Source organism: Micromonospora sp. MP36 (assembly GCF_008119785.1).
GTDB lineage: Bacteria > Actinomycetota > Actinomycetes > Mycobacteriales > Micromonosporaceae > Micromonospora.
The window spans coordinates 1-57,213 of the sequence record NZ_VSFA01000042.1 but is presented as its reverse complement, the minus strand read 5'-3'; the positions used below and the strand labels follow the sequence as shown (position 1 = coordinate 57,213).

At 71.5% G+C, this 57,213-nt stretch carries 53 protein-coding genes (1 of these 53 only partly in view); 34 read left to right on the top strand and 19 right to left on the bottom strand.

Annotation, left to right across the window (positions count from 1 at the left end):
• The 4 genes in view from FXF52_RS24315 to FXF52_RS24300 are tightly spaced (each overlapping or abutting the next) and all read left to right on the top strand, a layout consistent with a single transcriptional unit that may run on beyond the window.
• Window positions 1–759 carry the 3' portion of a spermidine/putrescine ABC transporter substrate-binding protein gene (locus FXF52_RS24315; protein ID WP_222870641.1) on the top strand. It extends 360 nt beyond the left edge of the window, so 759 of the gene's 1,119 nt are visible here — the last part of the coding sequence; the start codon falls outside the window, past its left edge; it ends in the stop codon at window positions 757–759.
• A complete protein-coding gene (locus FXF52_RS24310; RefSeq protein ID WP_222870640.1) occupies window positions 756–1,679 on the top strand; it encodes an ABC transporter permease in 924 nt (307 codons plus the stop codon). The genes FXF52_RS24315 and FXF52_RS24310 overlap by 4 nt, the downstream gene beginning before the upstream one ends.
• On the top strand, window positions 1,672–2,442 hold the full coding sequence (locus FXF52_RS24305) for an ABC transporter permease (protein ID WP_148800445.1): 771 nt from the start codon (window positions 1,672–1,674) through the stop codon (window positions 2,440–2,442). Before FXF52_RS24310 ends, FXF52_RS24305 begins: the two co-directional genes overlap by 8 nt.
• Window positions 2,439–3,497, top strand: a complete 1,059-nt coding sequence (locus FXF52_RS24300; RefSeq protein ID WP_222870639.1) for an ABC transporter ATP-binding protein — start codon at window positions 2,439–2,441, stop codon at window positions 3,495–3,497. Before FXF52_RS24305 ends, FXF52_RS24300 begins: the two co-directional genes overlap by 4 nt.
• 30 nt (window positions 3,498–3,527) lie before the next feature.
• On the opposite strand, the gene FXF52_RS24295 is transcribed toward FXF52_RS24300, so the two are convergent.
• On the bottom strand, window positions 3,528–4,178 hold the full coding sequence (locus FXF52_RS24295; protein WP_148800443.1) for a TetR/AcrR family transcriptional regulator: 651 nt from the start codon (window positions 4,176–4,178) through the stop codon (window positions 3,528–3,530).
• Between the two features lie 117 nt (window positions 4,179–4,295).
• Here FXF52_RS24295 and FXF52_RS24290 point away from each other — a divergent pair, with 117 nt between their 5' ends.
• The 8 genes from FXF52_RS24290 (at window position 4,296) to FXF52_RS24255 (ending at window position 13,540) form a co-directional block, all read left to right on the top strand.
• Window positions 4,296–5,582 (top strand): glycosyltransferase, encoded by a 1,287-nt coding sequence (locus FXF52_RS24290; protein WP_148800441.1) that lies wholly within the window; start codon window positions 4,296–4,298, stop codon window positions 5,580–5,582.
• Window positions 5,579–7,021: an FAD-binding oxidoreductase gene (locus FXF52_RS24285; protein ID WP_148800439.1), complete on the top strand. Its 1,443-nt coding sequence runs from the start codon at window positions 5,579–5,581 to the stop codon at window positions 7,019–7,021. Before FXF52_RS24290 ends, FXF52_RS24285 begins: the two co-directional genes overlap by 4 nt.
• Before the next feature lie 9 nt (window positions 7,022–7,030).
• Window positions 7,031–8,437, top strand: coding sequence for an aminobutyraldehyde dehydrogenase (locus tag FXF52_RS24280; RefSeq protein WP_148800437.1), 1,407 nt, complete (start codon window positions 7,031–7,033; stop codon window positions 8,435–8,437).
• A 287-nt stretch (window positions 8,438–8,724) separates the two neighbouring features.
• Window positions 8,725–9,939, top strand: coding sequence for a Cmx/CmrA family chloramphenicol efflux MFS transporter (locus FXF52_RS24275; protein ID WP_148800435.1), 1,215 nt, complete (start codon window positions 8,725–8,727; stop codon window positions 9,937–9,939).
• Between the two features lie 94 nt (window positions 9,940–10,033).
• On the top strand, window positions 10,034–10,636 hold the full coding sequence (locus FXF52_RS24270; RefSeq protein WP_148800433.1) for an MBL fold metallo-hydrolase: 603 nt from the start codon (window positions 10,034–10,036) through the stop codon (window positions 10,634–10,636).
• 152 nt (window positions 10,637–10,788) lie between these two features.
• Window positions 10,789–12,240, top strand: coding sequence for an alpha/beta hydrolase (locus FXF52_RS24265; RefSeq protein ID WP_148800431.1), 1,452 nt, complete (start codon window positions 10,789–10,791; stop codon window positions 12,238–12,240).
• A 102-nt stretch (window positions 12,241–12,342) separates the two neighbouring features.
• The gene (locus FXF52_RS24260; RefSeq protein WP_148800428.1) at window positions 12,343–12,552 is read left to right on the top strand and encodes a hypothetical protein; all 210 of its coding nucleotides are present in this window, start codon (window positions 12,343–12,345) and stop codon (window positions 12,550–12,552) included.
• A gap of 175 nt (window positions 12,553–12,727) precedes the next feature.
• Window positions 12,728–13,540 (top strand): rod shape-determining protein, encoded by an 813-nt coding sequence (locus FXF52_RS24255; RefSeq protein ID WP_148800426.1) that lies wholly within the window; start codon window positions 12,728–12,730, stop codon window positions 13,538–13,540.
• A 36-nt stretch (window positions 13,541–13,576) separates the two neighbouring features.
• On the opposite strand, the gene FXF52_RS24250 is transcribed toward FXF52_RS24255, so the two are convergent.
• Window positions 13,577–15,133 carry a CdaR family transcriptional regulator gene (locus FXF52_RS24250; protein ID WP_148800424.1) on the bottom strand — a complete coding sequence of 519 codons (1,557 nt, stop codon included), beginning with the start codon at window positions 15,131–15,133 and terminating at the stop codon, window positions 13,577–13,579.
• Window positions 15,134–15,265: 132 nt separating this feature from the next.
• On the opposite strand from FXF52_RS24250, the gene FXF52_RS24245 reads away from it, so the two are divergent.
• The gene (locus tag FXF52_RS24245) at window positions 15,266–16,528 is read left to right on the top strand and encodes an FAD-binding oxidoreductase (RefSeq protein WP_148800422.1); all 1,263 of its coding nucleotides are present in this window, start codon (window positions 15,266–15,268) and stop codon (window positions 16,526–16,528) included.
• Window positions 16,529–16,726: 198 nt separating this feature from the next.
• On the top strand, window positions 16,727–17,062 hold the full coding sequence (locus FXF52_RS24240; RefSeq protein WP_187413667.1) for a TraR/DksA C4-type zinc finger protein: 336 nt from the start codon (window positions 16,727–16,729) through the stop codon (window positions 17,060–17,062).
• Between the two features lie 23 nt (window positions 17,063–17,085).
• Here FXF52_RS24240 and FXF52_RS24235 read toward each other — a convergent pair whose 3' ends face one another.
• The 3 genes from FXF52_RS24235 to FXF52_RS24225 form a co-directional block, all read right to left on the bottom strand.
• Window positions 17,086–17,499, bottom strand: coding sequence for a CBS domain-containing protein (locus FXF52_RS24235; protein WP_148800418.1), 414 nt, complete (start codon window positions 17,497–17,499; stop codon window positions 17,086–17,088).
• A 75-nt stretch (window positions 17,500–17,574) separates the two neighbouring features.
• Window positions 17,575–17,778 carry a rhodanese-like domain-containing protein gene (locus FXF52_RS24230; RefSeq protein WP_148800416.1) on the bottom strand — a complete coding sequence of 68 codons (204 nt, stop codon included), beginning with the start codon at window positions 17,776–17,778 and terminating at the stop codon, window positions 17,575–17,577.
• A complete protein-coding gene (locus FXF52_RS24225) occupies window positions 17,778–18,203 on the bottom strand; it encodes a thioredoxin family protein (RefSeq protein WP_187413666.1) in 426 nt (141 codons plus the stop codon). The genes FXF52_RS24230 and FXF52_RS24225 overlap by 1 nt, the downstream gene beginning before the upstream one ends.
• 123 nt (window positions 18,204–18,326) lie before the next feature.
• Between FXF52_RS24225 and FXF52_RS24220 the strand changes: the two genes are divergently transcribed.
• From FXF52_RS24220 to FXF52_RS24200, 5 genes are all read left to right on the top strand, one after another.
• A complete protein-coding gene (locus tag FXF52_RS24220; protein ID WP_148800412.1) occupies window positions 18,327–18,671 on the top strand; it encodes a TfoX/Sxy family protein in 345 nt (114 codons plus the stop codon).
• Between the two features lie 148 nt (window positions 18,672–18,819).
• Entirely contained in the window at window positions 18,820–19,695 is an 876-nt protein-coding gene (locus tag FXF52_RS24215) for a phosphotransferase family protein (RefSeq protein ID WP_187413665.1), read from the top strand.
• 106 nt (window positions 19,696–19,801) lie between these two features.
• On the top strand, window positions 19,802–20,362 hold the full coding sequence (locus FXF52_RS24210) for a snapalysin family zinc-dependent metalloprotease (RefSeq protein WP_148800408.1): 561 nt from the start codon (window positions 19,802–19,804) through the stop codon (window positions 20,360–20,362).
• 118 nt (window positions 20,363–20,480) lie between these two features.
• Entirely contained in the window at window positions 20,481–21,212 is a 732-nt protein-coding gene (locus tag FXF52_RS24205; protein ID WP_148800406.1) for a class I SAM-dependent methyltransferase, read from the top strand.
• 127 nt (window positions 21,213–21,339) lie between these two features.
• Window positions 21,340–22,572 (top strand): cytochrome P450, encoded by a 1,233-nt coding sequence (locus FXF52_RS24200; protein ID WP_148800404.1) that lies wholly within the window; start codon window positions 21,340–21,342, stop codon window positions 22,570–22,572.
• A 45-nt stretch (window positions 22,573–22,617) separates the two neighbouring features.
• Here the strand turns inward: FXF52_RS24200 and FXF52_RS24195 are convergent, their stop codons facing one another.
• Window positions 22,618–23,637, bottom strand: a complete 1,020-nt coding sequence (locus tag FXF52_RS24195) for an SDR family oxidoreductase (RefSeq protein ID WP_148800402.1) — start codon at window positions 23,635–23,637, stop codon at window positions 22,618–22,620.
• Between the two features lie 130 nt (window positions 23,638–23,767).
• Here FXF52_RS24195 and FXF52_RS24190 point away from each other — a divergent pair, with 130 nt between their 5' ends.
• Window positions 23,768–25,561, top strand: coding sequence for a glycoside hydrolase family 15 protein (locus tag FXF52_RS24190; RefSeq protein ID WP_255472286.1), 1,794 nt, complete (start codon window positions 23,768–23,770; stop codon window positions 25,559–25,561).
• 61 nt (window positions 25,562–25,622) lie between these two features.
• Here the strand turns inward: FXF52_RS24190 and FXF52_RS24185 are convergent, their stop codons facing one another.
• From FXF52_RS24185 to FXF52_RS24175, 4 genes are all read right to left on the bottom strand, one after another.
• Window positions 25,623–28,721: an FAD-binding and (Fe-S)-binding domain-containing protein gene (locus FXF52_RS24185; RefSeq protein WP_148800400.1), complete on the bottom strand. Its 3,099-nt coding sequence runs from the start codon at window positions 28,719–28,721 to the stop codon at window positions 25,623–25,625.
• Window positions 28,718–30,487, bottom strand: coding sequence for a thiamine pyrophosphate-dependent enzyme (locus FXF52_RS24180; protein ID WP_148800398.1), 1,770 nt, complete (start codon window positions 30,485–30,487; stop codon window positions 28,718–28,720). The genes FXF52_RS24185 and FXF52_RS24180 overlap by 4 nt, the downstream gene beginning before the upstream one ends.
• Window positions 30,488–30,634: 147 nt before the next feature.
• Entirely contained in the window at window positions 30,635–30,802 is a 168-nt protein-coding gene (locus FXF52_RS41805) for a hypothetical protein (protein WP_187413664.1), read from the bottom strand.
• 321 nt (window positions 30,803–31,123) lie between these two features.
• Window positions 31,124–31,696, bottom strand: a complete 573-nt coding sequence (locus FXF52_RS24175; RefSeq protein WP_148800396.1) for a hemerythrin domain-containing protein — start codon at window positions 31,694–31,696, stop codon at window positions 31,124–31,126.
• 383 nt (window positions 31,697–32,079) lie between these two features.
• On the opposite strand from FXF52_RS24175, the gene FXF52_RS24170 reads away from it, so the two are divergent.
• From FXF52_RS24170 to FXF52_RS24160, 3 genes are all read left to right on the top strand, one after another.
• Window positions 32,080–33,762 carry a right-handed parallel beta-helix repeat-containing protein gene (locus FXF52_RS24170; protein ID WP_148800394.1) on the top strand — a complete coding sequence of 561 codons (1,683 nt, stop codon included), beginning with the start codon at window positions 32,080–32,082 and terminating at the stop codon, window positions 33,760–33,762.
• Window positions 33,763–33,846: 84 nt separating this feature from the next.
• Window positions 33,847–34,758: a GNAT family N-acetyltransferase gene (locus tag FXF52_RS24165; RefSeq protein WP_148800391.1), complete on the top strand. Its 912-nt coding sequence runs from the start codon at window positions 33,847–33,849 to the stop codon at window positions 34,756–34,758.
• Window positions 34,759–34,941: 183 nt separating this feature from the next.
• Window positions 34,942–35,643: a hypothetical protein gene (locus FXF52_RS24160; protein ID WP_148800389.1), complete on the top strand. Its 702-nt coding sequence runs from the start codon at window positions 34,942–34,944 to the stop codon at window positions 35,641–35,643.
• A 144-nt stretch (window positions 35,644–35,787) separates the two neighbouring features.
• Here the strand turns inward: FXF52_RS24160 and FXF52_RS24155 are convergent, their stop codons facing one another.
• Complete coding sequence (locus FXF52_RS24155) at window positions 35,788–36,879, bottom strand: hypothetical protein (protein WP_255472284.1); 1,092 nt, start codon at window positions 36,877–36,879, stop codon at window positions 35,788–35,790.
• Between the two features lie 301 nt (window positions 36,880–37,180).
• A complete protein-coding gene (locus tag FXF52_RS24150) occupies window positions 37,181–37,528 on the bottom strand; it encodes a nuclear transport factor 2 family protein (RefSeq protein ID WP_255472282.1) in 348 nt (115 codons plus the stop codon).
• A gap of 109 nt (window positions 37,529–37,637) precedes the next feature.
• Between FXF52_RS24150 and FXF52_RS24145 the strand changes: the two genes are divergently transcribed.
• Window positions 37,638–38,198: an SMI1/KNR4 family protein gene (locus FXF52_RS24145; protein ID WP_148800385.1), complete on the top strand. Its 561-nt coding sequence runs from the start codon at window positions 37,638–37,640 to the stop codon at window positions 38,196–38,198.
• Window positions 38,199–38,244: 46 nt separating this feature from the next.
• Here the strand turns inward: FXF52_RS24145 and FXF52_RS24140 are convergent, their stop codons facing one another.
• Window positions 38,245–39,621 carry a transaminase gene (locus tag FXF52_RS24140; protein WP_148800383.1) on the bottom strand — a complete coding sequence of 459 codons (1,377 nt, stop codon included), beginning with the start codon at window positions 39,619–39,621 and terminating at the stop codon, window positions 38,245–38,247.
• Window positions 39,622–39,781: 160 nt separating this feature from the next.
• Between FXF52_RS24140 and FXF52_RS24135 the strand changes: the two genes are divergently transcribed.
• Window positions 39,782–40,660, top strand: coding sequence for an LLM class F420-dependent oxidoreductase (locus tag FXF52_RS24135; RefSeq protein WP_255472280.1), 879 nt, complete (start codon window positions 39,782–39,784; stop codon window positions 40,658–40,660).
• An 84-nt stretch (window positions 40,661–40,744) separates the two neighbouring features.
• Window positions 40,745–41,179 carry a cyclopropane-fatty-acyl-phospholipid synthase family protein gene (locus tag FXF52_RS24130; RefSeq protein ID WP_148800381.1) on the top strand — a complete coding sequence of 145 codons (435 nt, stop codon included), beginning with the start codon at window positions 40,745–40,747 and terminating at the stop codon, window positions 41,177–41,179.
• A 66-nt stretch (window positions 41,180–41,245) separates the two neighbouring features.
• Here FXF52_RS24130 and FXF52_RS24125 read toward each other — a convergent pair whose 3' ends face one another.
• From FXF52_RS24125 to FXF52_RS24110, 4 genes are all read right to left on the bottom strand, one after another.
• Complete coding sequence (locus tag FXF52_RS24125) at window positions 41,246–43,834, bottom strand: M14 metallopeptidase family protein (RefSeq protein WP_148800379.1); 2,589 nt, start codon at window positions 43,832–43,834, stop codon at window positions 41,246–41,248.
• A 405-nt stretch (window positions 43,835–44,239) separates the two neighbouring features.
• Window positions 44,240–45,874: an amidase gene (locus FXF52_RS24120; RefSeq protein ID WP_222870638.1), complete on the bottom strand. Its 1,635-nt coding sequence runs from the start codon at window positions 45,872–45,874 to the stop codon at window positions 44,240–44,242.
• Complete coding sequence (locus tag FXF52_RS24115) at window positions 45,871–46,173, bottom strand: hypothetical protein (protein WP_148800375.1); 303 nt, start codon at window positions 46,171–46,173, stop codon at window positions 45,871–45,873. Before FXF52_RS24115 ends, FXF52_RS24120 begins: the two co-directional genes overlap by 4 nt.
• A gap of 173 nt (window positions 46,174–46,346) precedes the next feature.
• A complete protein-coding gene (locus FXF52_RS24110; protein ID WP_255472279.1) occupies window positions 46,347–48,449 on the bottom strand; it encodes a potassium transporter Kup in 2,103 nt (700 codons plus the stop codon).
• 84 nt (window positions 48,450–48,533) lie between these two features.
• On the opposite strand from FXF52_RS24110, the gene FXF52_RS24105 reads away from it, so the two are divergent.
• Both FXF52_RS24105 and FXF52_RS24100 read left to right on the top strand, forming a co-directional pair.
• The gene (locus tag FXF52_RS24105; RefSeq protein WP_187413663.1) at window positions 48,534–49,388 is read left to right on the top strand and encodes a hypothetical protein; all 855 of its coding nucleotides are present in this window, start codon (window positions 48,534–48,536) and stop codon (window positions 49,386–49,388) included.
• A 183-nt stretch (window positions 49,389–49,571) separates the two neighbouring features.
• Entirely contained in the window at window positions 49,572–50,654 is a 1,083-nt protein-coding gene (locus tag FXF52_RS24100; RefSeq protein ID WP_148800373.1) for a serine protease, read from the top strand.
• 95 nt (window positions 50,655–50,749) lie between these two features.
• Here FXF52_RS24100 and FXF52_RS24095 read toward each other — a convergent pair whose 3' ends face one another.
• A complete protein-coding gene (locus FXF52_RS24095; RefSeq protein WP_187413662.1) occupies window positions 50,750–52,135 on the bottom strand; it encodes an NAD(P)/FAD-dependent oxidoreductase in 1,386 nt (461 codons plus the stop codon).
• A 391-nt stretch (window positions 52,136–52,526) separates the two neighbouring features.
• The gene (locus FXF52_RS24090) at window positions 52,527–53,450 is read right to left on the bottom strand and encodes a hypothetical protein (RefSeq protein WP_187413661.1); all 924 of its coding nucleotides are present in this window, start codon (window positions 53,448–53,450) and stop codon (window positions 52,527–52,529) included.
• A gap of 412 nt (window positions 53,451–53,862) precedes the next feature.
• Here FXF52_RS24090 and FXF52_RS24085 point away from each other — a divergent pair, with 412 nt between their 5' ends.
• The 6 genes from FXF52_RS24085 to FXF52_RS24060 all read left to right on the top strand — a co-directional run.
• Window positions 53,863–54,339, top strand: coding sequence for a hypothetical protein (locus FXF52_RS24085; protein WP_148800371.1), 477 nt, complete (start codon window positions 53,863–53,865; stop codon window positions 54,337–54,339).
• On the top strand, window positions 54,336–55,568 hold the full coding sequence (locus FXF52_RS24080; RefSeq protein WP_148800369.1) for an NRAMP family divalent metal transporter: 1,233 nt from the start codon (window positions 54,336–54,338) through the stop codon (window positions 55,566–55,568). The genes FXF52_RS24085 and FXF52_RS24080 overlap by 4 nt, the downstream gene beginning before the upstream one ends.
• 1 nt (window position 55,569) lies before the next feature.
• Window positions 55,570–55,941, top strand: coding sequence for a hypothetical protein (locus tag FXF52_RS24075; protein ID WP_148800367.1), 372 nt, complete (start codon window positions 55,570–55,572; stop codon window positions 55,939–55,941).
• Window positions 55,931–56,218, top strand: a complete 288-nt coding sequence (locus tag FXF52_RS24070) for a PRC-barrel domain containing protein (protein ID WP_148800365.1) — start codon at window positions 55,931–55,933, stop codon at window positions 56,216–56,218. Before FXF52_RS24075 ends, FXF52_RS24070 begins: the two co-directional genes overlap by 11 nt.
• A gap of 123 nt (window positions 56,219–56,341) precedes the next feature.
• Window positions 56,342–56,482, top strand: coding sequence for a hypothetical protein (locus FXF52_RS24065; protein ID WP_222870637.1), 141 nt, complete (start codon window positions 56,342–56,344; stop codon window positions 56,480–56,482).
• Window positions 56,483–57,010: 528 nt separating this feature from the next.
• The coding region (locus FXF52_RS24060; RefSeq protein ID WP_222870636.1) for a hypothetical protein at window positions 57,011–57,213 on the top strand (203 nt) is incomplete at its 3' end.

The window sequence follows — 57,213 nt, the reverse complement described above, 5'->3', positions numbered from 1 at the left end:
CTCGAGCCGATCCACACCGATCTCGTGCCCAACGTCAAGAACCTCTACCCGGAGGCGGGGCAGCTGGCGTACGACAAGGGCAACAAGTTCTCCGTGCCGTACACCTGGGGCACGACGGGGCTGTGCTACCGCACGGACCTGACCGGTTACACCCCGGACAGCTGGGAGGACCTGCTGTCGCCGAAGCCGCAGTTGGCCAAGAAGGTGACCATGATGGCCACCGAGCGGTGGCTCATGCTCCCGGCGCAGAAGACGCTCGGCTTCTCGGCGAACACCACCGATGCGGACCAGTTGGAGCAGGTGAAGCAGCGGCTGCTCACCGCGAAGAAGTCGCTGCTGGCCTACGACGACACGACCTTCGGTGACCGGCTCAAGTCCGGCGAGGCCGCCCTGGTGGAGGCGTGGGACGGCTGGTGCCCCACCGACGACCCGAAGATCAAGTTTGTGGTGCCGAAGGAGGGCAGCGACCTCTGGGTGGACACCATGGTGATCCTGAAGACGTCGAAGAACAAGGAGGCGGCGCACGCCTTCATCAACTACATCCTCGACCCCGAAAACCACTCCTGGGCCGCCGAGAACATCCTCTACAAGGTGCCGAACGCCGCCGCGATGGCCAAGGTCGACGCCAAGCTGCTGGGCACCCACCCGCAGCTGAAGATGGCCCCGGCCGAACTGCTCAAGGGAGAGGTCCCGGTCGACCTGGGCGACGCCGCGCCGGCGTACACCCGGATCGCGACCGAGGTGTCGGCCAGCAAGTGAGCTCTACTCTCGCCCCCCAACGCGCCGCCCGCGCGGACGTCGGTCCGCGCGGGCGGCGCGCCGCCCGTCGGGGGCGGCTCGCCGGGCGACTGGCCACCCTCGGGCCCGGGCTGGGTTACCTGGTGGTCTTCATGCTCGTGCCGCTGGCGCTCGTGCTCAGCTACACGCTGTTCCACCGGGGCCGCTTCGGCGGCATCGTGTACGAGGCGTCGGCGGACAACTTCACCCGGGTCGCCGACGGGCTCTACCTCGGCGTCGTCTGGACCTCGGTGAAGCTGGCCGGGCTCACCACGCTGCTGGCGTTGCTGCTCGGCTACCCGACCGCGTACCTCATCGCCCGGCTCCCCCGCCGCTGGCGCACGGTGGCGCTCGTCCTCGTGGTCCTGCCGTTCTGGACCAACTTCCTCATCCGCACCTACGCGTGGATCATCCTGCTCAACAGCGAGGGCGTGATCAACCGGACGCTGACCGGGGTCGGCGTGATCGACCGGCCGCTGGAGCTGCTCTACACCCCCGGCGCCGTCGTCGGCGGCCTGCTCTACGCCTACCTGCCGCTGATGGTCCTGCCGCTGTACTCGGCGATCGAACGGCTCGACCCCCAACTGCGCGAGGCGTCGGCGAACCTGGGCGCCCGGCCGGCCCGGACGTTCTGGTCGGTGACCCTGCCGCTGACCCTGCCCGGCGTGCTGACCGGCTGCGTCTTCGTGTTCGTGCCCAGCCTCGGCAACTTCGTCATCCCCGAACTGCTCGGCGGCGGTCGGACGGTGATGGTCGGCAACCTCATCCGCGACCAGTTCCTCAAGGCGCGGGACTGGCCGTTCGGCTCGACCCTCGCGCTCATCGTGATCGCGCTGCTCGTGCTGCTGCTCATGGCGCAGGCATGGGCGGCGCGACGGCTGTCGGGGGGCAACCGTGCGTAGGTTCAGCTGGCTCTACGTCCCGGCGGGCCTGACGTACCTCTTCCTCTACCTGCCGATCGTGGTCCTCGTGGTCATGTCGTTCAACGCCGCCGACACCCCGTACCGGTGGGACGGGTTCGACACCGCCTGGTACGGGCGGCTGTTCGCCGACCGGGCGATCCGCGAAGGGCTGATCAACACGCTGGTCGTCGCGGCCGGCGCCACCGCGCTGTCCACGGTGCTCGGTACCCTGCTCGCCGTCGGCCTCGCCCGGCACACGCGGTCGAAGCTGCTCGACGCGATCGCCGTGGCGCCGGCGGTGCTGCCCGACATCGTGCTGGCCATCGGGCTGCTCGCCTTCTACACCGCCGTTCAGTTCACGCTCGGCCTGCACTCGATCCTGCTGGCGCACACGGTGTTCGGCACCGCCTTCGTCGCGGCCGTGGTCCGCACCCGGCTGGCCCACGTCGACGGGTCGCTGGAGGAGGCCTCCCGCGACCTGGGCGCCACGGCGGCGCACACCTTCGTCCGGATCACGCTGCCGTCGCTCGCCCCGGGCATCATCGCCGGTGCGCTGCTGGCCTTCTCGCTGTCCATCGACGAGTTCGTCATCGCCTTCTTCACCGCCGGTCCGCAGGATCCGACGCTGCCCATCGTGATCTATTCGATGGTGCGCTTCGGCGTCACCCCCGAGATCAACGCCCTGGCCACGCTGCTGCTGGCGGTCAGCTTCACGTTCGTCATCGCGGCCCAGCGCCTGTCCCGACTAACGGAGTCCCTGTGAGCGACCATCACGCCGGCGAACCCCTGGTCAGCATCAAGTCCGTCAGTCGGCGCTTCGGCGACGTCCAGGCCCTGGAACAGGTCAGTCTGGAGATCCGCCAGGGCGAGTTCTTCGCCCTGCTGGGCCCGAGCGGCTGCGGCAAGACCACCCTGCTGCGGATCCTCGCCGGCTTCGAGCATCCCGACAGCGGGTCGGTGACCCTTGACGGCAACGACCTGCTCGCCGTGCCCCCGCATCGGCGGCCGGTCAACCTGATGTTCCAGTCCTACGCGCTGTTCCCGCACATGAGCGTGGAAAAGAACATCGCGTACGGGCTGGAGCGGGACCGGGTGCCGAAGCGGGAGATCCGCGAGCGGGTGGACGCCGTACTCGCCACCGTCGGTCTCACCGGCCTGGCCCGGCGCCGGCCCCACCAGCTCTCCGGCGGCCAGCGGCAGCGCGTCGCGCTGGCCCGGGCGATCGTGAAGCGGCCCCGGCTGCTGCTGCTCGACGAGCCCCTGTCCGCGCTGGACAAGAAGGTACGCGCCGAGATGCAGCTGGAGCTCAAGCGGTTGCAGCACGAGGTCGGCATCACCTTCGTGGTCGTCACCCACGACCAGGAGGAGGCGATGTCGCTGGCCGACCGGATCGCCGTGATGAGCGAGGGCCGGGTGCGTCAGGTCGACGCGCCGGTGCCCCTGTACGAGCGGCCCGCCGACCTGTTCGTGGCGGACTTCATCGGGGCCAACAACCTGGTCACCGGGGTCGTCACCACCGAGGGTCTGCGGGTGCCGGACGTCGGGCTGCTGCCCTGCCCCGCCGCCCCGGACGCCGTCGGGGCCACCGCGACGCTGGCGGTGCGTCCCGAGCGGGTGCGGCTGGGCGCCGACGGTGTCCTGGTCGGGGTGGTACGCGATGTGACCTTCTTCGGCGGCACCACGCGGGTGGCGGTGGACGTGACCGGGCTGGATCGGCCGTTGCTGGCCACGGTCGCTGGCGCGGCCGCGGTGGGAGTCGGTGACAAGACCCGGGTGGACTGGTCGGGCAGCGACGCCGTGCTGCTCGACCGGACCTGACCGGCAGGCGCCATGCCGTCCCCGGCCGCGCTACGCGGTGGCCCTGCGGGCGCGCGGGGGCTTGGCCGGCTCCTCGGGTACGTCCAGGGGGTTGCCGGTGACCAGCCGGGCGTACGACAGGATCAGCTCGACCGCCTCGGCGGCGTGCAGGGTCGGGTGCCGGGCCACGATCCGGTAGCCGTAGGCGTCCTCGAGCGCCACCAGGTTGCGGGCGACGGTCAGTGACGGCGCGGCGAGGGTGAACACGCCCTGGGCCGCGCCGAGTTCGAGGATCGTCTGGTACATGGAGACCTGCCGGTCGTAGAGCGTGGTCAGCAGGGCGGCGTAGACCCGGTTACGGCCGGCCGCCCCGCCGAGTTCGCAGAGCAGCCGCACGTCGGCGTCCTCGGCGTCGGTGGGCAGTCCGGAGCGGATGGTCACCACCAGTTTCCGTACCGGGTCGGCGATGTCGGCGATCCGCTTCACCCGCAGCTCGTAGAAGCGCTCCATGCCGGCGTGGTGCGCCTCCAGCAGCAGGTCCCGCAGGTCCGGGTAGTGGTAGAGGACCGCGCCGGAGGTGAGCCCCGCCTGCTCGGCGACCTGGTTGAGCAGCACCGTGTCGGTCCCGTGCTGGAGCATGGCCCGGCGCGCGGCCTCGATGAGGTCCTGGCGGCGCTGGGCGCGGGACTTGCGGGTCTTCATGGGCACCGATCCGAGGTACGACGTCAACACTCTCCCCAACACCATAGTCCCTGCGTATTGACGGCCGACCGAGGACCTTGTTGAATTTCGATTCAACAGTCACCCCCGGGAGAGTCGATGTCTCAGCTGACGGTCCTGTTCATGCCCGAGAGCGCGTACGGCCCCACCAACAACTGCATCGGCATCGGCGACGTGCTGCGCCGACGCGGGCACCGGGTGGTGTTCGCGGCCGAGGCGTCGTGGCGGGGCAAGCTGACCGCGCTCGGCTTCGAGGAGGACCTCGTCGACCTCGCCCCGCCGCCGGAGAACGCCGAGGAACAGGACGCCGGCCAGTTCTGGAAGGACTTCATCCGCGACACCGCGCCCGAGTTCCGCAAGCCGACGATCCAGCAGCTCGACACCTGGGTCAAGCCGGTCTGGGTCGAGCTCATCAACGGCGCGAAGTACTGCCAGCCCCGGCTGCTGGACATCATCGACCGGGTACGGCCGGACATCATCGTCGAGGACAACGTCGTCGCCTTCCCCGCGCTCAACACCGCCGGGGTGCCCTTCGTCCGGATCGTCTCCTGCAACCCGCTGGAGATGAAGGGCCCGGACATCGCCCCGGTCTTCTCCGGATACCCGGCCGCGGACCGGTCGGGCTGGGCGGCGTTCCGAGCCGAGTACGATCGCGTCCACCGTCCCGTGTGGGAGGAGTTCGACGCCTGGGTACGCGAGCAGGGCGCGCCAGGCCTGCCCGACCTCGAGTTCATCCACGAAGGCGACCTCAACCTCTACGTCTACCCGGGCATCGCCGACTACACCGACGCGCGGCCGCTCGGCCCGACCTGGCAGCGGCTCGAGTCGTCGGTCCGCGAGACCGACGAGGAGTTCACCCTGCCGGCGGAACTCGCCGACCGGGACGGGGCGCTGATCTACTTCAGCCTCGGTTCGCTCGGCTCCGCCGACGTCGAGCTGATGCGACGGGTCATCGATTCGCTGGCCAAGACGCCGCACCGCTACATCGTGTCCAAGGGCCCGCTGCACGCCGAGATCGACCTCGCCGAGAACATGTGGGGTGCGGAGTTCGTGCCGCAGACGAAGATCATTCCCATGGCCGACCTGGTCATCACCCACGGCGGCAACAACACCACCACCGAGTCGCTCCACTTCGGCAAACCGATGATCGTGCTGCCGCTGTTCTGGGACCAGTACGACAACGCCCAGCGGGTCGACGAGCTCGGCTTCGGAGTGCGCCTGGACCCCTACCGGTTCACCGACGACCAGCTGCACGATGCCATCGAGCGCCTGCTGGGCGACGAGGACCTGCGCAGCCGGCTCTCGGCGCACGGAACGGCGATCCGGGCCGCCGACGGCCTGCGCCAGGCCGCCGACGCGATCGAACGGCTGGGCGCACGTCGTTGACGAACTGGTACGCACCACCGGCCCGCGCCGCCACCGCGGCGCGGGCAAGGGCCCGGCAGGCGATCGCCGACGCGGCGCCGGCCAGCTTCTGGACCGACCGTCCGGACCGGCCGGCACCGCGGGCGCGGCTGACCGGCGCCCGCACCGCCGACCTGGTGGTGATCGGCGGCGGCTTCACCGGCCTGTGGGCCGCCATCCTGGCCAAACAGGACAACCCCGCCGCCGACGTGATGCTGGTGGAGGCCGAGCGGATCGCCTTCGGCGCCTCCGGGCGCAACGGCGGGTTCGTCGCCGACTCGCTCACCCACGGGCTGTCCCACGGCCGATCACGGTGGCCCACCGAGATGAAGTCGCTGGTCCGTCTCGGCCGGGAGAACCTCGCCGCGATCGCCGAGACCGTGCGGGGGTTCGGCATCGACGCGGGGCTGCGGCTGTGCGGCAAGACCACCGTCGCGGTCGCCCCGCACCAGGTGGCCGAACTCGCCGCCCTGGCCGAGCTGCACCGGGCGTACGGCGACGACGTGACGCTGCTCGACGCCGACCAGGTACGCGCCGACGTGGCCTCCCCCACCTACCTGGCGGGCGTGCGGCTGCGCGGCGCCGGCGGCCTGGTCGACCCGGCCCGGCTGGCCTGGGGGTTGGCGGGCCTCGCCGAGTCACTCGGGGTGACCATCCACGAGGACACCAGGGTCACCGGCTTCGACCGGTCCCGCAGCGGGGTCGTGGTGCGGACGACCGGCGGATCCGTCCCCTGTCGCCAGGTGGTCATCGGGACCAACGCCTACCCCCCGCCGCTGCGGCGACTGCGGCACTGGATCCTGCCGGTCTACGACTACGTCCTCGTCACCGAGCCGCTCAGCGACGCACAGCGGAGCCAGCTGCGGTGGCCCGAGGCGCAGGGCGTCACCGACGCCGGTAACCAGTTCCACTACTACCGCCTCACCGACGACAACCGGATCCTGTTCGGCGGCTACGACGCCATCTACCGGTTCGGCAACCGGGTGGACCCGGCCCTCGACCAGCGCGACGCCACCCACCTGCTGCTCGCCGAGCACTTCGCGCAGACCTTCCCCCAGCTCGACGGGATCCGGTTCACCCACCGCTGGGGCGGGGTGATCGACTCCACCACCCGATTCACCCCGATCTTCGGCACCACCCGCGACCGGCGGATCGCCTACGCCGTCGGCTACACCGGACTCGGCGTGGCCGCGTCCCGCTTCGGCGCGCAGGTGGCGCTGGATCTGCTGGCCGGGCGGGAGACCGACCGGACCCGGCTCCAGATGGTCCGGCGCCGGCCGGTGCCGTTCCCGCCGGAGCCGCTGCGATACCCGGTGGTGGAGGTGACCCGCCGGGCGCTCGCCGCGGCGGACGCGCACGACGGGCGCCGGGGGCCGTGGCTGCGGCTCCTGGACCGCTTCGGTGTCGGTTTCAACAGCTGAGGAGCGACCGTGGCCGTACTCACCAACCCCGCGACCGGCGCCGTCACCGGCGAAGTCGCCGACACGGACACCGCAGACGTCGCAAAGCGGGTGGCCACCGCGCGGACCGCGTTCGAGCAGTGGCGCGAGGCCACCCCGGCGGAACGCTCGCGGGTCCTGCTGCGCCTGGCCGACCTCGTCGAACGGGACGCGGACGACCTGGCCCGCCTGGAGGTCGAGGAGACCGGGAAACCGGCGTCGGTCATGCGCGACGGCGAACTGCCGTTCGGCGTGGACAACCTGCGGTTCTTCGCCGGCGCGGCCCGCTCGCTGGACGGGACGGGCGCGGGCACCCTGTCCGCCGGCTACACGTCCCTGCTGGTGCGCCGGCCCGTCGGCGTGATCGGCTCGATCGCGCCCTGGAACTTCCCGCTCATCATGGCGATCTGGAAGATCGGCCCGGCCGCCGCGGCCGGTAACGCGGTGGTGATCAAGCCCGCGCCACAGACGCCCCGCACCACCCTGGCGCTGGCGCGGCTGATCGAGGAAGCGGGCGCGCCGGCGGGTCTGGTCCAGGTCGTCACCGGTGGCGCCGACGTGGGAACCGCCCTGGTCACGGATCCGGGCGTGGACATGGTCAGCGTCACCGGATCGACCAGGACCGGCCGGGAAGTGATGCGCGGCGCGGTGCCCGGGCTCAAGCGAGTGCACCTCGAACTCGGCGGGAAGGCGCCAGCAGTCGTCTTCGACGACGCTGACCTGTCCGAGATGGCGATCGGCGTGGCGATGGGCGCGACGTACAACACCGGCCAGGACTGCACCGCCGCCACCCGGGTCTACGTCCAGCGGTCCGCCTACCAGGACGCGGTCGGCGCGCTCGAGGCGACGCTGGCGAAGGTACGCACCGGCGACCCCTGGTCGACCGAGACCGACATCGGTCCGCTCATCTCGGCCGACCACCGCCGCCGGGTGGCGGACTTCGTGGCCCGCGCGGCAACCGACGGCGCCACCATCGCGCTCGGCGGCTCGCCCGCGGACGGGCCCGGGTTCTTCTTTCCCCCCACCCTGGTCGTCGGCGCCGACCAGCGCAGCGAGATCGTGCAGGGCGAGGTCTTCGGGCCGGTCGTCGTGGTGCTTCCCTTCGACGACGAGGACGACGCGGTCCGGCTGGCCAACGACAGCCAGTACGGCCTCGCCTCCTCGGTCTGGACCCGCGACGTCGCGCGGGCCCTGCGGGTCAGCCACCGCCTCGACGTCGGCGTCACCTGGATCAACGACCACCTGCCGATCGCCTCCGAGGCACCGCACGGCGGGGTGAAAGGGTCCGGCTTCGGCAAGGACATGAGCCAGGAGGCCGTAGCGGAGTACTCGGTCACCCGACACCTGATGATCAAGCACGCGGCGCCCGCCGCCCGCGACTCCTTCCGGCCGGCCTGACCGTCGAGCGGCCACGGCGGAGGCGACGCGAGCGCGTGCCTGACACGTCGCCTCCTGCCGCGGAAGAAACCAGGTGCCCGGGATCGGGTGGGTTGAGTATCGTGTGGGCCATGTCGAGCCCAGAGGCATCCAGGGTGGGGGCTTTCGGTCACCCGTCAGCCCCCTGAACCACTGAAGTCGCAGTCCTGTCCGCCCGCATCAATGGCGGGATGACAGGAGCTGCCCTGGGCCGCTGACCGCGGTGACGAGACGTCTCATCCGATTTCTCATCACCTCGGAGTCACCCGATGCCTCTCCCGCTCTACCTGCTTGCCGTGGCCATCTTCGCCATGGGCACCTCAGAGTTCATGCTCGCCGGCCTGCTGCCGGACATCGCCGCGGATCTCGACGTTCCCGTGGGAACCGCGGGTCTGCTCACCTCGGCCTTCGCGATCGGCATGATCGTCGGCGCCCCGTTGATGGCGGCGCTCGCCCGCAACTGGCCGGGACGCTCGACCCTGCTCGGATTCATCTGTCTGTTCCTGGCGGCGCATGTCGTCGGCGCCGTCACCGGGAGCTTCGCCGTGCTGTTGGTGACCCGGGTCGTCGCGGCGCTCGCGAACGCGGGATTCCTGGCGGTCGCACTCACGGCTGCCGCTGGGCTGGTCCCACCGGACCGGAAGGGCCGCGCCCTGGCTGTGCTGCTGTCCGGCACGACCGTCGCCACCATCGCCGGGGTTCCCGGTGGCGCCCTGTTGGGTACCTTGCTGGGCTGGCGCGCCACCTTCTGGACGGTGGCCCTGCTGTGCCTGCCCGCGGCCCTCGGCGTGCTGCGCGGCATCCCCGCACAGCCGGGACGGCCGGACGAGCCGACCGGACCGGCCCTTCGGGGTGAGCTCGCTCAGCTGCGGCGTCCGCGACTGGTCCTCGTCATGCTGCTGGGGGCGCTGGTGAATGCGGCAACGTTCGGCACCTTCACCTTCCTCGCCCTCGTCGTCACCGACGCCGCCGGACTGGGATCCCTCTGGGTTCCTGTCGTGCTGGTGCTGTTCGGACTCGGCTCCTTCGTCGGCGTGACCACCGCCGGACGGTTGTCGGACCATCGCCCCGGTCTCGTCGTTGGCGTCGGCGGCCCCCTTCTGCTGCTCGGCTGGGTCGCCCTGGCCGTCTCCGCCACCCAACCAGGTGCCCTGCTCGTCCTTGCCTTCGTCCAGGGGGCGCTCTCGTTCGCGCTCGGGAGCACGCTCATCGCCCGCGTGCTGTACGAGGCCGCAGGAGCCCCGACCATGGCCGGCTCGTACGCCACCGCAGCGCTCAACGTCGGTGCCGCGGCAGGGCCACTCATCGCCGCGGCCACACTGGACACCGGTGCCGCCGAACTTGGTCCGGTCTGGGCGAGCAGTGTCCTGGTTGCGGTGGCACTGCTCCTCGCCCTGCCCTTCAGGCGGGTGGTCGCGAGTGGCCGACCAACGAGGCAGGCCGGTGACGGAGCGAACCAGGCCGCCTGCTCCGGCGGCAGGTGAAGACATCGGGCCTCAGCCGGGGCGGACCGCTGGCGCGAACGGCATGCCTGCGGCGGTCAGCCGGCGACGGGCAGGACGGGCTACGGTTGCCGGAATGCGGATCACCAAGTACACCCATTCCTGCGTACGCGTGGAGCACGACGGTGGGGTGCTGGTGATCGATCCGGGCACCTGGAGCGAGCCGCGCGCGCTCGTGGGCGCGGACGCCGTGCTGGTCACGCACGAGCACACCGACCATGTCGACGTGCTCCGGCTGGCCGGCCTCGGCGTGCCCGTGTACGCGCCGGAGGGCGCCCGGCTGCCCGACCTGGCGCCGCTGCCGGTGACCCCGGTCCGCGTCGGGCAGCGGTTCACCGCCGCCGGTTTCCCGGTGACGGCAGTCGGCGGCCGGCACGCGCCCGTGCACGACGGCCAGCCCGGCTGCGCCAACCTCGGTTACCTGGTGGGCGACGGCCTCTACCACCCGGGCGACGCGCTGCACGTGCCGGACGAGCCGGTGCAGACCCTGCTGATCCCCGGGCAGGCGTCGTGGATGCGCCTGGGCGAGGCGATCGAGTTCGCCCGGGCGATCCGGCCGCGCCACGCGTACACGATTCACGACGCGCAGGTCAACGAGCGGGGGCTGGCCAGTGTCACCGGCTGGCTCGCCGAGACCGTTCCGGGCTATCGCCACCTCACCGCCGGCGAGACCGCCTGACCTGCCGGCGCGGTCGAGCACTGGCCGTCGTCACCCGTAGGACAGAGTGGACGGCAGGTAGGGGAAGGTTTCCGGGTGTTCCCGGATGTTGACCGTTCGGCACCAAACGACCATCGAATGGCTTGTTTTCCCACCAGTCAGGGAGCACCTCGATGACACGTTCCCCCACCCGCCGCGTCCGCTGGGGCGCCATTCTCGCCGCTGGTGTCCTGTCCGCCATGGTCGGTGCCGCCGGAGCGGCCCCGCCGGCCACGGCCGCCGGCATGACGCCGGCCATCGCCTGGGCTCCGTGCGGGCAGGACGTCACCGCCCAGTGCGGCACGCTGTCCGTACCGGTCGACTGGGCCGACCCGGCAGGGCCGAGGTTCGATCTCGCCGTGGCACGTCGCGCGGCCACCGACCCGCAGGCCCGCATCGGCACGCTGGTGTTCGGCCCGGGCGGGCCGGGCGACTCCGGTGTGTCGCGGGTGGTGACCGGCATCGGCCGGTTCAGCGACGAACTGCGCCGCCGGTTCGACATCGTCAGCTTCGACCCGCGCGGGGTGGGCGGCAGCAACCCGGTGGTCTGTTCGCCGGAGCTGCTCGCCGGCCGGCCGTCGCCCGTACTGACCAGCCAGGCCGAGTTCGACGCACTGCTCGCCTACAACCGGCGGCTGCGAGACGACTGCCGGGCGCGGACCGGGCCGGTCTTCGACCACGCCGACACGCTCAGCACGGTGCGGGATCTGGACGCGATCCGGGCCGCCCTGGGCGAGGACCGGCTGACGTTCCACGGCAGCTCCTACGGCACCCTGCTGGGCGAGCAGTACGCGGAGGTGTTCCCGCAGCGGGTGCGGGCGCTGGTGTTGGAGAGCGCCGTCGACCACAGCCTCGGTACCCGGGGCTTCGTGACCACCCAGGCGGCCGCCGTACAGGACTCGTTCGACGAGTTCGTGGCCTGGTGCGACCGCGCGACCGCCTGTGCCCTGCACGGCCGGGACGTGCGGACGGTCTGGGCCGATCTGATGGCGCGCGCGGAGCGCGGCGAGCTGCGTAACGCCACCGACCCGGCCGTCCCGGTGACCCCGTTCGACCTCGTGGTGACCGCACACCGCGGGTTCACCGGGCCGGCCTGGGCGGACCTGGCAGGCCGGCTCGCGGTGATGAGCGCCGGCGGTCCGGCGGCGGTCGCGGCGTTCCCGCCGCTGGTCACCGCGGCCTTCTGCGCCGACTGGAGCCTCCCGGTGCGCGACTACCGGCAGTACGCCGACCTGCTGCGCCGGGCCGCCCGGGTGGCACCCGACATGCGGTATCCGGCGTCCCTGTGGGGGGCCGCCGCGTGCCTCGGCTGGCCACAGCCGGTCGCGAATCCCCAGCATCGGCTGACGGTACGCGGCACGCCCCCGCTCCTGATGATCAACAGCCGGCACGACCCGGCCAGTGGCTACCACTGGGCGTTGAACGTGCAGCGGCAACTCGGCGACCGTGCGGTGCTGGTGACGTACGAGGGCTGGGGCCACGGTGCGTACACCCGTAGCGCCTGCACCACCGGGGTGGTCGACGACTACCTGATCTCTGCGCGGGCGCCTGTCCCGGGCACGACCTGCCCGGCCGTCGAGCCCTGATCCGAGGACGCTCGAAGCCAGGATGACCCGAGCACGTGCTCGCCCGGCCACGACGACGTTCGGGCGGGCGGGCACTGCCGCGCGGTGGGCTATGGTGTCTCGATGCGGGTCCAGGAGGGGCGACACATGGTCGAGCAGCGCAACCGGCTGCCGATCCTCGTCGTGGCTACTGTGCTCGCCGCCCTGGTGTCCGCCACCGACCGCGTCACCGGAATGTGCATCGTCTTCCGGCTGGCGAAGCGGTCGATCCCAGGATGTGTGCCGGCGTGGTCGGCCGATCGGGCGCCGCCGCGTCCCCTCGGCATCGCCTGACCTCCTCCCGACACCCTGCCGGTCCCGGACCGGCACCATTCCTGGAAGACACCATGCCCACGCGCCACCCTGCCGGCCGGCCGGCCGATCGCCCGATCCGCCGGCGCTTGATGACCAGACCGATGATGCGACGCGTCGCCGTACGCCCGGCACCGTGCCCGACAGGAGTGGTGACATGCTGACCCCGGGCGCGTACGCCCGTCGCGGGCTGCGGCACATGCTCGCCATCGACCTGGGCACGTCGAGCGTACGGATCTGGTCGCCCACCCTCGGGCGGGTGATCGAGGAGCCGACGGTGGTGGCCTGGGGGCCGCCCGGTTCGCGGCGGGCCGTGGGCCGTGCCGCCCTCGACCGTGCCGCCGATGGCGACGCTCCCCTGGTGTGGCCGCTGCGTGACGGCGTCATGGACAACTACCCGGCCTGTGTACATCTGCTGCGCGTCCTGGTCACCGTCAACGACCTGGTCTGCCGCTCCGGCACGCCGGTGCTGGTGGGGGTGCCGGCCACCGCGACGCTGCGGCAGCAGAACCTGGTGCGGGCCGCCGTCCGGCGGGCGACGGGCGGCCGGGTCACCGTGGTGGAGGAACCGCTGGCCGCGGCGCTCGCCTGCCGGATCGACCTCGCCCGGGCCGAGGACGTGGTCGTCGTCGACATCGGCCACGGCCGTACGGAGGTGGTCCGGGTCGCCTGCGGCGCGGTGACCGACGCGGAGCGGGTCGACGTCGCCAACGCGGTGGATCAGGTGCCCGCCATCGCCGCCGTGGTCCGCCGGTTCACCCCGCGGTCGCAGCCGGCTGGTCCCCGACGGCTGCTGATCACCGGCGGCGGGGCGATCTCCGGCGTGGCCGCCCGCCTCGCCGCGCTCACCAACCGGTCCGTCACCATGCCGGCGAACGTCCGGCTGGCCACTATCCAGGGGCTCACCCTGCTCCTGACCGCCGGGCACGAGCAACCCACGGACGGCCCGCCCGGCCCGCTCGGGCAGTGACCCCGCATCCTGGCCACCGGCGACGACACCCGGTGGTCAGGGCCCAGGGCGCAGCGCCGCGAGCTGGATCTGCAGCGCCAGACGGGTGCGCGGCGACTCGAGGTCGAGGTGCACGACCTCGGCGAGGCGGCGCAGGCGGTGCCGGAGCGTGTTGGGGTGTACGTGCAGCTGCCGGGCGGCCTTCCTGGGATCGCCCTGCTGCTCGAGCCAGGCGGCGAGCGTGGCGACGTAGTCGGTGCCGTGTTTCCGGTCGTGGGCGACGAGGTCGGGCAGCGGCCCGCCGATCAGCAGGTCCCCCTCCGGCACGGTGCTGACCACGCGATGCACGACCACCTCGGCCCAGACGTCCTCGAACCGCAGCACGGAGCCGCGCCGGCGGGCCGAGCCGTGCAGGGCGAGCACCTCCGCCGCCTCGGCGCGTGATCGCGGCAGGTCGCTCAGGTCGCTGGCGACGCCACCGGACGCGGCGCGCAGCCCCGGGTCGTGTGCGGCGATGTCGCGGATGAGGCGGTCCAGCCACCGCCACGAGCCGGGTGTCTCGCCCTGGTCGACCACGACGGCGAACAGGACGTCGCCGACGTCGGCGAGCAGCGGCTGGCGCCAGCCGTGGCGGCGGCTGATCGACTCCCACAGGGCCAGGTTGTGCACCATCTCCCCGGTCCCGCCGTGCGCCCCGAGCGCGACGACCCGCCACGGCCCCTTGGGAAGGCCCAGCTCCTCGGGGCCGGTGCGGGCGGGGGCCCGCAGGGCGGCCCGGAGCCGGTCGGCCGACACCCGGCGGGCGACGTCGGCCTGCACCCGGAGGCGGAGCAGGTGCAGCGCCAGCGCGGACGCCGCACCTTGGAGATCGCGCAACCGCTCGTCCGGCAGCGGCCCCTCCACGACCGCCCAGATCGAGCCCAGCAGCTCACCCCCGGCGCGGATCGGGATCACGAGCCGCGGCAGCGTCCCGTCCGGGCCCTGCGGCACGAAGATCAGCTGGCTGCCCGTGGCGAGCTTGCGGAACACGCCGCGGGTCCGGAAGTGCGCGATCACATCGCCGGGGACGCGTCGTCCGACGATCGTCGACACGCGCGCCGGGTCGGTGCGGTCCTGCCGCGAGGAGTAGGCGATCACCCGGTACTGGGCGTCCTCGATCGTCACCGGCGCGTCGACGATGGCGGCGGCCGCGTCGGCAAGGGCGAACAACTCGTCGTACACCCCGGTCTCGCCGGTCTCTGGGGAGCCGGGCGCGGCGGCCCTGTCGATCACCCCGCGGAGCAGCCAGACCAGCTGGGCCCACGACCCGTGGCTCTGCAGCTCGACCAGGGTCACCTCGCGCTCGGCGGCGTACGTCGTCACGTCGGGGTGCGCGGCCAGCGGCGGCTTGAGCACGAGCCCGGCGGCCGCAGCGGCCGCGCAGCGTTCGATCACGGCGCGCGCCTGGTCCGGGGTGACGACGCCGGCCCCGAGCACGAGGTCCCCGCTCTGCCCGGTCGGCGCCTCGTCGAGCTCGGCGAGGGTCACGTCGCGCACCTCCGCCTCTCCGGCGGGCACGACGATCTTGAGCAGCGCCGCGCCGACGGCGTCCACGGTGCCAGCCACGGTGATCATGACCAGATTGTGCCTCGGCGTTGTTCGGTTCGACCAATCGCACAGACCAGCATTGGCCTGGCGAAACAATGACGTCTCGGCACGGCACAGCCAGGATTGGGCCCGATCCCGTAGTCGTGAAGGAGACAAACGATGCCCGCCATCGAGCCCCTGCCCGCCCCTCAGCGCGTCGCCGTCATCGGCGCGGGGATGGTCGGGCTGGCCACCGCCTGGTTCCTGCAGGAACGGGGGGTCCAGGTCACCGTGCTCGACCGTACGGGTGTGGCGGCCGGCGCGTCCTGGGGCAACGCGGGCTGGCTCACCCCCGGCATCACCACTCCCCTGCCCGAGCCGGCGGTCCTCCGCTACGGGCTGCGCGCCGTCCTGAGCCCGTCGTCGCCGGTCTACGTGCCGCCGCGCGCGGACGCCCGGCTGCTGCGGTTCCTGGCCGGCTTCACACGGCACAGCACCGCCGCCAAGTGGCGGACCGCCATGCACGCCTACATCCCGATGAACCGGCGCGCGTTCGAGGCGTTCGACGCCCTCGCGGCCGGCGGGGTCGAGGCGATGACGCACGAGGCGAAGTCGTTCATCGCCGCGTACCGGACCGAGGCCGAGCGGTCGGTCCTGCTCGACGAACTGGCGCACATCCACGCCGCCGGGCAGGAGATCGAGTTCGACGTCCTGACCGGGGCCGAGGCGCGCGAGGTGGAGCCGTCGCTGTCCGACACGGTCGGCGCCGCCATCCGCCTGCACGGCCAACGGTTCATCAACCCCGGGGAGTACGTGCACGCCCTCGCCGACTCCGTGCGCGCCCGGGGGGCGTCGCTGGTGACCGGGGCGGCCGTCGTCGGCCTTCACGACGAGGGGTCGGGGGTCCGGGTGGTGACCACCGCCGGCGCGGACGAGCGCTATGACGCGGTGGTGCTGGCAACCGGCACCTGGCTCGGCGAACTCGGCCGGCGCTTCGGGGTCAAGACCGTCGTGCAGGCCGGCCGCGGATACAGCTTCAGCATCCCGATCGAGCACGTCCCGTCCGGTCCGGTCTACTTCCCGGCGCAGCGCGTCGCCTGCACGCCGCTGGGCGATCGGCTGCGCGTCGCGGGCATGATGGAGTTCCGCAGCGCCGAAGCACCCCTGGACCGTCGCCGCATCCTCGCCATCGCCGAGGCGGCACGACCGCTGCTGCGCGGCGCCGACCTGGACGCCCGCACCGACGAATGGGTCGGGGCGCGACCCTGCACCCCGGACGGGCTGCCGCTGATCGGCCGGACAAGGTCACCGCGGGTCTTCGCCGCCGGCGGCCACGGCATGTGGGGCATCACCCTCGGCCCGCTCACCGGCAACCTGCTCGCGGAGCAGATCATCACCGGCCGTCAGCCCGCGGAGCTGAACCCCTTCGACCCCCTGCGCTGACCCGTCACCTCGTCGCCTCGGCGGTCGTTTGCGGCCACCGAGGCGCGGTCACGCCGACCGCCGCGCCGCCGACCCGGCGGGCAGCCCGGCCGCGCTGCCCGCCACGACGAGGGCAGACCTGCACACGTGACCGGCACCAGCGGGCGGAGCGCCACAGCGCTCCGCCCGCTGGCGTTTTGCTATCGGAAGGAACTGATCGTGTACGTGACGAGCAGGCAGGACGAGCTAGGTGTGCTGCGGATCGTCCTGGAGGAGCAGTACGAGCGGCACACCACCCAGCTCGCGCTGCTGGCCCGGCAGGCCCGCCAGCTGCCCGGCGAGCAGACGGACCTAGCGGCCACGTCCGCGTTGACCGCCGCGTCCCGCCGGGCGCTGGGCGACATCGCCCGGGCCCTGCACTACCTGGAACAGGGCCGTTACGGGACCTGCGAGGAGTGCCGCGACGACATCCCGATCGAACTGCTGGCGCTTCGGCCGGCGGCCCGGTTCTGCACCACCTGCCAACCCCAACCGGACCACCAGCGCCGCCCGTAGCAGACACATCGCTCGCCCGCGCATCATCGAGAACGTGAGACCGCCGCTCCGGTCAGGTCCTCTCGGTGCACCGTACCCAGCAAACGGCCCTCCGGGTCGGTGACGATCACGTAGCTGAGGTGGTGGGCACGCAGGTGCGACTCGACGGCGGCCAGCGCTACCTGGGGACGCACCGTCGAGGGGCCGGACTCCATCGCTTCGTGGACGGCGGTGCCGGAGGCGGCATCGAGGGCAGCGTGCCGGAGCCGGCCGAGCAGGGTACGGTCGCCGGCGACAACAAGGGCGAACCGGTACGGGGAGGCGTCGACGCGGGCACGAACGGTGGCGAGCGCCTCCTCGGGACGGGCGGTGGGAACGTTGTGGCGCAGGCAACTACCCGCGGTAGGAGCGCTGGCCGCGGCACCCTCGGTGGGCAGGTTGTGCGCGAGCCAGTCCACCTTGCCCGCGGCGTAGTCGTAGACGTCGGTGAACCCGAGAGCTTCGAGCCGGCACGCGGCTCGCGGACTCAGGTCTCAAAGGCCGTCCCAGCAGTAGACGACGATCGGGCGGGTACGGTCGAGGCCAGCGGCCGTGCCGGGGCTGAGGGTCTTGAGCGGGATGTTCAGCGCGCCGGGCAGATGCTGATCGGCGTACTCGGCCGCAGGCAACACCTCGACAAGCTGGGCACCCACGTCAAGCAACGCCCGCAGCCGCGGCAAGTCGATCCGGGCGGCCATCAGTCGGCCGCCAAGGCCGACCCCCGGCGCTGCAGGGCGGCCAGGATCCACTCATCGGGCGGGGTGCCGCGAACACCATCCGGGGCCGGGTAGAGCCGGCACTGCAGGCCGTAATCCGTGCGTTGCCCGGCGGTCGGGTCGATGTCCACGCCGTCGATCCGCAGCGTCGGTGATCCGAGGAAACGGTGCGCCTGGGCATCGACGTCAGTCTCCACGGCGCGCTCGTGGATCCGCTCGTCAACCCCAGCGGCGTCGAGCAGCGCCCGCAGGTGCGGCATGAAGACCTCGTGGCTCGGGCAGCCGTCGAAGTACCACACCTCGATCACGCTCGTCCTCTCCTCGGCGGCCGGCCGCTCCGCGTCGAAGCCCTGCGCCCGGCCGTGTGCAGGTCGAGCCGGCGCCCGCCGCTTCCGCGTCTGTACCACGTCACCTATCGCCGACAAGCAGGGCCGCGAGGGTTGCCATGGTGCGGGTCCTAGGGACATGTCGACCTTAGCGGCACCGCGCCGATCGCGTACCGGATCGGTGACGCATGACAGGATCCGTTGATGCAGATGCCCAAGCCCAGCGACGCTGACAAGGACTTCTTCCGGTCCGTGGTCGCCGACGTGCCGGGGGTCGAGGTCAAGCCGATGTTCGGCAATCTCGGCGCGTTCGTCAACGGCAACATGTTCGCCGGGCTGTTCGGCTCGTCGGTCGGCGTGAAACTCGCCGCCGATGACCTGGCCGAGCTGGGGACGATCGAGGGCGCGGGACCGTTCGGCCCGGCCGAGCGGCCGAGGGGCGGATACCTGTCGCTACCGCCGTCATTCACCGCCGAGGAAGCGACCCGGTGGGTCAACAAGGCACACGCGTACGTCGCGACGCTGCCGCCCAAGAAAAAGAAGAAGTAGCAGCCGCAGTAACGTTCGTCGGACCCGGCTGCTCTCATCGGTGGCCATGGGCCGAGGTACGTCGTGGCGGTGTGGGCCGGGCGGCTCGATCATCAGACAATCCGGTTACGGAGGGGTAGCCGCTCTCGTGTCACCTGATTTCCTGGCGATGGTTCTCCGTGCGTTCGGGGTGACGACCGACCAGGAGTCCAATGCGCGGCTCGAGTCGCGATCCGGCGCGGGCGTTTGTGCCGTACGCACAAGTGACGGCCGCGCCGCGTACCTCAAGGTCACCCCCGCCACGCTGGGCCCGCAGGCGATCGCGGCCGCCCGGCGGGAGCTACGCTTCTACACCGAGATCGCGCCCGTCGCGCCGGTACGCGCGCCGAGGCTGCTCGACTGCCTGGACGCCGGGGACGGCGTGGCCGTGCTACTGGCGGCGGCGGGCGAGACCCGACGGGTGCCAGAGTGGACAACGGGTACCTGGGCCGCCCTGGGTCGGGACCTGGCCGGCCTGCACGACATGCCGATACCGACGGGCACGGACTGGCAGCGCCCCGATGCCCTCCAGGAAGCTCTGACCGACCCGAACCTGGCCGAGATCGACTCTTTCTGGGCATCGGCGCTCCCCCAGCTCGGCGAACTCCTCGCCCGGCGCGCCGAGCTGATGGAGCAGCTACGGGCGTTGCCCCCGGCCTTCGTCCACGGCGACTGCCACACGGCCAACCTCGTGCACTCCGCCGGCGCCATCGTCTTCTGCGACTGGCAGGCGGCGGGCATCGGCCGCCCCGCCTCCGATCTGGCGTTTCTCAGCGTCCGCGCCACACCCAATGGCGCCATCGTCCCACCGGCGCTGCTCGACGCGTACCTGGACGCCCGGGCGTGCGACCGCCGGGCGCTGCGGCGCGCGTTGCTGGCGGAGGAACTCGCCGTCTTCGTCTTCCTGTGGCCGGCTTTCGCGGCGCTCAACAGCCCGCAGGGGATCGCCCGCGTCCGCCGGCGAACCCTGCGCCTCTCACGGCGGTGGTTCTCGACCGCGGGTTGATCAGGACCTTTTCAGCCAATCACATAGACGGTCTTGATATCGATCTATATCTATTTATAGGCTGGCCCGGTCCCCGCTCGACCCGTCCCCGTTTGGAGCGTGAACGATGCGTCTGCCCAGGATGTCCAGGATCCTCGCCACCCTCGCCGCCGCGACGGTGGCGGCGCTCGGTGTCGTCGCCGTCGAATCGGCCCCGGCCTCCGCCGCCGTCCGCAACGTCTGTTACAACACCAGCCAGGCCGGACCGTTTGCCGGGTATGCCAACCAGGCCGCCACGATCTGGAACAACGCCACGAACAACATCAACATGGCCCCGTGCGGCTCGAACCTGATGATCTACTACACCTACGGCGGCGGCTCGTACGCCGTCCGCTACAGCCTCGGCAACGGCTACGTGGTCATCGATTATTACCAGGCCCAGCAGTACTCCCCACTGCGGATCATGACCCACGAGATCGGGCACATCCTCGGCCTGGCCGACAACTACAACGGCAACTGCGCCATCCTGATGTCCGGCGGCAGCGCCGGCACCAGCTGCACCAACCCGTACCCGAGCGCCGGCGAGGCCGCCGCAGTCGACTCGTACTTCTCCTTCGCGACTCGCGGCGCGACGACGGCGCAGGTCTTCACCGACAGCTGGCCGGCAGCCGCGGCCGTCCTGCGCTGACACCGCGGTGAGACCCCGGCCGGGTCGACGGTCCGCCGACTCGGCCGGTCCCCGCGCGGATGTGAATCGGGCCATCCATCCTTGTCACAGCGCTGGGCGACCGGGTTGGGTCGACACCATGGCCCGCATCGCGTATGACAGCCGGGACGCCGCGGCATTCGCCGCCACCCGCCACCTGCCTGACCAGGGACTGGCCGCCTGGCGCGCGGCGGTGGCCCGGCACCTCCAACCCAGACCCGGCATGCGGATGCTCGACCTCGGCGCGGGCACCGGAATGTGGGCCGCGGCCTTCACCGACTGGTACGACGACCTGGACGTCATCGCGGTCGAGCCGGCCGAGGCGATGCGGGCCCGCTGCACCCATCCCCACCTGCTTCCGGGCGAGGCCGCCGACATTCCCCTGCCCGATGACAGCGTCGACGCGGCCTGGCTGTCCACCGTGGTCCACCACGTACCGGACCTGACGGCCGCGGCGCGGGAACTGCGTCGTGTGGTGCGCGGCGGCGGCCCGGTGCTGATCCGGTCGGCCTTCGCCGGCCGGCACCAGGCGATCGGGCTGTTCCGATTCTTCCCGGAGGCCATCCGCGTCCTGGGCACGTATCCCAGCGTGGGCGAGGTCGAAGCGGCCTTCGGCGCGTGCGGCTTCGCCGTCACCGGATTCGAGCAGGTCCCCCAGACGACCTCGCCGTCGCTGCGCGAGTTCGCGGCCAACCTGCGCCGGGAGGCGCACACGCCACTGCAGCTGATCACCGACGACGAGTACGCTGCCGGACTGGCCCGGCTTCACCGGGCCGCGCGATCGGAGCAGGGGCCGGTGATCGACGCACTGGACCTGCTGGTCCTTCGATAGGGCCCCGATCGCGGCGGCCCCACTTTTCCGGCGCCGACCGGGCCTCTTGAATCACCTGCCCGGACTGCCATCACCCAGGGTGATCAACAAGTTGCATAGTGATGTTTGCCGATGAGATCGTGGGGAGATGATCGCCCCCGACGTCAACGCTGGATTGCCTCACCCCTTCTACGTCGATGCCGATGGCGTCAACCGGCCGCCCGGCCCGGAGAAGCACCCGCACTACGCCCGGCTCGCCGCCTCCGGCTCGGGCGTCGTACCCGTGGTCCGGCAGGTCGCCGGCGAGCTGGTCCCGGCACTGCTGATCTGCCGCTACGCGGACGTGCGGGAGGTGCTGCGCCGCCAGGACTTGTTCTCCCGGGCCGCCGCCGCGCCCGCCGACCAGATCGACGTGACGGGAACCATGCTCGGGATGGACGGCTCGGAGCACGCGACGGTACGCGGCACGGTGAAGGACTCCTTCACCAAACCGGCAGTCGCCGAGCTGAGCGCCATGGTGCGGACCGCCGCCGAGGCCCAGTTGGTGGCGCTGACCACCGCTCGCCGCCCGGCCGATCTGGTCCGGGACTTCGCCATCCCGTTCACCCTGGACGTCATCTGCGACCTACTCGGCCTGCCCGGTGAGGATCGGCTGCAGTTCCGCCGGTGGGGCGACATGTTCCTCGGCGCGGGCGATCTCAGCCGCGAGGAGGCCGCCCGGTCGGCCGTCGAGATGGGCGGCTACCTGTGGGGCCAGCTCGAGCGGCGGCGGGAGTGCCCCGCCGGCGACCTGCTGACACAGATCGCGACGACCGCCGCGGACCAGCCGATGGACGTCCAGATCAAGCTGCCGATCTCGCTGGTGGTGGGTGGCTGGGAGACCGCCGCCAGCTCGATCGCGACGTTCGTCCACGTGCTGCGCACCCGTCCCTACTCCGGAGACCGGACGGGGTGGGAGTACCTGCTCGACCACCCGGAGAAGGTGGACTCCGCCGTCACCGAGCTGGAGCGGCTCTACTCCACCTCCAACGGCGACGAGATGCCGCGCCGGGTGATGGCGGACGTGCGGCTGCCCAGCGGCGCGCGGCTGTCCGAAGGGGACATCGTCATTCCCTCGCACGACGCCGCAAACCGCGATCCGGACGTCTTCCCCGATCCGGAGCGGATGGACTTCGACCGCGATCCCAATCCGCACCTCTCCTTCGGATACGGCCCGCACTACTGCATCGGCGCGCACCTGGGCGCCCTGGAGGTCCGTACCGCGATCGCTCTGCTGCTGCGGGAACTCCCCGGCCTGCGGCTCGCGGTGCCCGCCGACGAGGTGCGGTGGAAGGCCGGGCACGCGATCCTCGGCCCGACGGCCCTGCCGGTGACCTGGTAGGGGCACGGGCCCAGGGTCGCGCTGCCCCGGCCGCGCGGCGGCGGATCAGTCGCGGGCGGCGACCAGGGTGCCGATGGCGCCCGCCGCCACGGTCAAACCGGCGGCGGCGACGAGCCGGTGCCGGGACAGCCAGGCTTGGGGGCTGTGGCTGTGGGACCGGCCGGCGAAGCTGCCCCGGGCGCCGAAGTCGTGGCCGTCCGGGCCGTCGACCGGCTGCCACAGGTTCGCCGGCCGGTGCGGATCGGCCGACTGGTCGGTCTGCTGGGACTGGTACCCGGTACGGGCCAGGTAGCGGTCGAGCAGGCCGGGCGCGATGCGGTTGCCCAGAATGGTCAGGGCGGTGGAGACGCCCACCCAGTACTCGCGGCGGCCGGGCCGGTCCGCGGCGCCCACGATGGCCCGGGCCGCCACCTCCGGCTCGTAGATCGGCGGCACCGGCTGGGCGTTGCGGGGCAGCCGGGACAGCAGCCAGTCGAACTGGGGTGTGTTGACCGCCGGCAGGTGGACCATGGTCACCCGCACCTTGCTCCGGTCGTGCATCAGCTCGCACCGCAGCGACTCGGTGAACCCGACGATGGCGTGCTTGGCCCCGCAGTAGGTGGCCTGCAACGGTATCCCCCGGTAGGCCAGCGCCGACCCGACCTGAACGATCGTCCCCTCGTCGCGAGGTGTCATGTGGGCGAGCGCGACCCGGGTGCCGTGCACGTACCCCAGGTAGGTGACCTCCATCGCGCGCCGGAACTCCTCCGGCCGGGTCTCCTGGAAGGGCGCGAAGACGGAGCTGAAGGCGTTGTTGATCCACAGGTCGATCGGCCCGAGTTCGTCCGCCACCCGCTGCCCGGCGGCGACGACCTGGTCGTACTCGGCCATGTCCACCTCGACGGGCAGGGCCCGGCTGCCTTCCGCCCGGACCTCGGCGGCGGCGGCGTCGAGGCCGGTGCGCCCTCTGGCCAGGAGCGCGATGGCGATGCCCCGCTGGGCCAGCAGCCGGGCGGTCGCTCGCCCCACCCCCGCGCTCGCGCCGGTGATCACCGCAACCTTCGCGTCCCGTCTGGTTCGCCGCATGTCACCCTCCCGGTGTCGCCTGTCCTCTACCGGCTACCCCGTGCCCGCCCGGGTAACCACGCGTGCCGGATCCAGGTGTACGGCGCCACGGGACGGGTAGTGCCCTGCGACCCTGCGGGGAGGTGCGGCAGTGGATCAGGACGAGGGGCCGGACCACGCCGCGGCCGTGGCTGTCGCGGGCCCGAACGTGCTGCGGGAGTACGCGCTGATCGCCGACGGCCGCCGGGGCGCGCTCGTCGGCCCGGACGGGAACGTCACCTGGCTCTGCGCCCCCGGCTGGGCCGATCCGCCGGTCTTCAGCCGACTGCTCGGCGGCCGGGGCGACTACCTGGTGACGCCGGCGAACCGGCGGTTCGTCTGGGGCGGGCACTACGAGGCGGCCTCCCTGATCTGGGTGAGCCGGTGGGTGACGACGGACGGGATCATCCAGTGCCGGGAGGCGCTGCTCTTCCCCGGCGAGCGGCACCGGATCGTGCTGCTGCGGCAGGTCCAGGCGGTGGACGGGGACGCGGTCGTGCACGTCCGGCTTTATCCGCGGGCCGACTTCGGCCGGGAGCCGGTACGCGAGGTGCGCCGGGCGGGACGGCACTGGCTGGCCCGTACCGGCGGGCTTTACCTGCGGCACACCGGTGGCGAGATGCTCGGGCAGAGCAGCGAGGGCCTGCTGTGCGGCGAGCTGACCGTACCGGCCGGCGGCCGGCACGATCTGGTGCTGGAGATCGCCACCCGCCCGCTCGACGACGCGCCGCCCGAGCCCGACGGGCTGTGGCGGACCACCGAGGATGCCTGGCGGCAGGCGGTGCCGGGCCTGGCCGGGGGTCCCGCGCAGCGGGACGCGGTCTTCGCGTACGCGGTGCTGCGCGGCCTGACCCAGCCGGACGGTGGGATGGTGGCGGCGGCGACCGCGTCGCTGCCGGAGCGGGCGCTGGCCGGGCGCAACTACGACTACCGCTACGCCTGGCTGCGCGATCAGTCCTTCGCCGGCCGGGCCGGCGCGCTGGTCGGCCGGTACGACCTGCTCGACGACGCGGTCGCATTCGTCACCGAGCGGGTGCTGGCGGACGGGGACCGGCTCGCCCCCGCCTACACGGTCGACGGCCGTCCGGTGCCGCCGCAGGAGGAACTCGCCTTCCTGCCCGGCTATCCGGGCGCGCCGGTGCGGGTCGGCAACTGGGTCGGCGGCCAGTTCCAGCTCGACGTGCTCGGGGAGGTCCTGCTGCTGCTGGCGATCGGCGGTCGGCACGACCGGCTGGACGACGCCGCGTGGCGGGCGATGGAGGTGGCCGCGCGGGTGATCGGCGACCGCTGGAGCGAGCCCGATTCGGGCATCTGGGAGCTGTCGCCCCGCCGGTGGACCCACTCGAAGCTGATGTGTGTGGCCGGGCTGCGGGCGGCGGCGCGGGTCGCGCCGGCCGGGCTGGGCGGGCGGTGGGCGGCCCTCGCCGACACCGTCCTCGCCGACACGGCCACGCACGGCCGCCACCGGTCCGGGCGCTGGCAGCGGGCGTACGACGACGAGCGGGTCGACGCGGCGCTGCTGTTCCCCGGGATCCGGGGGGCGCTGCCGGCGGGCGATCCGCGGACCGAGGTGACCCGGCGAGCGGTCCTGCGGGAGTTGGAGTGTGACGGCTACCTGTGCCGGTTCCGTCCCGACGCGCGGCCGCTCGGGGACGCGGAAGGCGCCTTTCTGCTCTGCGGCTACGCGGCGTCGCTGGCCGCGTGGCAGGCCGGTGACGTCGTCGAGGCGAACCGGTGGTTCGAACGCACCCGCGTCGCCTGCGGTCCGCCGGGGCTGTACACCGAGGAGTACGACGTGCAGCAGCGACAGTTGCGCGGCAATCTGCCGCAGGCGTTCGTGCACGCGCTGATGTTGGAGACCGCGGTGACGCTCGGTCAGGCGGTGCCCTGTTCGCCACCCGGCTGACCGGCCGTCCGGTGGCCGTCGCCCTGGGCCGCGGTCCCGCCGGCCGCCCGCCGGGCCGCCGTCACCGCCTCCGCAGCCGGGCGGCGAGCGCGGCGGCGGGCGCGAGCGCGGCCAGCCCGACGGAGCCGGTGGCGAGCAGCCGAGCGGCGCGGGACGGCCGGTCCGGGCGCCGTGCCCACTGTCGCTCGGGACGGGCGGTCACCGGGTCGCCGTGCAGGCCGGCCCGGAGCAGCTCGGCGAGGTGGATCGCCGACCGTCCCCCGGACGCGCCCTGTTCGACCTGGGTACGACAGCTGAAGCCGTTGGCCAGGATGACGTCGGTGTCGGCGGCGTCCCGCACGGATGGGAGCAGCACCCGCTCGGCGCACGCTTCGGAGACCTCGTAGTGACCCGTCTCGAAGCCGAAGTTGCCGGCCAGGCCGCAACAGCCCGAGTCGAGGAAGTCCGCCTGCACCCCGGCCTCGGCGAGCACCGCCTGCTCGGCGCCGGTGCCGAGGATGGCGTGCTGGTGGCAGTGGGTCTGGATCAGCGCGTGCGCGGGCAGCCTGGGCGGCCGCCAGCCGGGGGTGTGGTCGTGCAGCAGCTCGGCCAGGGTGACGGTCTGCTCCCGCAGCCGGGAGATGTCCTCGTTGTCGGGGAAGAGTTCCCGGGCGTCACTGCGGAAGACCGCCGTGCAGCTCGGTTCCAGGCCCACCACCCGGGTGCCGGCCCGCAGGTGCGGGCGCAGCACGTCGACGGTCCGCTGGATCACCCGTCTGGCGACGCCGAGCTGCCCGGTGGAGATCCAGGTCAGCCCGCAGCAGACGGCCTGCTCCGGCACCCGCACCCGCCAGCCGGCCGCTTCCAGCACCTCGACCGCGGCCTGCGCGATGCCGGGGTGGAAGTGGTTGGTGAAGGTGTCCGGCCACACCAGGACCTCGCCGCGCGAGCCGTCGCCGCCCGGGGTACGCCGGGCGAACCAACGCTGGAAGCTCTCGGCGGCGAACAGCGGGATCTCCCGGCGCTGGTCGACACCGCCGGCCAGCTTCGCCAGCCGGTCCAGGCCGGGGGCCTGCGCCAACGCGTTGACCAGCCGCGGGGCCCGGCCGGCGACCGCCGCCGCGAGCGGCAGCCAGCCCATCGAGTAGTGCGCCCGGGGACGGAGCCGGCCCTGGTAGTGGTGGGACAGGAACTCCGCCTTGTAGGTCGCCATGTCGACGTTGACCGGGCAGTCGGCCTTGCATCCCTTGCAGGCCAGGCAGAGGTCGAGGGCGTCCCGGACGGCGTGGGAGCGCCAGCCGTCGGCGATGACACCGCCCCGGGCGGTGCCGTCGAGCATCTCGAACAGCAGCCGCGCCCGGCCTCGGGTGGAGTGCTCCTCCTCACGGGTGACCATGTAGGACGGGCACATCACCCCGCCGTGCGGCCGGCGGCACTCGCCCACCCCGACGCAGCGCAGCACGGCCCGCCCGAAGCTGCCGGAGTCGTCGGGGTAGCGGAACCGGGTGTCCACGTCACCGTGGTTGTAGTCGACACCCAGCCGGAGGTGGCTGTCCAGCGGATAGGGGGCGACGACCTTGCCCGGGTTCATCCGGTCGTCGGGATCGAAGATGGCCTTGAACTGCCCGAAGGCGCGGATCAGCCGGTCGCCGAACATCTTCGGCAGCAGTTCTCCCCGGGACTGGCCGTCGCCGTGCTCGCCGGAGAACGAGCCTCCGTAGGAGACCACCAGGTCCGAGGCGCGTTCGATGAACGAGCGGAACTGCCGGACACCCTCGGCGGTGGTCAGCTTGAACGGGATGCGGGTGTGGACGCAGCCCTGCCCGAAGTGTCCGTACAGGGACGCCTGCTCGAACCCGTACTCCTGGTAGAGCCGGTTCAGGTCGCGCAGGTAGTCGCCGAGCCGCTCCGGGGGGACCGCCGAATCCTCCCAGCCCTCCCAGGTGTCCGCCTCCCCCGGCACCCGGGCGGTCGCGCCGAGGCCGGCCTCGCGGACCCCCCACATCTGCTGCTCGTGTGCCTCGTCCTCGAAGCGGTGCACGGTCGGCCCGCTCTCGCGCCGCAGCGCGTGCAGCAGCCGCTGCAGGGCGGCCTCTGCCTCCTCCGGCGTGCCGCCACCCATCTGCACCATCAGCCAACCGCCGCCCTCGGGGAGCAGGTGCAGGGCGGCGGCGTGCAGGTGCTTGCGCTTCTCGAAGTTGATCAGTTTGTCGTCGAGGCCTTCGAGCGCGACCGGCTGGTGCGGCAGGATGTGCGGCACGTCGTCGGCCGCCGCGGCGATGTCCGGGTAGCCGAGGAAGACCATCGCCTTGGCCGGCACCACCGGGACCAGCTTCAACCGGGCCCGCAGCACGGTGACCAGCGTGCTCTCCGAGCCGACCAGGGCCTGCGCCACGTGGAAGTTCTTCTCCGGCAGCAGGCTGTCCAGGTTGTAACCGGAGACGCGGCGCGGGATGTCCGGATAGCGGGTGCGGATGTCGCTCAGGTACTCGTCCCGCAGCGCCCGCAGTTGGCGGTAGATCTCGGCCGGCCGGCCGCCCCGACGCTGGATCTCGGCGTACGCCTCGTCGCTGGTCTCGCCGACCCACATCCGGGTGCCGTCGTAGAGCAGCACCTCCATCTCGACGAGGTTGTCGACCGTCTTGCCGGTGCGCTGCGCCGTCGAGCCGCAGGAGTTGTTGCCGATCATGCCGCCGATGGTGCAGTGGGTGTGCGTCGACGGCTTCGGGCCGAACTCCAGCCGGTGCGGGGCCAGCAGTTCGTTGAGCGTGTCGAGCACGACGCCCGGCTCCACCAGGCACGTCTTCGCGTCGGCGTCCACCTCGAGCAGCCGGTTGCAGTACTTCGACCAGTCGATCACGACGGCGGTGTTCGTGCACTCGCCGGCCAGGCTCGTGCCGCCGCCACGGGACAGGACCGGAACGCCCAACTGGCGGCACACCCCGATCGCGGCGACGGCCGCGTCGATGGTGCGTGGCACCACCACGCCGAGCGGGAGCTGCCGGTAGTTGGAGCCGTCGGTCGAGTAGGCGCCCCGGGACCCGGCGTCGAACCGCACCTCGCCGTCCACCACGGGACGCAACCGGGCGGCCAGGGCGTCCAGGTCAACGTCGGTGGCAGGCGCGGGTGACCGGGTCACCGGGTCGGGCAGCGCCACCGGCCGAGCGGTGACCCGGGTCATGACCGCAACTCGTTGATCTTGTCTCGGGCCACGCTGGCCAACGTCGCCTTCTTGTGCGGCTCGCCGCGCAGGAACGCCTCGGTGAAGTGTTTGGCCTGCTCGTAGCGGACCTTGCCGGGCATGGGCGGCTCGTTGGGGTTGACGTCGCAGTCCACCAACGCCGGCCCCGGATGCGCCAGCGCCTCCCGGATCGCCCCGGGCAGCGCCTTCGGGTCGGTGACCTTGACGCCGAATCCGCCGCAGGCCCGCGCCCAGGCCCCAAAGTCCGCCTCCGGCTGCCGGTGCCGCACCGCGTACTCCGGGTAGCCGAGGATGATCTGCTCCCACAGGATCTGGCCGTACGCGTTGTTGTTGTTGATCACCACCTTGATCGGCAGCTCGTGACGGACGGCGGTGAGGAACTCGGCCATCAGCATGGCGAAACCACCGTCGCCGACGAACGCGATCACCTGCCGACCCGGGAACGCCTGCTGCATGCCGACCGAGTACGGCAGACCCGGTGCCATGGTGGCCAGGTTGCCGGACAGGTAGAACTCCCGGTTGCCGCGAATGGTCCAGTGCCGCGCCGCCCACGTGGCGATGGTGCCGGAATCGCAGGTCAGGATGGCGTCCGAGGTGGCGGCCTCGTCGATGCAGCTCATCAGGTACTGCGGGGCGATCGGGTCGCGACCCGAGTCCTCCAACGCTTCCATGTCCGCGCGCCACGAATCCCGCGCCCGCTGGTACTTCTCCAGGAAGGACCGGTCCGACCGGGACCGGAGCATCGGCAGCAGCTGCTGCAACGCCACCTTGGCGTCCGCGGTGACAGCCGCGTCGATCGGCAGACGCAGACCGATCAGGCTCGAGTCGATGTCGATCTGCACCACCCGCGCCTGGCCCGGCGAGGGCAGGTACTTCCCGTACGGGAAGGAGGTGCCCACCATCAGCAGGGTGTCGCACTCCTCCATCAGCTCCTCGCTCGGCTTGGTGCCGAGCAGGCCCAGACCGCCGGTGGTGAGCGGGTGGTCGTCGGGCACCACCATCTTCCCGGACAACGTCTTGACGATCGGGCTGGCCAGCGCCTCGGCCACGGCGAGCACCTCGTCGCGGGCCCTACGGGCGCCGATGCCGACCAGCATGGCGACCTTCTTGCCGGCGTTGAGCACCTCCGCCGCGCGGGCCAGGTCGGCCTGCGCCGCCGGCACCGGGGGCTGCGACACCACCGGGCTGCTCGTCGGCGGTTCCCCGGGGCTGACGTGCCGGTACGGGTCCGCCCCCGCCGCGGCGACCTGCACATCGTTGGGGAAGGACAGGTGTGCGACGCTGCGCCGGGCCAGGGCGTGCCGGATGGCGATGTCAACCACCCCGGGCAGCTGCTGCGGGTTGGTGACCATCAGGTTGTACGCCTCCGCCACGTCCTGGTACAGCAGCGGCGTGTGCACCTCCTGCTGATAGTGCGAACCCAGCACCGAGGTCTCCTGCATGCCGGTGAGGGCGAGCACCGGCACGTGGTCAAGCTTGGCGTCGTACAGGCCGTTGAGCAGGTGGATCGCCCCCGGCCCGGAGGTGGCGGCACACACCCCGATCCGCCCGGTCGCCTTGGCGTAGCCGGTGGCCATGAAGGCCGCCGCCTCCTCGTGGTGCACCAGCACGAACCTGAGCTTGTCCCGCTGCCGGCGGAAGCCCTCCATCAGGCCGTTGATGCCGTCCCCGGGAAGGCCGAACACCGTGTCGACGCCCCACTCCACCAGCCGCCGGGCCAGGGTCTCGCCTACGATCTCCTGCACGTCGAACCTCCTGGTCCCGGGTGCCGACGCGTCCGGAGTGTCACCGGCACGTCCCGAGTCTCCGGCAGTCACCAGAGCTCGTGTCGGCAAACCTGCAAATGAGCCGGCATCTCCCCCGTCACGGGCCGGTTCCCGCGTGTGGGGACGTCACCTGCGACGACCAAGGCGAGCCGCGAGATAGCCGATGATCAGCCCGGCGGCCACGATGGTGGCGGTACGCCCGGTAGCGGCCGCGCGGAGCCGGGTGAGTCCTTCCCGGGGATCGGCGACAGCACCGGCCACGTTGCCGGCCGCGCCGACGATGACATCACTCATCCGGCTCATGTTCATCGCCCTGCCACCTCTCCTGGTGCGGCCTGCACCTGCCGTCCATACCCGTCACTCAACGCGCCAAACGCCGGATTCCCACCCGCGGACCGGCCGGCGGACGGGCACCGGCGCGGCCGGGTCACCGTTCGAGGGGCCTGCTCGACGAGCCGGTACGCGGCGACGGCCGCCGCGCCGGCCAGCCGGGCAGCCGCGGCGGCACACCCGCCACGAGCGGGACCGCTCGCACGGCGCCGGTCCAGGGGTGGTGGGTTACGTGACGTAGTCGGGGCGGCAGTTGCAGGAACGCTCAGCGGTGGGCGACGCCCCTCAGCGGACGCGCTGTGTCTCCCGCCAGTCCCGCACGGCGTCGCGGATCCGGTCGAAGACCGCCAGCGGCGGGCCGGCCAGGAGGTTCGCCGGTGCGGATTCGCCGCTGTGCGGATGCGGGCGGGTGGGTGCCGTCTGCTCCGCGGCGCGGACCGCGCCGGCCATCCGTACCAACTGCTCCTGCGGCACCTGCTGCCGGAGGGACCGGAACTCCTCCGCCTCCTCACGGTCGGCGTGCTGCGCCACCGCCTCGCTGAGCTTCGCCAGTTTGGCGTTGAACTCCGGGTGGTCGACGCCCATGTCGTAGAGCTGGGCCAGCTCGCGCTTGGCCTGGTCCTCCTCCTTTCGGCGACTGTCGACCACCTGCTCACCGGAGTCGATCCGGCGGCGGGCGACGGGGTGTACGACCTCCTCCTCGGCGGTCTCGTGCACCGCCAGGAGGCGGACCAGGTCCTGGAACAGCTCGCGCTTCTGGGTGCCCTTCGGCTCACTGGCCACCCGGCTGAACAGCGACTTGATCTGGCTGTGCTGGTCGAGAAGGACGTCCACGACGTCCTGCTGCTTTCCTGCCATCAGGGCGACCCCATTCTCGTCTGGGCGTGAAGACGGGACAGGGTTCCCGGAATCCGGACGTTCACTCGTTGGGATGACGCGCGGCGCCGCGACAAGGCCCACCGTGCCCAGGCCGCCTATCCCCCTGGGTGAAGCATTCCCGCTGCGGCAGCACGGTGCCGGCCAGCCCCGCCAGTCGGGCCGACGCCGTCGGCTGAATCAGGACAGATCCACGAGGTCGCGCCCATCCGGGAAAGCCGGGCCGCGGGGGCACGAGCCGGTGGGATACTCCCTCTGCTGGCCGTCGACCCGGGGCTGCCGCCTGCACCACCACGATCCGCTCTCGGGCTGCCGCCGACGGCGGTCGGCCGCGGATTGGAGGGCCCATGCACCAGCCGGGAGTCATGCGTCCACCTCGTGCAACCACTCTGCCCGCAGCGGGCCTCGCGGCAGACCCCTTCGTCCACAACGCCAGGGATCACGGTCTGGCCGGCGACGGGACCACCAACGACCAGCCGGCGCTGCAGCGGCTCGTCGACGAACTCGGCGCCGGCTACGCCGCCGACGGCCAGCCCCGCACCATCTACTGCCCGTCCGGCCTGTACTCGATCCGGGACAAGGGCACCGTTTGGCGAAGCGGTGTCTCACTGATCGGCGCGGGCCCGGCCGCCACCCGGTTCGCCCTGGCCAATCCGGGAGATCCGACCTCCCCGACTCCCCTCGCCTTCTTCACCGTGCAGAAGCACGGCGCCAGCCGTGACAACCACATCGCCGACTGCACCTTCGCGCACTTCGAGATCGACGGCTCCGGCGTGCGGCTGTCCCAGTACGACGTGCTCGCCAAGGGCCTGGGCCTGCAGTACGTGTGGCGGGGCCGCTTCCACGATCTCTACATCCACGACACGGCGGCCACCGGCTTCGGCTGCGACTTCCTACAGGACACGTTCGTCGACAACCTGTTGATCGAACACTGCGGGCGGCTGGAGAACGGCGAGTGGATGGGCGGCGCCGGCATCGGCATCGGCGTCGGCGGCTGGGGGCCGGTGGAGCGGTGCACCGTCAACGCGTGCACCACGATCCGCAACGGCACCAGCGGCATCTTCTTCGAGTTGCAGGGAAAGGACTGGACGCCGCCGCGCGGGATCCGCGTCATCGGCTGCCACTCGGAGGGCAACCGGTTCGGCATCTCCGACTGGGGCACCGACGGGCTCATCGTGTCCGGCTGCACGCTGATCGGCAACCACCAGGCCGGCTACGACGTGTCGTCGCTGGGCACGACCAGCGTCGCCGGGCGGGGCGGCATCGTGACCGGCTGCGTGATCGAGGACAACGTCTGGGACGGCGTCGCCATCGGCAACACCCCCGGCCCCTACACGGTCGAAGGCAACCGCATCAGCCGTAACGGCCGCTACGGCTACTGGCAGCACAACCTCGCCGGCGGTGCCCAGGAGCCCGCCACCGACATGATCATCAAAGACAACGAGTTCTGGGACAACGCGCTCGAGGGCATCCTCGCCGACTCGTCGCTGGCCGACGTCGCCATAGCCGGCAACCGCATCCGCAACAACGGCCGGCGCACCGCACCCGCATCCTCCGGCGCGGGAGACACCGTCACTTACACCGAACGGTCGCTGACCGACACGTCCGCGAACTGGGTTCCGGACGGACATCGCGGCAAGTGGATCACCGCCGACGGACGGCGGGTCATCGTCATGGGCAACAGCGCGACCAAGCTGGTGCTCGCGCCACGTCGCCCCGGCGCGCCGACCGCCTGGCCGGACCGCACCCCACCGCCCGGGGCCCCGTACCAGATACCCGGCTCCCCGCCCACCCGGGCCGGCATCACCCTGGCCGCCGCCACCTACCGCCCCACGATCCACAACAACCGGGTCTGGGACAGCCAGCCCCACCAGACCCAGACCCACGGTCTGCAGATCACCGGAACCGGCACCTGCGAATCCGGGTGGGTCCACGACAACTACTGGGACGGCAACGCTGTCGCGGCCGCCCGCTTCGACACACCCCCGTCCGGCGGCTGCTGGTACCACAACATCGGCCTCGACGACGACCCCGGCGCGCAGCGCTGATCACCGGCCTGGTTCCTGCCGTCCCAGGTAGCGCCAGGCAAAATTCCGGTGCCGGTGCGGCACCTGGATAGGTAGCTTTCTCGGATGACCGCTGTCCCGATGGCCACCTCGCACCTGCAGTTCTGCACCGATCCGGCCGAGTTTCTCGCCGCGGCCGGTGACCATCTGGCCGCCGATCCGGTGATCAGCACGGTCGTGGCCGGTGTCGCGCACCGGATGTCGGCTCGGCAGGCCGAGGGGATCGCGCCGCCCGACCGCGACTGGTGGTTGGTGGTCCGGGACGAGTCCGGTGCCGTGGTCGGTGCGGGGATGCGGACCGCGCCGTTCGCGCCGTACCCGCCGTTCCTGCTGCCGATGCCGGACGACGCGGCCGTGGCCCTGGCCCGCGTGTTGCACGAGCGCGGGGAGGAGGTGCTCGCGGTCAACGGGGCTCTTCCCGCCGTGCAGCTGTGCGCGGCCGAGCTGGCCCGGCTCAATGGGGGCCAGGTCCGGGTCAGCCAGCACACGCGGCTGCACGAGCTCGGGGAGTTGGTCCCGCCGGCGCCCGTGCCGGGCGGCTTGGTGGTCGCGACCGAGGACGACGTGGACCTGGTGACGGAATGGTTCGGCGCGTTCATGGGTGACGCCGACGAGCAGGCGGGCCGCCCGCGGGGGGTCAGCGCGCACGAGGTGCCCGAACGGGCGGAGTTGCTGCGCCGGCTCCGGGCTGGGCGGATGTGGTTCTGGGTCGACGAGGACGGGCAGCTGGTGCACCTGACGGGCGCGAACCCGCCGTCGTTCGGGGTCGCGCGGGTGGGCCCGGTGTACACGCCGCCGGCTCAGCGCGGGCGCGGTTGGGCCAGCAACGCGGTCGCCGAGGTGTCTCGGCGGATCCAGGCCGAGGGTGCGCGGGTGTGCCTGTTCACCGACCAGGCGAACCCGGCCTCCAACAAGGTCTACGCCAGGCTCGGCTATCGGCCGTTGGTCGACATGGCCAACCTCGTCATCGTGCGCTGACGCCCGACCCGACCCCGGTACGGCGTTCCGCGTACCGGCCGTACGTTGCCGCGCGTAGCTCAGGTGTCGCTTCCGGTGGGATGGCCGGCGGCGCTCCGGCGGGCAGCATGCCTTTCGGATCGGTGCCGGGACGGCCCGCGGCAGGCGCCGTGTCTGGCAGCTACCTCGGAAGGAGTGACCAGCATGGTGACGCGCAGCGACCGGCGATGGGGTTGGTGGGGCATACTGTTCGTGCTCGCCTTCATCGCCAGCATCCCCGCCGGCAACGCCCTCCTGGCCGGCAAGGCCCTCTACCTGCCGGACGCGTCGGCGGCGGAGTTACGCGCCTTCTACCAGGACAACCTTGCGGCAGTGCTCGTCCAGTCGGCGTTGCAGGCAGTGGCGGCGGTGGCCCTGTACCAGTTCGGCCGCCGGGTCGGGGCGGCCCTTGAGCCCGCCGCCGGCCGGCGGGAAGCCGCCGTCGCGACCGCGGGGACGACGGCAGCCGCCGGATTCCTGTTCCTCTCCGTGGTCTGTTCGCTGCTGCTCCTGGTGACCGCGCCATCCGCGGGCGCGGCGGTCGTCGCCGCGCTCGGAAAGGCCACCCTGCTCGCCGGCGGCCCGGTGCATCTCCTCGGCCTCTCCCTGCTCGTCACCGCCTCGTCCGTCGTCGCCCTGCGGTCCGGCACGCGTACCCGGTGGGTGTTCCACTATGGCCGGGTCGCCGGTCCGTTGCTGGCCCTGTCGATCATCTCGATCGGCTGGTCGCCGTTCGTGAAGGCGGAAGTCCTGTGGCGGCTGCTCGGCGTCATCTGGATCGTGAGTGTGGCGGTTGCTGCGCTGCGCGGCGGGATCAGCAGTGCTCACCCCGCCCGAGCGGGCGATGCCGTGGGCGCCCGGAGGTGACCCGCCTGGCCCGCTGCGGGTCCCCGTCCGGCCGTCGAGCTGGGCTCAGCCCCGGCACAGGGGTACGTCCGGCTCGACGACCGTCCGGTTGACAATGTCCTTCTTGAGGAAGTCCGCCTCCTGCGGGATGCTGACGTGCAGTACCTACTCGATCGCCTTGGCCAGCGGTTCCGACATGTTGATGCCCTCGCCGGCTCGCACGGTCAGGACCAGTGTGGATCCACGGCATTTGACGGCCGGCCCGGCCAGCGGCAGTCCGACCCGGCCGGCCGCGGAGCCGTTGGTCAGTCCGAGCGAGGCGACGACACCGACGAACGGCCCGGCGCCCGCGACCGGCAGGCCGATCATGAAGCCGAAGCGGAACTCCGCCGCCACGACGATCGCCTCGACGCCGATGGACACGCCGCGCAGGGACTGCATGATGCTCTTCTGCACGGAGAAGGCGGGCGTGAGGACGGACGAGCCGACGTACCGATCGGGCCGTCGAGGCCCCACCGGCCGGTGGCCTGCAGGTTGCCGTTCTTCGCCGTGAACGCCGTCTCGACAAGGAACTTGAACGTCTGCTTGAGGGTCGCGGGAAAGCCACCGATGATGATGGGCTGCTTGATCTCGATGGGAAACTCGATCTTCGCCTTCTTGTTGTCGCTCAACCCGCCCTCCGCGCCGGCGGCGACCGTGATGGCGAGTCCCTCGACCCCGTCGATGCGGAACGACGGGTGCGGAACGACACCGTTGGTCACCCGGATGTCGCCCCACACCCGCGGGTTGCGGACCAGCAGCTGGATGTCGAAGTCGACCTTGAGACGCGCGGCGGCCGTGCCGTGCTCGGCGGTCAGCCCCAGCTTCGAGCTGTCCTTGTAACGCCGTGACCTCCCAGTCGCCGACCTTCCGCTGCACGCTCCGGGCCGCCTCGCTTCCCGGACCGCGTGCCGGCGCGAGCACGATGGGCGGCGCGGCGAGCGGCGCGAGCACGATGGGCGGCGCGGCGAGCCGGAGGCCGGACGTGCCGATGGCGTTCACGCCGAGTCCGGTCGCCTTGCCGGCGTCCGGCATGACCGGCGTCGCCGGAGTCCCGTCGACGACCTCTCCGAGCAGGTCGGGCAGCGGGCTGAAGGTCTGCGACTCGAGATCGAGTGCCTGGTCGATCGGGAAATGGCCGTCCCGCACCACGTCGGTCAGCTGCACCGGAGCCAGGGTGACCGCCTTGTCACCGCCGGCCGGCTCGACCTTCGACATCCGGTTGATAGACCACCGACCCGTCCGGCTTCGGGCCTTATCCGTACTGGTTGCCGCAGGCATCAGAGCCGCCCGAACCGAGCATGCCGCAGCCGGCGGTCAGCAGGACGAGGCACATCAGCCCCCGATGCCGCCGGCCCGCCACCGGGCCGAGGTCCGCCCAGGCCTGCCGGCGCGGCGGCGGCCGGCCTCCGTCACGAGGGCACGCGTCGTCGTGCGCCGACGCTAGGCCGCCAGGGCCCCTCGCCGAATGCGGTGATTCCCTATGCGACTCACCGGTGGGCCAGCGGACGGTGGTCGGCTACGCGGGCCGGAAGGGCCACTCCTCGAACGAGTTGCACCGCCCGTCCTCGGCAAAGCGCATGACCCACAGGTCGCGGTACTCCTGCTCGACCGGGTCGCCGTACCGGACCTCCACGCGCGCCACCGCGGTGTTGCCGTCGACCGCGACGATCTCGCTGGTCATGTGGAACACCTCGTCAGGGCTGTCGCGCTCCTTCTCCCACATCCGGGCGATGGCCGGCAGGCCGATGACCGGTGCCCGGTAGGGGCCCTGCAGATAGCTCGCCTCTTCGGTGAAGATCGTGGCGAGCACCTCGGTCCCCGGCGTGCGCCACGCCTGCTCGTAGGCCGCGAGCCAATCTGTCACCTGTGTCCGATCCACAGGTGTCCATCCTGCCAGGTGATCGGGTGCGGAGCGGCGGAGTCGAGCTACGCCACGACGGGGCTGTCGGACCGCCGCGGCATGATCTGCGACCGTGACCGATTATCACGAACTGCTGGGCCGCCTCGCCCGCCGGGCCGGCGAGGACGAACCCACCGTACCGCTGGAGGGTGGCCTGCCCGCTCCGCTCTCCCGCGCCAGGATCGCCGAGGCCGAACAGCGTCTGGGCTTCCCGCTGCACCCGTTGCTGGCCGCGATCTACCGCGACGTCGCCAACGGCGGCTTCGGCCCCGACTACCAGCTGCTCAGCCTGATCGACGGCCCGACCGAAGAGCAGGCGGTGGACTGCTACACCGAAGCGCGCACCGCGCACGCCGGCACCGAGTGGGCCTGGCCCGAAGGTGTCCTGCCGATCCTCACCTGGGGCTGCGGCATGTACGCGTGCGTCGATTGCCGCAGCGCTGAGGGGACTGTGCTGCTCTTCGAACCCAACCCGGGAGATCCGGACGTCGCCTGGTGGATCGACTCACCCAGTCTCCGGCAGTGGCTCGAGCACTACATCCACGACACGGGCTGGTGGGTCAAGGCGGAGGAGGGCGAGGGCCTCGACGACATGCCGCCCTGGCCGCACGCCAGGGCCAGGGCAGGCAGCTGACCGTTCCGCGGCCAGCATCTGCTGACTCGCCATGGCAGCGCGCCGGTCAGCCGAGCAGCGCGGCGAGCGCGTCGGCGAAGACCTCGTGGTGTCGGGCGACGTCCTCGACGGTGGTCTGCGGGCACATCAGCGCCATGTTGTGGAACGGGGTCATCAGGATGCCCCGGTTGATCAGATAGACGTGCAGGAAGTCCTCCAGGTCGGCGTCGGCGCAGGCCGCCGATTCGGTGCCGGTGCGGGGAGCCGGAGCGGCGAAGCGATACTCCACCCGCGCGCCGAGCTGGCTCACCGACCAGGGCAACGCGTGTTCGTCGATGATCTTGCGGATGCCGTCGGTGAAGACGGTCGCCACGTCGATCATGCCGGCGAACGCGTCGTCGGTGAGCACCTCCTGCAGGGTGGCCCGGGTGGCCGCGATCGACACCGGGTTGCCGGCGAGGGTGCCCCCGACACCGCCCATGTCGACCAGGTCGAGGTCCGCGCGGCCGGTCAACGCGGCGGCGAGTTCGGCGGACAGACCGTACGCGCCGACCGGGACGCCGCCGCCGATGGCCTTGCCGATCGTGACCACGTCCGGCGTGAGGCCCCACGCGGCGGTGGCGCCGCCCGGGCCGGCGGAGAAGGTGTGCGTCTCGTCGTTGATGAGGTAGACGTCGTGCTGCCGGGTGAGCGCGCGGACCCCGTCGAGATAGCCGGGTTCGGGCAGCACAATGCCGATGTTGGTCAACGCCGGCTCCATCAGCACCGCGGCGACGTCGCCGTGGGCGAGTTCGCGGGCCAGCCCGTCCAGATCGTTGAACTCGGCCACCCGGCTGGTCACGGTCACGTCGCAGGGGGCGCCGACGTTGCCCTCACGGCTGCGCGGGCGTCCGTCCGGCCCGACCACGATCAGGGACTCGTCGACCGAGCCGTGGTAGCAGTAGCTGTTGACCAGGATGCGGGGTCGGCCGGTGACGGCGCGCAGCAGCCGGATCGCCCACCGGTTGGCGTCGGTGGCGGTCAGAGTGAAGCTCCAGGCGGGCAGCCCGAAGCGACGGGTGAGCTCGGCCCCGACCGTCGCCGCCTCCTCGGTGGGCAGCATGGTGCTCGCTCCGCCGAGTTCGGCCAGCCGGCGGGTGACTGCGGCGACGACCGGAGCGGGAGAGTGTCCGGCCATGGCCCCGGTGTCGCCGAGGCAGAAGTCGCGGTAGTCGTTGCCGTCGATGTCGGTGAGGCGGGCCCCGCGGGCCCGGTCCACGTAGACCGGGAAGCCTGCGGCGTTCTTGTTCATCCAGGTCATCGGCACCTTGCCGAACAGGTGCTCGGCGCGGGCGTACGCGGCGGCCGACCGGGGGTGCCGGTCGACGAACTCGGCCCGTTCGCGCTCCAGCAGGCTGTTGAGGCGGGTGCGGTCAACTCCGCCAGCTACGAAATCCGTCGGCATCCGGCGACAGTAGCAACGAAATGACCAGCGAACCAGAGGCCGCGCGACTGATTCCCGCCCCACCGGGATAACGCCGCACCGTTCCCTCCCATCGCCCGGATGGGCGGAACAACCGGTGCCTGCCGGGCATGATGAGAGAAGCCACCCAGGAACTGGAGGGATGGGCATGCGGCTCGGCCTGCACTACTGGAACTTCTCCACGCCCGCCGACCCGTCGGAGATCGCCCCGGTCCTGACGGAAACCGCCCGGATCGCGGAGCAGGCCGGGGTTTCCACGTTCACGGTGATGGACCACTACTTCCAGATGGAGTTCACGACGTCGGCCGAGGAGCCGATGCTCGAGGCCTACACCACCCTGGGCTACGTGGCCGCGAAGACGGAACGGATGGCGCTCTCCGCCCTCGTCACCGGGGTGATGTACCGCCACCCGGGCCTGCTCGCCAAGATCGTCACCACGCTCGACGTGCTCTCCGGCGGGCGAGCGCGGCTGGGCATCGGCGCGTCGTGGTACGAGCGCGAGCAGCGCGGCCTCGGCGTACCGGTCGTCCCGGTCAGCGAGCGCTTCGAACGGCTCGGGGAGACGTTGCAGATCTGCCGGCAGATGTGGAGCGACGACAACGGCCCGTTCGACGGCAAGCACTACCAGCTGACCGAGACGCTGTGCGTGCCGGCGCCGATCAGCCGACCACACCCCCCGATCATGGTCGGCGGCAGCGGCGAGAAGAAGACGCTGCGGCTCGTGGCCCGCTACGCCGACGCGTGCAACCTGTTCGGCGAGAGCCGCGCCCAGGTCGCGCACAAGCTCGACGTGCTGCGCGAACACTGTGCCGCCGAAGGCCGCGACTACGACCGCATCGAGAAGACCGTGCTGGTCATGCGCCCGCCCCTGGCCGACGTCGACGCGTTCGTGGCGGAGGTGGCCGAGTACGCGACGCTCGGGGTGACCGAGGTGCAGACGATGCCCGACCGCCACCCGGTGGAGTTCGCGCAGCAACTGGCCGAGCAGCAGGTCGCGGCGCGACTGGCCGACCTGCCCTGAGTCACTCCGGTCGACGCGTACGGCCGATAGTGGCGCATCGCGTCGCACCGGCCCCGACCGCGATCGTCGGATAGCCTTCCGGAGATGCCGGCCTCACTGTCGCCCCGCCTCGCCGCGATCGTGAACGCCCTTCCCCTTCAGCCGCACTCCCGCGTCCTCGAGATCGGATGCGGGCCCGGGGCGGCCGCACGAGCCGTCGCGGCCCGGCTCACCACCGGCCACATCCTGGCCATCGACCGATCCGCTGCCGCCATCGCACAGGCCGAAGCCGGTGCGGCGGACGAGATCGCGCCCGGCCGCATGAGCGTCCGCCAGGTCGCCGCCGAAGATTTCGTCCTGCGGACTGGCGAAGAGCCGTTCGATCTCGTGTTCGCCGTCCGCGTTGGTGCCCTCGACGGGCGGCATCCCCGGGCCGGTCAGCGGGTGCTGCGGCGGATCGCCAGGGCGACGACGGCGGACGCCCGACTCTTCATCGACGGCGGCGACCCGCTTCGTGAACTACCCATCCCGCGGTCGTGAGAACTGCCGACGACGCAGTGGTGGCCGGGCGCAGCAGTGCGCCCGGCCACCACGATCGAGGTCAGGTCAGCCCTGACCCCCGAGGTACATCGCGTTGAACAGCAGCCGGTAGGTGCCGTGCGACTGGGCCCGGTGCTGCGGCTTGAAGCCGATCATCACCACGTTCCCGTCGCCCACCTTCGCCGTCACCACGGCCGCCTTCCCGCCGATGACGTCGTCACCGAGGAGGAAGCCGCTCTTCAGCAGGTTCGTCTTCGGCCAGGTGGCCGCCACGGTGACGCCCTGGGCGCCCTCGTTGACCTCGAACGCCGGGCCGTTGGCGACGAACGCGGACGCGGTCGAGCCGAACCCGGCGCCGACCGGGTCGGTGGCGTCGACGTTGAGGTTCAGCACGGAACCGGGGATGTTGTACCGGGTGTCCGCCACGCCTTCGGTGACGTCCTTGACCGGCACGCCGAACGCCTTGATCGGCAGCTGGGCCGCCTTGTTCAGCGTCACGACCGTGCCGCCCGCCTCGACGAACTTCTTGAGGTTGGCCACGCCCGCGTCGGTCATCCCACCGGTGTATTCCGGCGGTAGCGACCCCGCCGTGCGGCCGTTACGCATCGAGCTGTACGTGGCGTCGGGCAGCACGATCGTGTCGAACTTCGCCCGCAGGTCGCCGGCTCGGACCGCGGCGTTCGTCAGCTTCTGGTACCCGAAGCCGAACTGGTCGAGGATGAGCCGGGTCCAACCCTCGTCGTAGTTGTTGAACCCGTCGTACAGGCCGATCCGGGGTGCGGCCAGCGTCGTCACCTTCGCCGGTTTCACGTCCACCGCCGCGATGCTGAGCCCCAGCCGGGTGGCCAGCGACGTCACCCGCGCGTCGGTGCCCGCCGCCGGCGTGACCAGGAACGTCCCGGCCGGCAGGCTGCCGGTACGGGTGGTCACCTGGCCGCCGCTGCGGTAGACCTTCTCCCCCGCCGCGAGCAGCGCGTTCACGGCGGCGGAGCTGTCGTTGACGCGGGGGTCGAGGGCGTAGGCGTACTTCGGTGCGCCCGCCACCACCCCGGCCGGCACGGTCGGCCAGTCCACCTGGCGGGTGGTGGCCGCGACCGGCTGGTTCAGCTTGTCGACCGTGACGCCCATCTGGAACGACAGGGTGTAACCGGTGATGTCGTACGGCGGCTCCAACGGGCCGCCGGGGTAGAGCCGACGGTCCGGGTACTTCTGCGCGTTGAGCAGGTCCAGGACCGCCGCCCGGTAGGGCTGCGCCTCACGGACGACGTAGCTGCCGGCCGGGTAGGTGCGGTTGCCCACGGTGAACGAGCTCACCGCCTGCTCGACCCGGATGTTGTTCCACCGCAGCTTGTCCACCAGCTTCGTGGCGGTCGGGAAGTCCGCCTGGTCGGCCGGGATCACGTAGGTGGTCTTGCTGCCGTCACGCGCCCCGTCGCGGGCCATCTGCGACACCCCGTAGAGCAGGGACTCCCGGTCGTCGCTGGCCACCCGCAGCATCGCCCACGAGGCCGTCTTGATGTAGTCGCAGCTCTGCGACAGGTGCCACTCGCCGCCCTTCCAGGGGCTGGGGTAGAACACCGACGGCTCGCTGGTCGAGGTGCCGTCCGCGAAGGTCTTCGGGAAGGTCGCCGGGTCGTAGACCCGCGGCGTCGCCGAGGCGTGCGCCGTCTCGGTGAGGATGCCGATCTGGTTGTGGTAGTACGGCGCGGTCCGCGCGCCGCCGTTCCACCAGATGTCGTACGACTGGCGCGCCAGCGCGCCGCCCTTGTCCTCCCGCTCCAGCCGCTGTCCCATCGCGTCGCCGACGAGGTTGACGCCGCGGACCACCTGGGGGTGGATGTTGGGGTTCAGCGGATCCTCGTAGGGCGGGATGCTGATCCGCGCCGGGAAGACCGCCGTCTGGTGCACGTTGTGCATGACCTGCGGGATCCACTCGTGGAACAGTTGACGCCCGACGTTCTGGGTTTCCTGCAGGTTGAACATGTACCAGTCACGGTTGTTGTCGTGCCCGGCGTACTTCTGGTAGAGCTCCGGATAGCCGGCGTCCTGGTAGGGGCCGCCGAGGTTCTGCCGGTACCACTCGGCCACCTTGGTGCCGCCGTCCGGGTTGACGTTCGGCACGAGCAGGGTGATGACGTTGTCCCGGATCGCGCGTGCCTCGGGCGTCTCGCTGGTCACCAGGTCGTAGGCGAACTGCGGGGCGGTCTGGTGACCGGCCACCTCGGTGGAGTGGATGCCGAAGTCGACCCAGGCGATGGCCTTGCTGTTCTTCGCCAGGTCCCGTGCCTCCGACTCGGAGAGTGTGTCGCCCTGGGACAGCCGCACCGAGGTCTGGCGGTAGCGCTCGAGGTCCTTATCCTTGAGGTTCTTCTCGGAGGAGACGATGGCCATCAACTGCGGCCGGCCCTCGCTGGTCTTGCCGATCTCGACCAGCTTCATCCGGTCGCTGGCCTTGTCGAGCGCCCGGTAGTAGTCGGCGATCTGCTCGTAGGTGGCCAACTTGTAGTCGGCGCAGGGCACCCAGCCGATCACCGACTCCGGCTTCGGTACGCGGTCCCCCGCGCTGGCGACGGTTCCCGAGGTCAGCACCGGCGTACCGATCAACGTCAGTACGCAGGCGACCGGCAGCGCCGTCCGCGACAGTCTTCGTTTCACCTGACACCCCTTCACAGCACAGTGCACAACGGAAAAGGGTCCGACAGGGGCGGCCGCACCAGATCGGGTGAGATCGATTCAACCGGCTTCGATCATTTTCAGGAACGCTCGCCGCGGCAATTGAGCAAATCTTGAGCCTTGTTGATGTCGCCGGCGCCAGCCGGACGGCCTGCGGCGCCGGCACGCGGACCAGCAGCGGGGCGGCTCAGGAGAACCCCGCTTGCCCCGCTGCGGTCTCGCCGCAATTCGTCTCCCCGGCGGGGAGGTAGGTGAACGCAGCACGTCGTTTCAACGGCACGGGAGAATTGCGGTCGAGGTTTCCCGCGACCGCAGCGCAGATATTCGCTTCGCGATCCAGCGTGAGACAACGGAGGGCGGGAGCCGCCTCCCGCCCTCCGTCCCGGGCTACTGGGTGAGTTCGGCGACCTGCTCGGCGGTCAGCCGAAGCTCCTGCGTCGGTGCTTCCGCGCGCGCCCTGGCTTGGGCGGGCGGGTCGGCGGGCCGCCGCAGATGCCAGTCCGTCGTCGCCTGGTACGCGGCCACCACCGACAACAGCCGGTCCTCGGCGTACGGCAGGCCGCCCAGGATGGTGCCGATCGGCACGCCGGCGGCGGTGAACCCGATCGGGAAAGCGATCTCCGGCAGGCCGAGGATGTCGAACGGCACCGGGTCGGTCTGCACCACCACGTCGCACCCGTCGAACAGGTCGTTGAGCACTCGTTCCATCAGCAGCAGCTTGGCTCGCTGGCCCGTGAGAAACTCGTTGCCGCCCAGCAGCGCTCCCTGCAGCCAACTGGTCACCGACACGCCGAAGCCACGCAGGTCGGTGCGCAGGTACGGCATGAACGGCTCGCTGCGCTCCGGCAGCCGGATGTTGTTGAAGGTGCCGCCGGTCAGTTGGCTCCACCCCTCGGGCAGCGGAACGTCCACGAGGGTGGCGCCGGGTATCTCGGCGAGCTGGGCCAGGTAGGCCTGGCGGGCCGCCGCGGTGGCCGAGGTGCCGTTGGTGAATCCGGGCAGCACCCCGATCCTGGTGTTCCAGCGCAGCTTGACCCGGTTCCTTCGATACACCGGCGTGGCCGCGTCGATCAGATCGGGCACATCGGGCAGCCCCTGGCTGCGCGGGTCCGCCGGGTCCTCGCCGGCCATCGCGGTGAGCATGATGGCGGCGTCCTTGGCGTCGCGCGCCAGCGGGCCCGGATGATCGCGGGTGTAGCTGAGCGGGATGACGCCGGTGGCCGAGACCCGTCCCATGGTCGGTTTGAGCCCGGTCAGGTTCTGCGCGTTCGAGGGGGCGGTGATCGAGCCACCGGTCTGGGTGCCGATGCCGGAGGTGGCCATCCGTCCGGCGACCGCGGTGGCGGTGCCGGTGGATGAGCCGCCGGGGTCGGTGTTGCGGTTGGTCGGCGTCCAGGCGTTCACCGTGGTGACCACGCCGGCCGGGGTGGTGGCACGGGTGGTGGCCAGCGGGCCCATCTGCGTCTTGCCGAGGACGATGGCGCCGCCGGCCTTGAGCCGGGCCACCGCGGTCGCGTCGTACGGCGGCACGAAGTCCTTGAACAGGAAGGAGTTCGCGGTGGTGAGGACGCCTTCGGTGTAGTAGTTGTCCTTGATCGCCAAGGGTATGCCGTGGAGCGCACCGGGTCGCGGCGCGCGGGCGGCGTCGCGGGCCGCCGCGATGGCCGCGTCGGCGAGCACCAGGTTGAAGGCCTGGTACGTGCCGTCGTACGTGGAGATGCGCGCCAGGTACGCCTCGACCAGTTGCTCGGGGGTCAGCTTGTTGGCGCGGATGAGCCAGGCTGCCTCGGCGATGGTCAGCTCGGTCGGATCGGCGACGGCCTCCGGCCGGGGCTGGGTGTAGGCGTTGGGCTGGTCCAGGGCCTGGTTCCTCGTACCCGGGTTCACGGTCAGGGCGCCGCTCGCCACCGCCATCGAGGGTGCGGCGACGGTGGCGCCTGCGGCAGAGGCGACGGCCAGCGCGGCAGCGCGGGCCAGGAACGCCCGGCGGTCGATCGAGCGGTCGAGTGGTTCGACGGTCATGCCTTCCGCCATTCTGCGCTGTTCGAGGGGTACAGGATCGGCACGTGTTGCTGCGACAGCGCTTTCCCGAGCGCGGGGTCCGTCGTGCCGGGGGCGGGCATCTGGTACGCGGCCAGCGTCGCCACGGTGCCGCGCAGGAACGAGCGCAGCGAGGCGAGTACCGACTCCTGCCCGGGCGAGCCGGTTTCCGGGTCGGGGGTGCTGCCGGGCGGGAGTTGATCGAGATCGATACCGAGAGCTGCCAGCCGAGCCCGGATCAGGACGTTCAGCTCGGCATCGGTGGGCGGAGTGGGGGCCATGGGTGCTCCTCTGGTGCTGCACGTCGCCGTGTTCCATCGAAGTGAGCTGAACCTAGGCCGCTCACCGCACGTGGGCGCACCGCGGGCGGGGAAATTGAGGGACTCTTGAGTCTGTCGGTCCGACGTGGACGACAGCGAACCGCACCACTGCCGGGCCCGGCGCCCGGCGTGGTTCAGACGGGGACCTCGGCGCTCAGCACGATGGTCTGTTCCTGGGGCAGGTGAAGGAATTCGGCCTGGCTTGCGGCGTTGTGGGCGAGCCCGATGAACAGGCGTTTCCGCCAGGTGGCCATCCCGGGCTGCTGAGTACACCGCAGAGTGATCCTGGAGACGAAGTAGGAGACCTGGTCGAGGGCGATCCCGCTGGCCAGGGGGTGGCTGGCGACGCGGCGCAGCACCTCGGGGAAGTCGGTGGGGTCCTGGAAGCCGAAGACGGCGCTGACGTGGATGATGCCGTCATTCGGGTCGCCGAGGTCGTCGACGGTCAGGCGCTGCTCCCAGGGAATGTGTGGGACGTTCGCGGTACGACCGGAGATGAGCACGATTCGCTCGTGCCGGACGTGGTTGTGCGCGACGTTCGCGCGCAGTGCCAGCGGCGTCGTCTCCTTGTTCGGATGCGGGAACACGGCCGTGCCCGGCACCCACGGGATGTTCGCGCGGTGCAGGGAGTCGATGAACTCAGCCAGTGGACCTTCCCGTTCGGCGCGTCGCGGGGTGACCAGCGCGGCGCCACGCCGCCACGTCACCAGGATGGTGAACAGGACGACCGCGATGAACAGCGTCAGCCAGCCACCGTGACTGACCTTGGCCAGGTTCGCGGCGAAGAAGACCAGCTCGATGCTGCCGAAGACCACCCCGAACAGCACCACCCGCCGCGCGGACCAGCGCCACAGCATCCGCGCGACGACCAGGACCAGGGTCGTGGTGATCAGGAACGTGCCGGTGACCGCCACCCCGTAGGCGGCGGCGAGTTTCGTGGACGAACCGAAGGCGAACACCACCACCAGGACCCCCGCGAACAGGCTCCAGTTGATCCCGGGTAGGTAGATCTGCCCGTACTCCCGTTGAGAGGTCTGCCAGATGCGCAGGTGGGGCAGGAAACCCAGCCGCATCGCCTCCCGGGACACCGAGAAGGCCCCGGAGATCACCGCCTGGGACGCGATCACGGTGGCCACGGTGGCCAGGACGACCATCGGCAGCCGCGCCCACTCCGGCACCAGCAGGAAGAACGGATTGGCTCGGCTGTCCGGCGCGCGCAGGATGAGCGCGCCCTGGCCGAGGTAGTTGAGGGTCAACGCGGGAAACACGATCGCGAACCAGGCCCGGCGGATCGGGGCGCGACCGAAGTGACCCATGTCGGCATAGAGCGCCTCGGCGCCGGTGATCGCCAGCACCACCGCACCCATCGCGACGAACGCGATGACCGGATGTTCCACGACGAACAGGACCGCGTACGTCGGTGACAGGCCGGCCAGGATGCTCGGGTGACGCAGCACCTCGGCCGCGCCGACCACGCCCAGGCAGGCGAACCAGAGCAGCATGATCGGCCCGAACACGTTCCCGACTCGTCCGGTGCCCCAGCGCTGCCCGGCGAACAGCACGGTGAGGATCGCCGCCGACAGCGGCAGCACGACCACCGCCAACTGCGGGGAGGAGACCTCCAACCCTTCGACCGCCGACAGCACCGAGATCGCCGGGGTGATCACGCTGTCGCCGTAGAAGAGGGCGGCGCCGAGCGCCCCGAGCGCCAGCACGGTGGCGGCTCGCCGGCCACCGGCGTTGCGCAGCGCCCGTCGGGCGAGAGCGGCCAGGGCCATCACCCCGCCCTCGCCGTCGTTGTCGGCCCGCAGAATGAAGATCACGTATTTGATCGACACGATCAGGGTGATCGACCAGAAGACCAGCGAGATCACCCCGAACACGTCACGGTCGTTCGGCACCAGGCCGCGATCGAGCGTGAAGACCGTCTTCAACGCGTACAGCGGGCTGGTGCCGATGTCGCCGTACACCACACCCAGCGCACCCAGCAGCAAGGTCAGCCCGGCCGCTTTCCCCGCGCTCGGCGGACCCGCCAGCGACGTCTGGGACGCGGTCCCACCGTCCTCGGTTGGCCCGCTGCCGCCCGCCGCCGGCTGCTCGTCGTTCGCTCGCTCCGACACCCCACAGGCATACCAACCCGCATGCCGCTCCCCACCCGGAAACCGGAACTGGGCGGAGGTGATCTCTCTTCGCGGTGCGCCTGTCTGCACGGGTTGCGGCACGGGGATGGCCTGCACGCGGTGGCAGGGTGCGCGTGGACAGCGGAATCGCCGCAGGATAGGACAGCAACGGCTGCTGTCCCTGACTCAAGGAGCCGACGAGTGCGTGTCAGCATGGCGACCAGCCCCGGTGCGGCCGGGCAGCCGAACGAGGACTTCGCCGGCGCTGTTCCCGGCGCCGTTGTGTTGCTGGACGGCGCCGGCATCCCGGGAACCGAGTCGATCTGCTCCCACGGTGTCGCCTGGTACACCCACCGTCTCGGCGGCGCGCTGCTCGGGCGGCTGTCGCGGGACGACGGGCGCGACCTCCCGGCGATCCTCGCCACCACGATCGCCGAGATAGCCGCCGATCACCGGGACACCTGCGACATCACGAACCCCAGCAGCCCCCAGGCGACCGTGGTGATGGTCCGCGCCCACCGAGGCCGGCTGGACTATCTGCTGCTCGCGGATTCCTTCCTCGTCCTCGACCAGGTCCGCGGTGGCCCGCAGGTCATCACCGACGAGCGTGAGGTCACCGCTCGGCGGATCTGCTCGGCGCCGTTGGAAGGCGTTCCTCGGAGAACGCCGGAGTACGACCGCATCCGAGACTCCTGCGTCGAGGCGCTGCGGGCTCGCCGGAACCAGCCGGGCGGCTACTGGATCGCCAAGGACGACCCGCACGCGGCGGCGGAAGCGGTGACCGGCAGCCGGCCCCTTCATGACCTGGCCGGCGTCGCGCTGCTCAGCAACGGCGCCAGCCGGATCGTCAGCCCGTACGCCCTGACCGACTGGCCCGGCGTGCTGGACCTGCTCAGCGCCAACGGGCCGGCCGACATCATCCGCCGCGTCCGGCAGGCCGAAGCCCGCACCTCCGCAGGCCCCGATGCTTCGATGCCTGATGACGCCACGGTGGTCCACTGCACCCACTTGCCGCGCTCCGTCGGCGCACCGTCCCAGCCGGCAGGCAACCGCTGATGCCGCGCTCAGGATGCGGCAACCCTGCATATTCATCCGCACTAGTCAATGCGCTAGTGGAAAGGATCGACCGCTTTCGTCACATCTTCCGTCATCTGACTACTTGATCTTAAAGTGATAACCGTCAATACATATACGGCAGTATTTTGGGCTTCCCCACCCGCTATCCGAAAGGTAGGGAAGATGTCCACAAGACTGCTCCGTGGCCTCGCAGCTGTCGCGGTGATGACCGCGGCGACGCTGGTCACGGCGGGCAACACCGCGAGCGCCGCCCCGGCCACCCTCCCCACGTCGAACAGCGCGGTCATCGGAAGCTCCGCACAGCTCAGCCCCGAGGTGGCCGGCACCGTCACCGGTCGCGGCCCCGACGCCCGGCAGCGGGCCCTGGCAGCCTACTGGACCCCGACGCGGATGAAGGCGGCCAAGCCGGACACCGAGATTCCCGCGGTGAAGGCGGCGCGCGACAACGCCCGGGACCGGGCCAAGAGCGCGACCCGCCCGCAGGGACCGTCCGGCAGCATCGCCCCGGCCGCGCCCGCCGTCGAGCCGAAGGCGAGCGGATCCACCGTCGCCCCCTCCGACATGTCCACGCAGGCCTACTACCCCAACTACCCGGTCGGCCACCCGGTGGCCCGCACCTCCGGCAAGGTCTACTTCACCCTCAACGGCGGCAACTACGTCTGCTCGGCGACCATCGTCAACACCGAGGGCAAGTCCGAGGTGTGGACCGCGGGTCACTGCCTCACCGGCAACCGGGCGTGGGCGACCAACTGGACCTTCGTCCCGAACTACAACAACGGATCGGCCCCCTACGGCTACTGGTACGCCACTCAGCTGTGGACGACCACGGCCTGGTTCAACAACAACGGCGACTTCGCCAACGACGTCGGGTCGGCGGTGATGGCCCGCAGCAACGGCTGGCGGATCACCGACTACCTCGGTGGCCAGGGAATCGCCTGGAACTACCCGATCGGCCAGTACGACTACGCCTTCGGCTACCCGGCGGCGTCCCCGTTCAACGGTGAGGTGCTCACCGCGGAGAACGGCCCCACCTACGACGGGGGCGGCGGCACCATCTACATGCTCAACTACATGACCGGTGGCTCGTCCGGCGGCGGCTGGCTGATGTCGTTCGACGGCAACTGGGGCTACCTCAACGGGCACAACGACTTCAAGTACAACACCCTGCCGCAGTACATGTTCTCGCCGTACTACGGCAACCAGGTGGCGGACCTGTACAACACCGTCCGGAACATCTCCAGCTGACCGGGACCGAATGGCACCCGGTCCGGCTGGACCGGGTGCCATCCGCCGGGCAGGCCCTACGGGCTACCCCCGACCATCCACCCGCGATGCCCGGGTCATGGAGCGACCAACTCCTCGACCCGCGCCGGCGGCACCACGGGAACCACCGGAGGCGTGGCGCGACGGCCCGACCAGAGCACCCGGGCGACGATCCCCGGGGCGAAGAGCCCCGGCGGCGGCGTCATCAGGTTGGCGACGCTCAGGAAACGCCGCCCGACGACGGGGTGCCGCGCGGCGGCGACGTGCAGCCGGGTGACGTACCCGTTGAGGAAACGGGTCCGGCGGCTGCGCGGCCCGACGACCGTCGGATGACGCAGGTCCCCGCCGACAGCCATGTCCCACGGCACGTCCACCACCTTCGCCGCCGCCGCGAAGAAGCGGCGGGGCAGCCCCCGCCGGCCCTGCCGGAGGCAGTCGCGCAGCACCATCGCCTCCGCCGCAGCCACCGTCATGCCCTGCCCGTACGCCGGATTGAAGCTGCAGATCGCGTCGGCGACCGCGAGGAAGCCCTCGGGCAGGCGGGCGAGGTGCTCGTAGCGGCGGCGCACGCTGGTGGGCAGCCGCATCCGCTTCGGCGGGCCGAGCGGCTCCGCCCGGCTCAGCAGCGCGTGCAGCTCCGGGGCGGGCAGCCGCCCGGCGAAGGCGAGGTAACCCTCGGGGTCGACCGGCGGAGCCTGGTCCGCGCCAACGCCGAGCAGCGTGACCATCCACCGGTCGCCCTCCGCCGAGATGGCGACCCCGCCGTACGGGGCGGCCGGCGACGGGCTGCAGAGGACGGCGGCGAAGTTGGTCTCGCCCGGAATGCGGCGGTAGTCGCGGGAGACGTACACGGTCTGGGGGTCCACCCGGTCCTCGACGGGCGGCTGGTAGCCGAGCTCGGCGAGCCAGGTGGGGCCGCGGTTGCCGCGGCCGGTCGCGTCCACGACCAGGTCGGTGGCGTGGCGTTCCTCCCGACCGCCACGGGGCAGGATCCGCGCGCCCGTGACGGTGCCGCCGTCGGCGTCGGTGAGCAGCCCCAACGCCTCGCACCCGTGGCGGACCTCCACGTTGGGCAGGGCGCGGACCCGTTCCCGCACGTACGCCTCCAGGGCGCGCCGGCTGACGCAGAGCCCCTCCAGCCCGGAGGCGACCCGGGGGATCCGGTGTCCGTCGTTGACCCAGACGCAGTCGCGCTGGATGTCGATGGCGGCCGCCCCCTGGGCGGTCAAGTCGGCGGTCAGGCCGGGGAAGAGCTCCTCCAGGATCTGGCGACCCCGGGCGAGCAGGCCGTGGGCGTGCCCGCTCTGCGGCACACCCTTGCGGTCGACGGCCTCCGCCGGCAGCTCGTCCCGGTCGAAGACGATCACCTTCGCGTACGACTCGCTCAGCACCCGCGCGGCGAGCAGGCCCCCGATGCTGCCGCCGAGGACGATCGCCTGCCCGGTCACATTGGTGGTGGACACGGTTGACTCCGTTTCATCAAAATGGGTGCCTACAGTGAGCGGCACGGCGCACCGCAGGAAAAGCGAATTGGCGGACGGCTAGCTGACAGTGAATTTCCCGTCAGCGGTCAGCGCCCTTTCCGATCTGTCAGCCAGTCGGCTGAGCGCGGGCAAAGTCCCTGCTCAAGGCGCACCTGTCGGTCACCAGATCGGCGTGGTGACCGATATCTCAGTCGCCTACCGGTCAATTTCCGCCAGCTGCCACCACGCCAAAAGGAGGACGGAGCAACCTGACCGATCGGGCAGCGCAGGAAGGCGGGTCAGGCAACTGCCGCCAGCGACGAGGATGAACACCCATCAGGATCGCCAGACGCTCCACGCCGAATCCGGCAGCGAACCGTCCTCCGGTTTGCTACCGCTTTCCGGTACGGCGCGACCGGGTCATCCCGATCAGTCCCGCGACGGCCAGGCCCAGGCCGATGACCCCCACAGCGCCGACCATCGCCGCCTTCCCGCGGCTGCCCGGTGGGTCGCCGACCTTCGCGGCGGTGGGAGTGGGCGCTGCCACCTCAGCGGTCGCGGAGGCGACCACCGGCACGGGATAGCGCAGGATGGTCGGCTTCGTGCCCGCCGGCTGGTCGGCGGTTTCGGAGACGGTGAGCAGAAAGCGGCCGTCCCGGCTGTAGGTGATCGACTCGCCCTGAGGTTCGTCGGGCAGCGGCACGACTCGCGGGGTGCCGCTCGTCAGGGCAGCGATGACGTCGCCGTCGACGTCGAACTCGAACGCGTCGGCGTAGGTGCGCAGCACCACGCGGCGCCCGTCCGGCGCCGTGGCCGCGCCGGTGACCAGTCCGCCGAGGAACGCGAACGGGTTGCTCGTGGTGGTGTGCGGCAGTCGCACCTGTCCGACCCGTTCCAGGGGCACCGTCGCACCGGGCTTCAGGTCGCCGGTCGGGGCGTACAGGCCGGCGGCGCCGCCCTGCTTGGTCACGATGACGGGCCGGCCGCCGTTGATCAGCAGCGCTTCGGCGTCGTGCGGGCCGTCCGGGTACGTCATGCGGTGCAGCACCGGCCGCTCAGCGCCCGGTGGCAGCTTCCACAGCGCGACGGTCTGCCGGGTGCGATCGTTGTCGCCGATGTCGGCGACCCAGAGCGTCCCGTCGGCGTCGACGGCGAGGTCCTCGGTGTCCCTCGGGCGTGAGGGATAGCGCACGGTCCGAACGACGTCGCAGTCGGCGTCGAGAAAGAAGATCCGGCGGCGCGGCTCCTCGTCGGCGCTGTCGTTGACCACGACGAACCCCGTGCCGGTGGCGACCATCCCGGAGATCTCGGTCAACCGACCGTCTCGCACCTGGCACGCGGGGGTCCCTGACGCGTTGGCGGCTGGCGCCGGAGACGGGGCTGCCACCGCCCGACCCGGAACGGACGCCACGACCAGGACCGCCACAGCGACCACTGCTCCCGCCCGCCCGGGCACACCCTCCCCGTGTCCGGCCACCTGCCGTGCCCTCCTTCACCGCACCTGACGTCCGTCCCGCACCTCGCGAGCACCCTGGCGACAGCGGTCAGGTTCGGGATGTGACTCAGGTGTGCCATCCGGAGCATCCACCGTAGCGGCAGCCGTACGCCGCCGGATCCGGCCCGGGACACCCGGCCAGGCTGGCCCGCGGCGCGGCCCGACGACCGACCCGGCGGCGACCGGCCGCCGCAGGATTAGCGGCCCGCACCACCTGGGTACAGAGCGCCGAGTGAAACTGATCCACCGGCTGATCATCGCGGCCACGGCGCTGCTCGGGCTCTGGGCCGGCCTGGCATATCAGGTGTCGCAGCCACCGGCCGCCTCCGGCTACGCGCGGACGGTGCTGCAGGTGGCCGCGTCGGCGCACGACGCCGCCACCACCGGAGTGCTCGTCGCCCGTCAGCAGTTGCGGGACCACCTCACCGACGCCTACACCACCACGGCCTACGACGACGCGGTGCGGGCGGTGGCCGGCGCGCAGCAGAAGCTCGCCACCGCTGTCGCACCCGACGACGCCTCCGCCGCGCTGCGGGACCGTCTGGTCCCGCTGGTGCAGGACACCGTCCGCGATCTGTCCGACGCCGCCGCAGCCCGGGACGAGACAACCCTCGGCCACGCTATCGACGCGCTCGGGCGGACCTCCCGGCAGCTGAACGACCTGGTCGCCGAGCTGCAGGCGAACTCTCGGCGGGACGGCCCGCCGTGAAGCGGGTGCTGGCGATCGCCCTGGGCGTGCTGACCGCGATCGGCGGGTTCGTCGACATCGGCGACATCGTCGCCAACGCCGAGTCCGGGGCACGGTTCGGCCTCTCCCACGCCTGGGTCCCCCTCGTCGGGGTGATCGGGATCTGCGCGTACGCGGAAATGAGTGGCCGGGTGTCGGCGGTCAGCGGGCGGCCGGTGTTCGACCTGGTCCGCGAACGCCTCGGCCCTCGGGTGGCGCTGGCCAACCTCGCCGGCTCGCTGCTCGTGACGGTCCTGACCCTCGGCGCGGAGATCGGCGGTGTCGGGCTGGCGTTGCAGCTGGCCACCAGCGTCGGCTACCTGCTGTGGGTGCCCGTCGTCGGTGTCGTGCTGTGGGTCGTGCTGTGGCGGGCGAAGTTCTCGCTGCTGGAGAACCTGTTCGGGCTCACCGGGCTGGCCCTGGTCGTGTTCGTCATCGCGTTTCTCCACCTGCATTCCGACACCGGTCAGCTCTGGCGGCAGGCCACCCATCCGGGACCGCCCGTCGGTGAGGACTGGGGCACGTACTGGTTCTTCGCCGTGGCGCTGTTCGCCTCCGCCATGACGCCCTACGAGGTGTTCTTCTTCTCCTCCGGCGGGGTCGAGGAACGGTGGAGCAGCAAGGACCTGCTGACCTCCCGGGTCAACGTGTTCGTGGGGTTTCCGCTCGGCGGCCTGCTGGCGTTCGCACTGATGGCGACCGCCGCCACGGTGTTCCACCCGCTGCAGATGAGCGTCGACTCGCTGTCGCAGGTCGCGCTGCCGGCCGCGGTCGCGTTCGGCAAGCTGGGCCTGGCCGCGGCGATCCTCGGCTTCTTCGCCGCCACCTTCGGCGCCGCCATGGAGACCGGCCTGTCCAGTGCCTACACGGTCGCCCAGTACTTCGGCTGGGCCTGGGGCAAGTTCCGTCGGCCGAACGGGGCGGCGCGCTTCCACACCGTGCTGATGGTGTCGATCCTCGTCGGGGTCGCGGTGCTCATGACCACCATCGACCCGATCCAGCTCACCGAATACACCCTGGTGTTCAGCGCGGTGGCGCTGCCGCTGACCTACCTGCCGATCCTCGTCGTCGCCAACGACAGCGGCTACCTCGGCCGCCGCGTCAACGGCCGGCTCGCCAACGGCTTCGGCCTGCTCTACCTGGTCATCGTCCTCGCCGCGGCCATCGCCGCGATTCCCCTGATGATCGTCACGCGGATGGGAGGCGGGTGACATGCTCATCGGTTTCGACCTGCTCGATCGGCAGATCCTCGACCGCGACGGCGAACCCGTCGGCAAGGTCGACGACGTCGAACTCGCCGTCGACGGCAACGGCACGCCGTACGTGGCAGCGCTGCTCATCGGCCAGCAGGCCCTCGGCGACCGCATCGGCGGCGTCCTCGGCCGCTGGCTGGCCGGCACCGCCCGCCGGCTCGCGCCAGCTCCGACTCCCGGCCCCATCCGCATCCCCTACGACCTGGTCGCCGAGGTCACCAGCTCGGTCAACCTGTCGGTGAGTCGAGACCTGCTGCCCGAGCCGCCCCTGGAGTCCTGGCTTCGGGACCACCTCATCAACCGCATCCCGGGAGCAGACAATGCCGGCTAACCAGCCCGACGCACCGCTGCGGGCGGGTGCGCTCCTGCGACAGCCGGTCCGCGACCTCGAAGGTCGGATCATCGGAAGGGTCGCCGACATCGAAACCACCCGCGACAGCGACGGACACGAACGGGTGACGGCGCTCATCGTCACCACTGGACGGTGGGGACGTCTCCTCGGCTACGAGCGCCACGAAGCCGGCGGCCCGTGGCTGCTCGAGCACCTCGCCCGCATCGTGCTGCGTGGCCACCTGACCCGCGTGCCGTGGCACGACGCCCGCCTGTAGCGCGGTGGTCCGCCAATCCGGTTTGACGGCCAGCGCTGGTTGTCCAGTCACGGGTTCCCGCCCGGGTCGGCGGTACCGCCCGCTGCTTACTGCGGGCCGCGGCGCACGTCCCGGTCCACGGCATTGATCAGCTACCCGTACGGGCATGTCGGCATCTCCCGGGGCGACGGCAGCTTCGTGGCGACCAGCGTGAACGGGCGGATCGGCTCGGCCCGGCTGCCCTACTACGCCAACTACCTCGGCTGGAGCTGGCCGAACTTCTGACTGGTGGACGGGCGGCGGGACTTTCCGTCGCCCGTGCCACGCCCCCGGTGTAGCAGCGAGCGCCCGCCTGGGACCGCCTGCTTGCCCTTCCCGGTGGCCCTGGGTTAGCCTCCCAATGGGCCCGGATGCCGGCGCGCAGCGCCGCCCGGAGCCCGGTTCCCGCACTTCCGGCTGGCACGCCGCCCGCCACACTGCGGACGCCTCGGCTCAAATCCCTGGAGCCGCTGCCGAATGGGCAGCATCCAGCGGCACCTCGCTCAGCGGCGGGCGAAGTAGGGCCGGTACTCGAACGCGGGCGCCGCCGAGGTGACGACCAGGTACGGCCGGACACGCCGCTCGCGCCGGCGTCCGCCGGCGTGCTCCTCCTCCGCACGGCATCCACTCCCGCTCCCGGCTGGTCGCGCTCACCACTGGCCGGGACCGGATGTCTCGGCCCGGTCAATGGCACCGGCGCTCCAGAAACCTGCCGCTCCAGCCCGTCTCCGCCAATCGCCGGCCGGCGACGGTACCTCACACGAAAGGCACCCGATGAACACCGACTCACCCTCGCCGCTCCCGGTCAGCGGCATCCTCGACACCGTCGACGACCATGCCCTACTTCGGGTCGACGGCTACCTGCCCTCCGCGGCCGACGCGTACGTCACCGCCGCCCAGCTGCGCCGGCACGGCCTGCGTCGCGGTGACCTCGTCACCGGCGCAGTCACCGTCGCGCCGCACCGGGGCCGGCATGC

What these genes read in the sequence shown, in the direction of transcription:
- FXF52_RS24295 (WP_148800443.1), bottom strand. Translation starts at nt 4,178, where the DNA reads ATGAAGACCCGCAAGTCCCGCGCCCAGCGCCGCCAGGACCTCATCGAG.
- FXF52_RS24290 (WP_148800441.1), top strand. Translation starts at nt 4,296, where the DNA reads ATGTCTCAGCTGACGGTCCTGTTCATGCCCGAGAGCGCGTACGGCCCC.
- FXF52_RS24275 (WP_148800435.1), top strand. Translation starts at nt 8,725, where the DNA reads ATGCCTCTCCCGCTCTACCTGCTTGCCGTGGCCATCTTCGCCATGGGC.
- FXF52_RS24270 (WP_148800433.1), top strand. Translation starts at nt 10,034, where the DNA reads ATGCGGATCACCAAGTACACCCATTCCTGCGTACGCGTGGAGCACGAC.
- FXF52_RS24265 (WP_148800431.1), top strand. Translation starts at nt 10,789, where the DNA reads ATGACACGTTCCCCCACCCGCCGCGTCCGCTGGGGCGCCATTCTCGCC.
- FXF52_RS24260 (WP_148800428.1), top strand. Translation starts at nt 12,343, where the DNA reads ATGCGGGTCCAGGAGGGGCGACACATGGTCGAGCAGCGCAACCGGCTG.
- FXF52_RS24255 (WP_148800426.1), top strand. Translation starts at nt 12,728, where the DNA reads ATGCTGACCCCGGGCGCGTACGCCCGTCGCGGGCTGCGGCACATGCTC.
- FXF52_RS24250 (WP_148800424.1), bottom strand. Translation starts at nt 15,133, where the DNA reads ATGATCACCGTGGCTGGCACCGTGGACGCCGTCGGCGCGGCGCTGCTC.
- FXF52_RS24245 (WP_148800422.1), top strand. Translation starts at nt 15,266, where the DNA reads ATGCCCGCCATCGAGCCCCTGCCCGCCCCTCAGCGCGTCGCCGTCATC.
- FXF52_RS24230 (WP_148800416.1), bottom strand. Translation starts at nt 17,778, where the DNA reads ATGGCCGCCCGGATCGACTTGCCGCGGCTGCGGGCGTTGCTTGACGTG.
- FXF52_RS24220 (WP_148800412.1), top strand. Translation starts at nt 18,327, where the DNA reads ATGCAGATGCCCAAGCCCAGCGACGCTGACAAGGACTTCTTCCGGTCC.
- FXF52_RS24215 (WP_187413665.1), top strand. Translation starts at nt 18,820, where the DNA reads ATGGTTCTCCGTGCGTTCGGGGTGACGACCGACCAGGAGTCCAATGCG.
- FXF52_RS24210 (WP_148800408.1), top strand. Translation starts at nt 19,802, where the DNA reads ATGCGTCTGCCCAGGATGTCCAGGATCCTCGCCACCCTCGCCGCCGCG.
- FXF52_RS24205 (WP_148800406.1), top strand. Translation starts at nt 20,481, where the DNA reads ATGGCCCGCATCGCGTATGACAGCCGGGACGCCGCGGCATTCGCCGCC.
- FXF52_RS24200 (WP_148800404.1), top strand. Translation starts at nt 21,340, where the DNA reads ATGATCGCCCCCGACGTCAACGCTGGATTGCCTCACCCCTTCTACGTC.
- FXF52_RS24195 (WP_148800402.1), bottom strand. Translation starts at nt 23,637, where the DNA reads ATGCGGCGAACCAGACGGGACGCGAAGGTTGCGGTGATCACCGGCGCG.
- FXF52_RS24185 (WP_148800400.1), bottom strand. Translation starts at nt 28,721, where the DNA reads ATGACCCGGGTCACCGCTCGGCCGGTGGCGCTGCCCGACCCGGTGACC.
- FXF52_RS41805 (WP_187413664.1), bottom strand. Translation starts at nt 30,802, where the DNA reads ATGAGTGATGTCATCGTCGGCGCGGCCGGCAACGTGGCCGGTGCTGTC.
- FXF52_RS24175 (WP_148800396.1), bottom strand. Translation starts at nt 31,696, where the DNA reads ATGGCAGGAAAGCAGCAGGACGTCGTGGACGTCCTTCTCGACCAGCAC.
- FXF52_RS24170 (WP_148800394.1), top strand. Translation starts at nt 32,080, where the DNA reads ATGCGTCCACCTCGTGCAACCACTCTGCCCGCAGCGGGCCTCGCGGCA.
- FXF52_RS24165 (WP_148800391.1), top strand. Translation starts at nt 33,847, where the DNA reads ATGACCGCTGTCCCGATGGCCACCTCGCACCTGCAGTTCTGCACCGAT.
- FXF52_RS24160 (WP_148800389.1), top strand. Translation starts at nt 34,942, where the DNA reads ATGGTGACGCGCAGCGACCGGCGATGGGGTTGGTGGGGCATACTGTTC.
- FXF52_RS24155 (WP_255472284.1), bottom strand. Translation starts at nt 36,879, where the DNA reads ATGTCGAAGGTCGAGCCGGCCGGCGGTGACAAGGCGGTCACCCTGGCT.
- FXF52_RS24140 (WP_148800383.1), bottom strand. Translation starts at nt 39,621, where the DNA reads ATGCCGACGGATTTCGTAGCTGGCGGAGTTGACCGCACCCGCCTCAAC.
- FXF52_RS24135 (WP_255472280.1), top strand. Translation starts at nt 39,782, where the DNA reads ATGGGCATGCGGCTCGGCCTGCACTACTGGAACTTCTCCACGCCCGCC.
- FXF52_RS24130 (WP_148800381.1), top strand. Translation starts at nt 40,745, where the DNA reads ATGCCGGCCTCACTGTCGCCCCGCCTCGCCGCGATCGTGAACGCCCTT.
- FXF52_RS24120 (WP_222870638.1), bottom strand. Translation starts at nt 45,874, where the DNA reads ATGACCGTCGAACCACTCGACCGCTCGATCGACCGCCGGGCGTTCCTG.
- FXF52_RS24115 (WP_148800375.1), bottom strand. Translation starts at nt 46,173, where the DNA reads ATGGCCCCCACTCCGCCCACCGATGCCGAGCTGAACGTCCTGATCCGG.
- FXF52_RS24100 (WP_148800373.1), top strand. Translation starts at nt 49,572, where the DNA reads ATGTCCACAAGACTGCTCCGTGGCCTCGCAGCTGTCGCGGTGATGACC.
- FXF52_RS24075 (WP_148800367.1), top strand. Translation starts at nt 55,570, where the DNA reads ATGCTCATCGGTTTCGACCTGCTCGATCGGCAGATCCTCGACCGCGAC.
- FXF52_RS24070 (WP_148800365.1), top strand. Translation starts at nt 55,931, where the DNA reads ATGCCGGCTAACCAGCCCGACGCACCGCTGCGGGCGGGTGCGCTCCTG.